General features: G+C 57.6%; 50 protein-coding genes, 3 tRNA genes and 3 pseudogenes. 28 read left to right on the top strand and 28 right to left on the bottom strand.

The window, feature by feature from the left end:
• The first annotated feature begins 598 nt into the window (after window positions 1-598).
• The 6 genes and pseudogenes from AB5Y90_RS08095 (at window position 599) to AB5Y90_RS08120 (ending at window position 7,331) form a co-directional block, all read left to right on the top strand.
• Window positions 599-675: transfer RNA gene (locus tag AB5Y90_RS08095), tRNA-Arg, on the top strand.
• Between the two features lie 383 nt (window positions 676-1,058).
• Window positions 1,059-1,943: a DMT family transporter gene (locus tag AB5Y90_RS08100; RefSeq protein ID WP_307895368.1), complete on the top strand. Its 885-nt coding sequence runs from the start codon at window positions 1,059-1,061 to the stop codon at window positions 1,941-1,943.
• Between the two features lie 105 nt (window positions 1,944-2,048).
• Window positions 2,049-3,986: pseudogene (locus AB5Y90_RS08105) on the top strand (methyl-accepting chemotaxis protein).
• A gap of 500 nt (window positions 3,987-4,486) precedes the next feature.
• Window positions 4,487-5,629 (top strand): porin, encoded by a 1,143-nt coding sequence (locus AB5Y90_RS08110; RefSeq protein WP_167564719.1) that lies wholly within the window; start codon window positions 4,487-4,489, stop codon window positions 5,627-5,629.
• Between the two features lie 95 nt (window positions 5,630-5,724).
• A complete protein-coding gene (locus tag AB5Y90_RS08115; RefSeq protein WP_257123585.1) occupies window positions 5,725-6,414 on the top strand; it encodes a DUF2057 domain-containing protein in 690 nt (229 codons plus the stop codon).
• Window positions 6,415-6,503: 89 nt separating this feature from the next.
• Window positions 6,504-7,331, top strand: a complete 828-nt coding sequence (locus tag AB5Y90_RS08120) for an SDR family oxidoreductase (RefSeq protein ID WP_257123587.1) — start codon at window positions 6,504-6,506, stop codon at window positions 7,329-7,331.
• Between the two features lie 91 nt (window positions 7,332-7,422).
• Here the strand turns inward: AB5Y90_RS08120 and AB5Y90_RS08125 are convergent, their stop codons facing one another.
• A complete protein-coding gene (locus AB5Y90_RS08125; RefSeq protein WP_058059412.1) occupies window positions 7,423-7,755 on the bottom strand; it encodes a DUF1904 family protein in 333 nt (110 codons plus the stop codon).
• Window positions 7,756-7,843: 88 nt separating this feature from the next.
• Between AB5Y90_RS08125 and AB5Y90_RS08130 the strand changes: the two genes are divergently transcribed.
• From AB5Y90_RS08130 to AB5Y90_RS08145, 4 genes are all read left to right on the top strand, one after another.
• The gene (locus tag AB5Y90_RS08130) at window positions 7,844-8,731 is read left to right on the top strand and encodes a TraB/GumN family protein (RefSeq protein ID WP_307895369.1); all 888 of its coding nucleotides are present in this window, start codon (window positions 7,844-7,846) and stop codon (window positions 8,729-8,731) included.
• A gap of 136 nt (window positions 8,732-8,867) precedes the next feature.
• The gene (locus AB5Y90_RS08135; protein WP_005338733.1) at window positions 8,868-9,047 is read left to right on the top strand and encodes a DUF3149 domain-containing protein; all 180 of its coding nucleotides are present in this window, start codon (window positions 8,868-8,870) and stop codon (window positions 9,045-9,047) included.
• A gap of 187 nt (window positions 9,048-9,234) precedes the next feature.
• Window positions 9,235-9,816: a DNA endonuclease SmrA gene (gene smrA / locus AB5Y90_RS08140; protein ID WP_005338734.1), complete on the top strand. Its 582-nt coding sequence runs from the start codon at window positions 9,235-9,237 to the stop codon at window positions 9,814-9,816.
• 138 nt (window positions 9,817-9,954) lie between these two features.
• Window positions 9,955-11,433, top strand: a complete 1,479-nt coding sequence (locus AB5Y90_RS08145; RefSeq protein WP_307895370.1) for a carboxypeptidase M32 — start codon at window positions 9,955-9,957, stop codon at window positions 11,431-11,433.
• 119 nt (window positions 11,434-11,552) lie between these two features.
• Here the strand turns inward: AB5Y90_RS08145 and AB5Y90_RS08150 are convergent, their stop codons facing one another.
• The 6 genes from AB5Y90_RS08150 to AB5Y90_RS08175 form a co-directional block, all read right to left on the bottom strand.
• Entirely contained in the window at window positions 11,553-11,954 is a 402-nt protein-coding gene (locus tag AB5Y90_RS08150) for a VOC family protein (protein ID WP_058057319.1), read from the bottom strand.
• Between the two features lie 94 nt (window positions 11,955-12,048).
• Window positions 12,049-13,668, bottom strand: coding sequence for a polymer-forming cytoskeletal protein (locus AB5Y90_RS08155; RefSeq protein ID WP_307895371.1), 1,620 nt, complete (start codon window positions 13,666-13,668; stop codon window positions 12,049-12,051).
• Window positions 13,665-14,225 carry a PilW family protein gene (locus AB5Y90_RS08160; protein ID WP_058059416.1) on the bottom strand — a complete coding sequence of 187 codons (561 nt, stop codon included), beginning with the start codon at window positions 14,223-14,225 and terminating at the stop codon, window positions 13,665-13,667. Before AB5Y90_RS08160 ends, AB5Y90_RS08155 begins: the two co-directional genes overlap by 4 nt.
• On the bottom strand, window positions 14,219-14,611 hold the full coding sequence (locus tag AB5Y90_RS08165) for a prepilin-type N-terminal cleavage/methylation domain-containing protein (protein ID WP_158111417.1): 393 nt from the start codon (window positions 14,609-14,611) through the stop codon (window positions 14,219-14,221). Before AB5Y90_RS08165 ends, AB5Y90_RS08160 begins: the two co-directional genes overlap by 7 nt.
• Window positions 14,608-15,024, bottom strand: coding sequence for a GspH/FimT family pseudopilin (locus AB5Y90_RS08170; RefSeq protein ID WP_307895372.1), 417 nt, complete (start codon window positions 15,022-15,024; stop codon window positions 14,608-14,610). Before AB5Y90_RS08170 ends, AB5Y90_RS08165 begins: the two co-directional genes overlap by 4 nt.
• A 1-nt stretch (window position 15,025) precedes the next feature.
• Window positions 15,026-15,415, bottom strand: a complete 390-nt coding sequence (locus AB5Y90_RS08175; protein ID WP_005343572.1) for a type IV pilin protein — start codon at window positions 15,413-15,415, stop codon at window positions 15,026-15,028.
• A gap of 411 nt (window positions 15,416-15,826) precedes the next feature.
• Here AB5Y90_RS08175 and AB5Y90_RS08180 point away from each other — a divergent pair, with 411 nt between their 5' ends.
• Together AB5Y90_RS08180 and AB5Y90_RS08185 are read left to right on the top strand one after the other, a co-directional pair.
• Window positions 15,827-17,365 carry an AlkA N-terminal domain-containing protein gene (locus AB5Y90_RS08180; RefSeq protein WP_307895373.1) on the top strand — a complete coding sequence of 513 codons (1,539 nt, stop codon included), beginning with the start codon at window positions 15,827-15,829 and terminating at the stop codon, window positions 17,363-17,365.
• Entirely contained in the window at window positions 17,362-17,862 is a 501-nt protein-coding gene (locus AB5Y90_RS08185) for a methylated-DNA--[protein]-cysteine S-methyltransferase (RefSeq protein WP_307895374.1), read from the top strand. The genes AB5Y90_RS08180 and AB5Y90_RS08185 overlap by 4 nt, the downstream gene beginning before the upstream one ends.
• A gap of 58 nt (window positions 17,863-17,920) precedes the next feature.
• On the opposite strand, the gene AB5Y90_RS08190 is transcribed toward AB5Y90_RS08185, so the two are convergent.
• From AB5Y90_RS08190 to AB5Y90_RS08200, 3 genes are all read right to left on the bottom strand, one after another.
• The gene (locus tag AB5Y90_RS08190; RefSeq protein WP_307895375.1) at window positions 17,921-19,780 is read right to left on the bottom strand and encodes a U32 family peptidase; all 1,860 of its coding nucleotides are present in this window, start codon (window positions 19,778-19,780) and stop codon (window positions 17,921-17,923) included.
• A gap of 97 nt (window positions 19,781-19,877) precedes the next feature.
• Complete coding sequence (locus tag AB5Y90_RS08195) at window positions 19,878-20,486, bottom strand: LysE family translocator (protein WP_058057313.1); 609 nt, start codon at window positions 20,484-20,486, stop codon at window positions 19,878-19,880.
• A gap of 127 nt (window positions 20,487-20,613) precedes the next feature.
• On the bottom strand, window positions 20,614-21,555 hold the full coding sequence (locus AB5Y90_RS08200) for a LysR family transcriptional regulator (protein ID WP_150390343.1): 942 nt from the start codon (window positions 21,553-21,555) through the stop codon (window positions 20,614-20,616).
• Between the two features lie 226 nt (window positions 21,556-21,781).
• Between AB5Y90_RS08200 and AB5Y90_RS08205 the strand changes: the two genes are divergently transcribed.
• The 11 genes and pseudogenes from AB5Y90_RS08205 to AB5Y90_RS08255 all read left to right on the top strand — a co-directional run bounded on the left by AB5Y90_RS08205 (window position 21,782) and on the right by AB5Y90_RS08255 (window position 34,008).
• A complete protein-coding gene (locus tag AB5Y90_RS08205; protein ID WP_021230362.1) occupies window positions 21,782-22,870 on the top strand; it encodes a ketoacyl-ACP synthase III in 1,089 nt (362 codons plus the stop codon).
• A gap of 784 nt (window positions 22,871-23,654) precedes the next feature.
• Entirely contained in the window at window positions 23,655-24,338 is a 684-nt protein-coding gene (locus tag AB5Y90_RS08210) for a methyl-accepting chemotaxis protein (RefSeq protein ID WP_230848162.1), read from the top strand.
• Window positions 24,339-24,347: 9 nt separating this feature from the next.
• The gene (locus AB5Y90_RS08215; RefSeq protein WP_005338778.1) at window positions 24,348-24,716 is read left to right on the top strand and encodes a response regulator; all 369 of its coding nucleotides are present in this window, start codon (window positions 24,348-24,350) and stop codon (window positions 24,714-24,716) included.
• A gap of 13 nt (window positions 24,717-24,729) precedes the next feature.
• Window positions 24,730-25,056 carry an STAS domain-containing protein gene (locus AB5Y90_RS08220; RefSeq protein ID WP_005349569.1) on the top strand — a complete coding sequence of 109 codons (327 nt, stop codon included), beginning with the start codon at window positions 24,730-24,732 and terminating at the stop codon, window positions 25,054-25,056.
• A 22-nt stretch (window positions 25,057-25,078) separates the two neighbouring features.
• Window positions 25,079-27,288 (top strand): annotated as a pseudogene (locus AB5Y90_RS08225) (chemotaxis protein CheA).
• Between the two features lie 10 nt (window positions 27,289-27,298).
• Window positions 27,299-29,224, top strand: coding sequence for a methyl-accepting chemotaxis protein (locus AB5Y90_RS08230; protein WP_110303372.1), 1,926 nt, complete (start codon window positions 27,299-27,301; stop codon window positions 29,222-29,224).
• Window positions 29,225-29,236: 12 nt separating this feature from the next.
• A complete protein-coding gene (locus tag AB5Y90_RS08235; protein WP_110303373.1) occupies window positions 29,237-29,806 on the top strand; it encodes a chemotaxis protein CheW in 570 nt (189 codons plus the stop codon).
• 185 nt (window positions 29,807-29,991) lie between these two features.
• Window positions 29,992-31,597 (top strand): annotated as a pseudogene (locus AB5Y90_RS08240) (methyl-accepting chemotaxis protein).
• 57 nt (window positions 31,598-31,654) lie between these two features.
• A complete protein-coding gene (locus AB5Y90_RS08245) occupies window positions 31,655-32,458 on the top strand; it encodes a protein-glutamate O-methyltransferase CheR (RefSeq protein ID WP_151286994.1) in 804 nt (267 codons plus the stop codon).
• Window positions 32,459-32,461: 3 nt separating this feature from the next.
• On the top strand, window positions 32,462-32,953 hold the full coding sequence (cheD, locus tag AB5Y90_RS08250) for a chemoreceptor glutamine deamidase CheD (protein ID WP_005349556.1): 492 nt from the start codon (window positions 32,462-32,464) through the stop codon (window positions 32,951-32,953).
• Complete coding sequence (locus AB5Y90_RS08255) at window positions 32,950-34,008, top strand: chemotaxis response regulator protein-glutamate methylesterase (protein WP_042080649.1); 1,059 nt, start codon at window positions 32,950-32,952, stop codon at window positions 34,006-34,008. Before cheD ends, AB5Y90_RS08255 begins: the two co-directional genes overlap by 4 nt.
• A gap of 97 nt (window positions 34,009-34,105) precedes the next feature.
• Here the strand turns inward: AB5Y90_RS08255 and pnp are convergent, their stop codons facing one another.
• The 15 genes from pnp to rlmE all read right to left on the bottom strand — a co-directional run bounded on the left by pnp (window position 34,106) and on the right by rlmE (window position 49,496).
• The gene (gene pnp, locus AB5Y90_RS08260; RefSeq protein ID WP_005338796.1) at window positions 34,106-36,253 is read right to left on the bottom strand and encodes a polyribonucleotide nucleotidyltransferase; all 2,148 of its coding nucleotides are present in this window, start codon (window positions 36,251-36,253) and stop codon (window positions 34,106-34,108) included.
• Window positions 36,254-36,420: 167 nt separating this feature from the next.
• Complete coding sequence (gene rpsO / locus AB5Y90_RS08265) at window positions 36,421-36,690, bottom strand: 30S ribosomal protein S15 (protein WP_005338797.1); 270 nt, start codon at window positions 36,688-36,690, stop codon at window positions 36,421-36,423.
• Window positions 36,691-36,834: 144 nt separating this feature from the next.
• Window positions 36,835-37,785 carry a tRNA pseudouridine(55) synthase TruB gene (gene truB / locus AB5Y90_RS08270; RefSeq protein ID WP_005338798.1) on the bottom strand — a complete coding sequence of 317 codons (951 nt, stop codon included), beginning with the start codon at window positions 37,783-37,785 and terminating at the stop codon, window positions 36,835-36,837.
• Between the two features lies 1 nt (window position 37,786).
• Window positions 37,787-38,224 (bottom strand): 30S ribosome-binding factor RbfA, encoded by a 438-nt coding sequence (gene rbfA, locus AB5Y90_RS08275; protein WP_005338799.1) that lies wholly within the window; start codon window positions 38,222-38,224, stop codon window positions 37,787-37,789.
• Window positions 38,225-38,279: 55 nt separating this feature from the next.
• Window positions 38,280-40,973, bottom strand: a complete 2,694-nt coding sequence (infB, locus tag AB5Y90_RS08280; protein WP_005338806.1) for a translation initiation factor IF-2 — start codon at window positions 40,971-40,973, stop codon at window positions 38,280-38,282.
• A gap of 20 nt (window positions 40,974-40,993) precedes the next feature.
• Entirely contained in the window at window positions 40,994-42,496 is a 1,503-nt protein-coding gene (nusA, locus tag AB5Y90_RS08285) for a transcription termination factor NusA (RefSeq protein WP_368166783.1), read from the bottom strand.
• A 14-nt stretch (window positions 42,497-42,510) separates the two neighbouring features.
• Window positions 42,511-42,969, bottom strand: coding sequence for a ribosome maturation factor RimP (gene rimP, locus AB5Y90_RS08290; RefSeq protein WP_005338809.1), 459 nt, complete (start codon window positions 42,967-42,969; stop codon window positions 42,511-42,513).
• A gap of 166 nt (window positions 42,970-43,135) precedes the next feature.
• A tRNA-Met gene (locus AB5Y90_RS08295) sits at window positions 43,136-43,212 on the bottom strand.
• Window positions 43,213-43,304: 92 nt separating this feature from the next.
• A tRNA-Leu gene (locus tag AB5Y90_RS08300) sits at window positions 43,305-43,389 on the bottom strand.
• A 7-nt stretch (window positions 43,390-43,396) separates the two neighbouring features.
• Window positions 43,397-43,723 carry a preprotein translocase subunit SecG gene (gene secG, locus AB5Y90_RS08305; RefSeq protein WP_368166784.1) on the bottom strand — a complete coding sequence of 109 codons (327 nt, stop codon included), beginning with the start codon at window positions 43,721-43,723 and terminating at the stop codon, window positions 43,397-43,399.
• Entirely contained in the window at window positions 43,724-44,488 is a 765-nt protein-coding gene (tpiA, locus tag AB5Y90_RS08310; RefSeq protein WP_307895378.1) for a triose-phosphate isomerase, read from the bottom strand.
• A 131-nt stretch (window positions 44,489-44,619) separates the two neighbouring features.
• Complete coding sequence (glmM, locus tag AB5Y90_RS08315; protein WP_005338823.1) at window positions 44,620-45,954, bottom strand: phosphoglucosamine mutase; 1,335 nt, start codon at window positions 45,952-45,954, stop codon at window positions 44,620-44,622.
• Window positions 45,955-45,969: 15 nt separating this feature from the next.
• On the bottom strand, window positions 45,970-46,815 hold the full coding sequence (gene folP, locus AB5Y90_RS08320; protein WP_307895379.1) for a dihydropteroate synthase: 846 nt from the start codon (window positions 46,813-46,815) through the stop codon (window positions 45,970-45,972).
• Window positions 46,816-46,874: 59 nt separating this feature from the next.
• Window positions 46,875-48,821, bottom strand: coding sequence for an ATP-dependent zinc metalloprotease FtsH (gene ftsH / locus AB5Y90_RS08325; protein ID WP_005343537.1), 1,947 nt, complete (start codon window positions 48,819-48,821; stop codon window positions 46,875-46,877).
• 45 nt (window positions 48,822-48,866) lie between these two features.
• Window positions 48,867-49,496 (bottom strand): 23S rRNA (uridine(2552)-2'-O)-methyltransferase RlmE, encoded by a 630-nt coding sequence (gene rlmE, locus AB5Y90_RS08330; RefSeq protein ID WP_019445923.1) that lies wholly within the window; start codon window positions 49,494-49,496, stop codon window positions 48,867-48,869.
• Window positions 49,497-49,593: 97 nt separating this feature from the next.
• Here rlmE and yhbY point away from each other — a divergent pair, with 97 nt between their 5' ends.
• Together yhbY and AB5Y90_RS08340 are read left to right on the top strand one after the other, a co-directional pair.
• Window positions 49,594-49,890 (top strand): ribosome assembly RNA-binding protein YhbY, encoded by a 297-nt coding sequence (gene yhbY / locus AB5Y90_RS08335; RefSeq protein WP_005338829.1) that lies wholly within the window; start codon window positions 49,594-49,596, stop codon window positions 49,888-49,890.
• A gap of 103 nt (window positions 49,891-49,993) precedes the next feature.
• Window positions 49,994-50,575 carry a hypothetical protein gene (locus tag AB5Y90_RS08340; protein ID WP_043822834.1) on the top strand — a complete coding sequence of 194 codons (582 nt, stop codon included), beginning with the start codon at window positions 49,994-49,996 and terminating at the stop codon, window positions 50,573-50,575.
• A gap of 76 nt (window positions 50,576-50,651) precedes the next feature.
• Here AB5Y90_RS08340 and greA read toward each other — a convergent pair whose 3' ends face one another.
• From greA to pomA, 3 genes are all read right to left on the bottom strand, one after another.
• Window positions 50,652-51,128 carry a transcription elongation factor GreA gene (greA, locus tag AB5Y90_RS08345; RefSeq protein WP_005343528.1) on the bottom strand — a complete coding sequence of 159 codons (477 nt, stop codon included), beginning with the start codon at window positions 51,126-51,128 and terminating at the stop codon, window positions 50,652-50,654.
• Window positions 51,129-51,284: 156 nt separating this feature from the next.
• Entirely contained in the window at window positions 51,285-52,178 is an 894-nt protein-coding gene (locus AB5Y90_RS08350; protein ID WP_307895382.1) for a flagellar motor protein MotB, read from the bottom strand.
• A gap of 8 nt (window positions 52,179-52,186) precedes the next feature.
• Window positions 52,187-52,945: a flagellar motor protein PomA gene (gene pomA, locus AB5Y90_RS08355; protein ID WP_005349525.1), complete on the bottom strand. Its 759-nt coding sequence runs from the start codon at window positions 52,943-52,945 to the stop codon at window positions 52,187-52,189.
• 211 nt (window positions 52,946-53,156) lie between these two features.
• On the opposite strand from pomA, the gene xseB reads away from it, so the two are divergent.
• The 3 genes from xseB to dxs are packed head-to-tail and all read left to right on the top strand — an operon-like array spanning window position 53,157 to window position 56,189.
• Entirely contained in the window at window positions 53,157-53,408 is a 252-nt protein-coding gene (gene xseB / locus AB5Y90_RS08360) for an exodeoxyribonuclease VII small subunit (RefSeq protein ID WP_005338838.1), read from the top strand.
• Complete coding sequence (gene ispA, locus AB5Y90_RS08365; RefSeq protein ID WP_005349523.1) at window positions 53,409-54,299, top strand: (2E,6E)-farnesyl diphosphate synthase; 891 nt, start codon at window positions 53,409-53,411, stop codon at window positions 54,297-54,299.
• A 21-nt stretch (window positions 54,300-54,320) separates the two neighbouring features.
• Window positions 54,321-56,189, top strand: coding sequence for a 1-deoxy-D-xylulose-5-phosphate synthase (gene dxs / locus AB5Y90_RS08370; protein WP_368166785.1), 1,869 nt, complete (start codon window positions 54,321-54,323; stop codon window positions 56,187-56,189).
• Window positions 56,190-56,579: the final 390 nt, after the last annotated feature.

Consider the following 56,579-nt stretch of genomic DNA (forward strand, 5'->3'; position numbering starts at 1 on the left):
GGAACTGCTACAGGTATCGTGAAATGGAAATCCCGCCCTAACAAGCTCGATTGTCGGCTGACAACGGGGTATCTGCACCAGAGAACCCGCTGGCCCGAACTGCTATAGGTATCGTGAAATGGAAATTCCGCCCCAACAAGCTCGATTGTCGGCTGACAACAAGGTGATCTGCGCCGGAGTGCCAGCAGGCCGCAACTGCTACAGGTAGCGTGAAATGGAATCCCGCCCCTAACGAGCTCGATTGTCGGCTGACAACGGGCTGATCTGCACCAGAGAACCCGCTGGCCGGAACTGCTACAGGTATCGTGAAATGGAAACTCGCCCATCCAGTGACGACGATTGTTAGCTGACAACGGTCTCGGTGGCCGCTGGCGATCCAATTATCGATATCATGAATGGCAAAAAGGGCAATAGATAAGTCTCGATGAGGTCAGATTGGAGTAAGCAATCGAGGACTAAAAATCATTTTTAGCCGTGTAGTGGCTCCCTACCAAATAATCTGAACAACAAGCACCCAATCAGGCTAAAAAAGAATCTTTCCGACAGCAAAACTACTCAGCTGTTTATTTTTATTAGTATTTTTATATAATGCGCGCACGTCCCAGTGGCACAGCTGGATAGCGCGCGCCCCTCCTAAGGGCGAGGTCGCAGGTTCGAATCCTGCCTGGGACGCCATCTCGTAACCTCATTTCACCCCCAATAATGCATTTGCGCATGCGTTGCAAGTATTATTTTGCGCTATTTCAGCGCTATTCAAATCCAAAAATGCACTTAAACCATTGTTTTTTAACGATATTTTTTATTCAAAAGCTCTTATAACCATCCCCTCCTAAGGGACAGGCCACTGGTTAGACTCCAGTCGGGAGCGCCATATAAAACAAGGGGTTGGCATCTTCACGATGCTAACCCTTTGGTCGTTTTTGGCGACAATGAATCCGACCATCCAACCGTAATGACCCTCTCCTTTCTGCGTTCAGAGCATGCGCTCTCTGATAGACTGCTTCTCTTCGGCTTGTCTTTGAGGCCAAGCCCTGTTTCATCTTGCAAAGGAGTGTTGGATGTCCGGATGTTCCTGGTGGGATAGATCCACCAGTTTTGCACTGCTGACCATTGTGCTGTGGGCCTCGCTGGCGGCGCTGACGTCACGGGTCACCAGCGTGTCACCACTGGTGCTGGTCGGGCTGGTGCTGTTTTTCTGCGGGGTTGGGGCCTTGCCGTTTTGGCGCCAGTGGCGTGCTCGCCCGATTACCTGGCTGGTGACGGTTACGGCATTGCTGCTCTACCATCTGCTGCTCTTTATAAGCTTTCGCCATGCCCCCGTGCTGGAGGCCAACCTCATCAACTACCTCTGGCCGCTCTGCATCATTCTGTTCACCCCTCTGTTGTTGCCCGGCCATCCACTCCATGCCCGTCACCTGCTGGCTGGCGCCTTTGGTCTGGCGGGTTCCATGCTGGTGATGGTCAATGGCGAGCTGCAACTGCAGCAGGCCTATCTGCCGGGATACCTGTTGGCGCTCGGTGCAGCTGTCGTCTGGGGAGCCTACTCGGTATTATCACGCCGTCTGCCGCCAGCCCCCGCCGTGGTCACTGCGGCAGCCTGTCTGCCCGCGGGTTTGCTGGCGCTGCTGCTTGCCCGTCTGCTGGAGGGGCCCCTGCCGCTCGCGCAGATCCCCACCAGTGACTGGTGGCTGATCATCGGGCTGGCGCTGGGCCCGATGGGGGCGGCCTTTGTGACCTGGTATCTGGCACTGCGAGACGGCGATCCACGCCGGATCGGTGCCCTTGCCTACCTGACACCTCTGCTGAGCACCTTGCTGCTGGTGTTGCTCAATGGAGAAACGCTGACCTCGCGCCATCTGCTGGCCGGTGCACTTATCATGGGAGGCGCCCTGCTCGGTATGCTTGGCCAACGCAACCGCGCTCAGGTATCCCCAGCCAGTTAAGCCGGCAAGATAGGGTTACCTGACCATGCTGTCATAAAAACGCCATCATCCCTGTTTAGGCTCGGGCCACGCTCCCCCATGGTCTGTGCTGACAGGAATTACCCCGTGAAAATCGCCCATTACGCCACCCTATCCTCCCTTGTTTTGTTACTGGTTGCGGGAGGACAGGCGCTGGCCCTCTACCACGGCTGGCAACAGCTTGCCCGCACCAATCAGGCCCAGCATCAGCACGAGACGCTGCAACAACTGGTGACGGTGACCCTGCAAAACAGCCTGCGTGACTACCTCAACAGCGGCGATCCACAGCAACTGACCGCTGCGGAGAAGATCCGCCAGCAAGCACTCTCCTCACTGGCCGCTCAGGATGATGCCGTGGCGGCCCCGCTCAGACAGCAACTCGAACAGATGGCGCAGCGCATCGCGCACGACTATCAGGCCGCAGGCAAGCTCTCGGGCAACAGCCAGCTGCTGCTGCAAAATGCGGAGAGTGAGCTGGGCAGCCAAGCTATGGCGCTGATCCGCTATGGGGAGCAAGGCGCCAGCACAGAACAATCTGCCGCAGCACAGCAATATCGCAGCGGCGCAGCCGAGATCCTGGCTGGCCTGCCGCGCCTCGCCCATTTGCGCCAAAGCTATATGGAGCAGGGCAATGAAAAGCTGCTCGAAGGGATCCGCTTTGAGCTGGAGGCACTGCAAAAACAGGCGCAAGCGCTGCAAGCCTTGCCGCTGCTCGGCCTGTATGAAGAGGCGCCCGCCGATGAATTCACGCTGGGGGAGCCGGTGCGCAAGGAGCTGGGAGATCAACCGCGCAGCGAATTACGCTCACTGCTGGGCCGCTATCCGCAGGAGCTGGCCAACAGCCGCACGGCGCTACAACAGCAACAGGCTGGCCGCCAGACCGTGCAGCAAGACATCATGGCCATGTTGCAAGCGACCAGACAGATGGGGGAACAACTTGCCCGCGAACGGCAAGCCGTCAATCAGGAGCTGGCCACCATCCTCGGCACGCTAGCGCTCTGTCTGGTGATAGTCGCCCTGCTGTTTGCGCTGGTGCAACGACGTTGGCTGCTCACCCCCTTGTTGCGACTGCGCGGAGCTTTTATGCAACTCGATCAGACGGGGCAGGCCGAGCCGTTGCCTACCGGGCGCGATCGCAACGAGCTGGCCGATATTGTTGCCAGCTACAATCGGCTGATCGGTCGCCTGCAACTGGACCAACAACAAAAAGAGGGGCAGCTGTCAGCGGTATCCCTCAGCCTGCAAGGGATGGTCAGTCAGGTTGACGAGATCCACCACAGCACCCGCACCACCGAACAGGTGGTCGACGAGAGCGGCCAGATGATGGATGAGCTGAACCAGCTGGCCGGAGAGGTCCATCAGGTCGCCGCCGACATCGCCCAGCATGCCCACCATAACGAACAGGCGATGAGCCAGAGCGAAGATCTGGTGGGGAGCATGCTACACGCCACTCATCAGACAGGACTGGCGATTGACGAAAGCGATGAGGCGCTGCAAGCCCTCACCCGCTCGGTTGCCGATGTGACAGCCATTGTCGATGTGATCGGTCATATCGCTCAGCAGACCAACTTGCTGGCCCTCAACGCCGCCATCGAAGCGGCCCGCGCAGGGGAACAGGGACGAGGCTTTGCCGTGGTTGCCGATGAAGTGCGTCATCTCTCGGCCAATACCCAGCAATCCCTCAACCAGATCACCGATATTCTGGGGCGCCTGACCCAATCCGGCGAACAACTTGGCACTGTACTGAACCGGATCACCAGCTAATCAAGCCGCCAGCGGGCGCAGGCGGAACAACTGCGCCAAACTACCCAGGCAGTGCGGGAGATCGCCCGGAACACCGCAGTGATCGCCCTGCAGGGGGCCGACAACGCCAAAAGTCAGGAACACAAACTGGCCAGTTTTGCCGATCTGATCGCCCGTATCCATCAGCATGCCCGTCAGGTGAGTCAACTCTCGATGCAGGTCTCCTCCCATATCCACCATCAGGCGCAGCAGATCCCCCGCATCCTCGGCCAGCAAGGCTGAACCCTATTCGTCCCATATCCCCACCAGATCACTTTCCCTCAACCAGAGGGAAAGTTTTTTTGTGGCACAAAATTATCTGTTATCGGCAGGTTAACTGACACCTCTTCCCCCGTACCGGATGAAAACCCGCACTGGCGCTGGCTGCGGCCTCAAGAAAACGCTCTCATCACCGTAATACCTGCCATGAGCCTGTTTACGACCTTGCCCATGATTATTTGCACTCGGTCATACTTTTGAAACGTTGAGGGAACTTTTCATTGATATTTCGCACCGCGAACGTACTCTTGGGGTTGTCCGATAGCCAAGAATCGGAACATAAAAAAACAACATGTGATGATCAGGACTGCCAACTACAGATGTGCCAAGACATCCGGGTTTGCAGGTAGCTAAGACAAGATCTTTTGCCCTTCGGGGTGTTGATTGCAATACCGATAATCGAGCGGAAGGCACACAGCCAACTGCCGAAAAAAAGCTAAGTCCATAAAATCAGGAGCTATCTTATGTTCAATAAATCCGCACTGGCTGTTGTCATTGCTTCAGCTTTCGCACTGCCTGCTCATGCAGATATCAAGAATGTCGACATCTATGGCCAGATCGCAATCTCTGCCTGGACTGGTGCTGACTGGGCAACCGTTGATGCCAATGGCGGATACGAGAACCCCATCAAGATCGAAAATGAATCTCGCATCGGTTTCCGTGGCAGCAAGGATTTTGCCAACGGCCCCAAGTTTATCTGGCAAATCGAATCCGGCAACGTCGGTGAGTCTGGCGGTGACGGCAAGCTGGGGGTGCGCGATACCTTCGGTGGTTTCGAGTGGGAAGGGATAGGTAAAGTTCGCGCAGGCCGTATGCTAACACCGCTCTATGAAGTGCTTGACTGGCCGTACAGCAGTATCTCTACCGGTAAAGTGATGGACTGGCGCGGCGACATCATCGGTGGTGGTAACTACGATCGTCAATCCAACATGATCCGCTTTGACTCCGCCAACCATAGTGGCTTCAGCTACAACCTGGCGCTGGGCCGCGGTAACAATACCAATGATGCCAGCTCCAACTTCTATGGCCTGGGCGCTCACTACAATACCGGCCCGCTGACCCTGCACGCGACCTATGAAAAAGGTACTGACCGCAAAATCGAAGAGGGCCATTTTTATGGAACGCAGAAGACCGCTGAAGCTAAAACTGATGAACTCCTGACGCATAGTAAAGGAACAGGCGACTCAAATGCCTATCTGCTGGGCTTCGAGCTGAACTTTGACAATGGCCTCGGTTTCTATGGTGCCTATAAGCGCCTGACCGCCGATTATACCGACATGGACTTGGATGTTAGCGGTGTAGGCACCTCACAACTGAACGGCATGTCACAAGATAGCTACACCTTGGCCACGATATACAACACAGGTCTGTGGCAGTTCAAACTCGCCTATGCCGCCAACCTGAAGCCTGAATTTGAAACTGCCGCTGGCGACTTTAAGGTGAGCGAGTTCAGCGACTCCATCATCTCCGGTCAGGTCATGTACTTCCTGGATGACTCGGCCGTTGCCTATGTTCGTCCTTACTATCTGCAGCGCCGTGGTCTGTCAGTGGTACAAGATGGTGATAAAGAGTTTGGTCTGGGCATGGGCGTAGAATACTACTTCTAAACCTTGGCTTGTGTTCCCTGTATGTAATGCCTACTTGGCGGGCCCTTACAGGGCCCGCCTTTTTAGTTGTGATGAAGACAAGAGGTAAACCAGAAATGAAAAAGACCATTATGGCAGCATTAATCGCCACACTACCCTCTGTCAGTCAGGCTGCAGTCAATCTGGAAATAGGCAGAGGGGTAGAACTCGTTGCGGTCAATGGTATTCCGGTTGACTCCCCACTGTTTATTGGCAAGGTAGACAATCAATCTTTGCCCGACGGAGACAATCAAATTGCGATTAAAATCTCTCAATTAGTCAAAGATAAAAACAATACAAAAAAATATAACTCTCATGTACATGTATTGACATTTCATGCTGCAAACCAAGCGATATCGGTAGAAGCACCGAGGTTGCAAACATGGGAGCGAGGAGAGGCGTTTGACAAACAACCACAATGGAAACTCTCGTCATCCGGCAACACCGTTTCATACAAACTTGGTGAGCTGGTCTCTATGACCAATATGTCCGTGCTCCGTAATTTTGGCGAAGAGCTTGATGCATTTAACCGTAGCAACCAACCGGCAGCACTGCCTCAACTGGCAGGAGCAATGCAGGGTAATGTGAAAAACGTATATGACTTGCCAACACAAGGTAGCAAAGTGATTCCAGCAGCTGTAGCCACAAAATCCATTCAGCCTTCAGATACCAGTGGCTCAGCCCCCCAACAAGCGCGATTCTGGTTTGATAAAATGACCCCAACCGAGAAACGTGATTTTATCTCTTGGGCAGCGCAAAACCTGTAAAAAACACTGTCTATCACACGAAGCCCGCTTTTATGCGGGCTTTTGTTTCATGTATCCTCAACCGACACATCGCACAGAGATTTCCCATCATGCCCCGTGTTGTTCTGATCACCGGTTGTTCCAGCGGTATTGGCCTCGCCGCCGCACAGGCGCTCGGGCAGCACGGTTTTACCGTGATCGCCTCGGCGCGCAAGGCGGAAGATGTGGCCCGTTTGCAGCAACAGGGATTGCTGGCAGTTCAGCTGGATCTGGCGGACCCTGCCTCCATCGAGCTGGGTGCCAGTGCGGCACTCCATCTGGCAGGCGGGCGCCTCTATGGCCTGTTCAACAATGGCGCTTATGGCCAACCCGGGGCGCTGGAAGATCTGCCCACCGAAGCGCTCAGGGAACAATTCAATACCAACCTGTTTGGCTGGCACCATCTGATCCGTCAGGTGCTGCCGCCGATGCTGGAGGCCAAAGAGGGGCGGATAGTGCAGAACAGCTCGGTTCTGGGACTGGTTGCCATGAAGTATCGCGGCGCCTACAACGCCAGCAAATTTGCGCTGGAAGGTTATAGCGACACTCTACGCCTCGAACTGGCGGGTAGCGGGGTACATATCAGCCTGATTGAACCGGGCCCCATCGATACCCGTTTTCGTGCCAATGCCCGCAGCGCCTTCTTGCGGCACATCGATCCGGCCCAGAGCCGTCATCAGTCGGCCTACCGCCAGACCCTGACACGGCTGGAAAAAGAGGGGGCCACCAGCGGCTTTACCCTCCCAAGCGAAGCCTGCATCCCGCCGCTGCTCCATGCGCTGACCCACGCCCATCCCAAGGCACGCTATCCGGTGACCACTCCGACCCGGCTGTTTGCCTTCCTGCGACGGGTATTGCCCACTCGCTGGCTCGATAAACTGCTGGCCAAATCGGCCTGATCCCGTGATGGGCGACAAGCATCCTGCCGCCCAAGTGGCGTTAGCCGGGTAGCGGCATCACCCGTCCCGCCAACCTGGTTTTTCCCTCTCTTCAATAGTGCTCGCCATTGCTGTAGTAGGCGCTCTTGACCAGAGGGATCACCTGCACCACCACATAGGTCTGCTCCCCCAGCACCCGTTTCAAATGGCGCGTGATAAGGCGCGCGGCCGCGTCCTGCATCTCTTGTGGCCGCTCGAACCAGTGCAGCTCAACAAACGGAAAACCCGTCTCTGGCTCGCCGTTGCGGATCCAGCAGCTCTCCACCCGCTCCATGGTGACAAACTCCGGCTTGCCGCCGGTCAGCTCGCAAAGCTCGGCCTGCAGCGGACCACTCACCTGTTGCAGGGTATCGAGCGTCACGGCGCGAAAACGAAGATGGGGCATGGCAAACCTCTTGGTTATCTGAAATGAGGACTTATCATAGGGGTTATTGTCAGCAAGAGAAGTCACCCGGCGCATATTAAGGATCCCCATGAGATTTCATCGCTCCCTCTTTGTCTTCCTGCTCTGCCTGCTGCTACCGCTGCACGCCTTTGCCGATCCCGCCTTCTATCGGGTGAGCAAGGGCAACCAGCAACACTGGCTGCTGGGCTCCATCCATGCGGGCAAACCTTCCCTCTATCCTCTGCCCGAGCCGGTGGAGCGTGCTTGGCTGCAGAGTCGCGCACTGGTGATGGAGGTGGACATGAACAGCATCACGCCGGATCAGTGGCAACAGACCAGCTCCCTCACCCGACTGGTGGATGGCAAACCGCTCAAGGATCATCTGCCTGCCGAGCTCTATCAACGCACCCTGATGGCGGGGGCCCGCTATGGCATCGACGAGGCTACCCTCGCCACCCTGCGCCCCTGGTTTGCCGCCATTACTCTGACCCAAGCCGCCATGGCCCGCTCCGACTTCAAGAGTGAACTCGGGATAGACCAGCACTTTGCCGTCCGGGCCGCCAAAGAGGGCAAACCGGTAGTAGGTTTTGAAACCCTGCTGGAGCAGCTCGGTTATCTGGCCAGCGTGGGTGACAACCAGACCCTGATGCTCGCCAGCACCCTGGATGAGCTACCGATGCTGGAGAGTGGTTTCGCCGCCGTGATGAAGGCGTGGCAGCAGGGGGATGAGGCGACGCTGATCAATCTGCTCAAGGAGGAGATGGCCCCGCCCGCGCTACAAAGCTGGATGGAGCAGACCCTGCTGGCCGAGCGCAACCATAACTGGCTAAAAAAATGGTCTACCCTGCCCAACGAGAGCTTTATCGTGGTAGGCGCCCTGCACCTTTACGGCGAGCAGGGGTTGCTGGCGTTGCTGGAGCAGCAAGGGTGGCGCATTACCCCGCTCACCACACCGGGCCCTGTGCAGGCTCGGTAGCAAGGAGTCCAGTGAGAACGATCACAGAACGCGCTGGTTATTAAACAACCTGCAAGGGAGTTGATCGGGATCATCCCGGACAGGGCAAAGAGGTATTTATCATGCCTGTCATCAACCGGGTGACAGGAGCAATAAAATGGACTTTTGGCTGGACCTGATGTTTGGCAACAGCGTGGGATTGATGTCGATGCTGGTGATTATCGGCACCTTCTTGCTCATCAGCTCTTACGCGGCCTACTTCATCTACAAGGTGATGCACTCGCAACCGCCTCATTCACAGCAACCCCATTCTCAACAACCCAAAGAGGGCAAATAATCCTCTGACCACAGGCGGCAGTTCACACTGACCGCCTGTGCTGTTTTATGGTTCGCGACTGTGATTCCCGGGCCAGGCTGCACCAGCGTCCATGCTGGGCGCCCCTTATCCCCTCCCCCTTTCCCCGTTTTCTGTGCCGGTTGCGGCCGTTATAATGGCCCCCACTTTTTCTTATGGGGAGCCTGCCGTGTCTCATAACGACGAACTCTCGCTATTTATGAATGAAGTGGCCGACGTACGGCCCATTCGCAGCGACAACATCCATCCCCATGCGGCCAAATCCGCCCCGACCGAGGCGCAGCTCGCTCGCCGCCAGGCTGCCACTGCCGAACAACTCGCCCTCGACCACCTCACCATGGAGGCCATCGAGATGCGCGATCCGCACGAAATCGTCGGCTTCAAACGCGATGGGGTGCAGGAGGGGGTCTACAAGAAGCTGCGGCTCGGCAAATATGAGCTGCAGGCAAGTCTGGACTTGCACCAGAAAACCCTCAATGAGGCGCGCCAGACGCTGGTGCAGTTCATTGCGGATTGTGAAGTCCGGGATATCCGCTGCCTGCTGATCCTGCACGGCAAGGGGGAGCGCAGCACCCCGCGCGCCCTGCTGAAAAGCTATGTCAGCGCCTGGTTGCCGCAACTGCCCGCCGTCATGGCGATCCACAGCGCCGAACGTCGCCACGGCGGCAGCGGCGCGCTCTATGTGCTGCTGCGCAAAAGCGAACGCAAAAAAGCGGAAAACCGCGAACGGCACCAGAAGCGGCTCGGCTAACCCGCCTCTCGCCACTACGCCTTTGGCCCACCTGCATGATGGTGGTCAACGATGCGGCGGCGGTGTTAGCATCGAACGGCCCCGAGCATGCCAGGTACGGGGCGGCATACCATCAGGGACGATAACAAGGACAATCCCATGTCATATCAAAAGCTTGAACAACATCAGCAGCAGATCCACCGCTTTAGCCACCTCGCCGCCATCTGCGGCTGGGATCAGGCGGCCATGATGCCGGAAGGGGGCAACGATGCCCGCGCCGAAGCGATGGCCGAACTCGGTCTGCTAATCCACCAGAAGCGTACCGCTCCCGAGCTGGGTGACTGGATTGCCAGGGCCGAGAGTGAGCCGCTGGATGAAGTGCAACGGGCCAACCTCGGCGAGATCAAGCGCCAGTGGCAAGATGCCAGCCTGCTGCCCGGTGAGCTGGTCGAAGCGCTGTCGCTCGCCGGCAGCAAGTGCGAGCACGCCTGGCGCAGCCAGCGCAAGAACAACGAGTGGGCCGGTTTTGCTCCCAATCTCGAGGAGGTGGTGAAACTCTCCCGTGAAGTAGCGCAACTGCGGGCCGATGCGCTTGGCGTGCGCCCCTACGACGCCATGCTGGCGCTCTATGAGCCGGGCATGACCAGCGCACGGCTCGATCAGATCTTCGGCGATTTGGCCAGCTGGCTGCCGGCTCTTATCCAGACCGTGAGTGAACAGCAGAAGGGCGATGCCCTGCTGCTGCCGCAAGGCCCCTTCCCCATCCCGACCCAGCAGGCGCTCGGTCAGGAGGTGATGGGACTGCTCGGCTTTGATTTCGCCCACGGCCGCCTCGATGTGAGCAGTCACCCCTTCTGTGGCGGCGTGCCGACCGACGTGCGGATCACTACCCGCTATAACGAGCAGGAGTTTGTCTCCAGCCTGATGGGCATAGTGCACGAGACCGGTCACGCCCGTTACGAGCAGGGACTGCCGCGCCATCTGCTGGGTCAGCCGGTGGCCGAAGCGCGCTCCATGGCGATCCACGAGAGTCAGAGCCTGTTTTGCGAGATGCAGCTGGGGCATCATCCGGCCTTCCTCGCGCTGCTGGCACCACGCATTCGTCACCACTTCGGCGAACAGGCGGCGTTTGCGCCGGACAATCTGGCCAAGCTCTACAGCCGGGTCGAACCGGGCTTTATCCGGGTCGACGCGGACGAGGTGACCTATCCGGCCCACGTTATCCTGCGCTACGAGCTGGAGCGCGATCTGGTGGAAGGGAAGATCGAGGTGGCCCACATCCCCGAGCTGTGGGATGCCAAGATGCAGCAGTGGCTGGGGCTCTCCACCAAGGGCAACTACCGCAATGGCTGCATGCAGGATATTCACTGGACCGACGGCTCGTTTGGCTACTTCCCGAGCTACACCCTGGGTGCCATGTATGCCGCCCAGCTGCGTTTTGCCCTCGAAAAAGAGCTGGGCAGCATGGGGGAGGTGATCGCGGCGGGTCGCTTGCCGGAGATCTTCGGCTGGCTCGGGCGCAACATCTGGTCACAGGGGAGTCTGCACAGCACCGACGAGCTGGTGCGCCGCGCCACCGGTGAAGCGCTCAACCCGCACTGGCTGCGCCAGCATCTGGAACAGCGCTACCTGAAGTAATGAGCACAGTAAGCTAACAACAGAACGGGGCCCTTTTTAGTTGACCACTACAGGGCCCCGCTTTTATGGCGGTGCATGGCACAGCACACCGTCACAGCAATGCTGCACAAAGAAAGGATTCAGAGAGGATCAGGGGAACCCAGCAACTCGCGCAGTTGCAGGATATTGCCCTCCGGGTCGAAGGCGTTGCGCACCACAAAGCCGGGCCCCGTCCACTGCTGTGGCAGCAAACCGCCGCCGAGATCCGCCGCCTTCGCTTCTGCCCAGGCGAGGCTGGAGACGGTGAAGAACAGCTTGATGGCCCCCTCTTCCCGCAGTGCTGGTGGCCGCTTGATAACGACTTGCTCGGCATAAGGCTCGGGAATGGCGTGGATCAGCAGCTGGATATCGCTGTTTTCCAGCACCACCAACTGCTCATCCTGACTGCAGACCACCATCTGCAGCAATGTACGGTAAAAGTGGGTCAGCAGGCCCGGATCCTTGGCATAGATCAGGGCACCGGCGCGAGCGGGGCCTGGCATGGAGCACTCCTCAACAGTGAACGGCTGGGTGGACAGATCTCCACCTTCTCACAGTTGCGCGCCCCGTTCGATCCTTTTTAGCGGCTCACCAGCCTCATTGCACAAAGTGCCACTGCCGCAGTGCCAGCGTCGGAGGCGGCCCCTGCTCATCCCCCAAATCCGCCATGCCCAGCGCCTCGTCATAGTGCACCCCGCCCGCACCGCTCTCGGTCAGGTGCTTGGCACGCACCGCCCCGTACAGACCGCCACTTCCGCTGATCTGCATCTCGGTCAGCGGGGCATAGAGGGCGGCATAGAGCGGGGTATTGCCCGACAGCTTGATCCCATCCTTGCCGCTATAGGCGGAATAGATGGAGATAGCAGGCGTACCGCCAGCGGTCAGCCCCTGCTTGGCTGCCGTCACCTCGGCACCGGCCCCGAGATCGACCTTGCCGCTGACGATCAGGGTCAGGCTGCTCCCCTCGCTCACCGTCAACTTGTTGCTGCCAGTCATGGTGAAATCCTTGTCGATCAGCAGCACCACATCCCCCTTGATGGTGAGGCTGGCATCGGCCCCCATATTGAGGCTGTCGAGCTGATAAATGGTCTGATCCTTACCAAACAGCTCCCCCTTGCCGGGTAGCGGCAGGTCGGGCTTGTGCTGGTTGCTGCTGGTGACCGAGCCAGTGGAGGGATCCGTGGTCAGCACCATCTGCTGGGTGGCCCCGAGCGTCAGCGGGCCATTGATGGGCAGCGTTGCAGGAGGGAACGATTTGGGCAGCGCGGCCACATTGAGCGGGTCACACACCTGTCCGGCCACCGGTGGTAACCTGGGATCGTTGCGGTACTCGGGATCCAGATATTTCTGGTTCTCCTGATCTTTAAAAAAACCAGCGCCACCATAATTGAGCTTGCCGCTGTCGATGCTGGTGCCCCAATCCATGGAGACATTACCGTTGACCGCAACCTGACCACCGATGCGCCCCCCTTTCAGGGTCAAACTGCCGCCCCCTTTCACATTGCCGGAGACCCGGACAATCTTGTCAGAAGAGGGGGAGATAATGACGTCACTCCCGGCATTCACGTTGCCGGAGATGGGGGAAGATCCGTTCAGGGTCACGGAGCCCGTCGCCCGTACATCGCCCCAAATTGGCGAATTGCCGTCGAGCACTACATTGGCCTTGTCACTGACAGTCGCCACCTTGGCATTCTGCTTAATGTTGGTGCCGCCATATTTGCCCTTGCGCGAATCGTAGCTGTCGATAAAACCGCTACCGGAGAGGCTTAGCCCTTCACACGCCACCACCGAATCCTGAAAGATGAGATTGCCGGGCTCGCGCTTAAGGGTAAACAGGGCGTTGAGGCTGGCATTCCCCTCCAGATAGTGACCATGGCTCTGCAACGCCAGCTTGCTGCCTGTGGAGGCTTCCAGCTGATCGATGCTGAAGCGGCTGCCCGCCATGGCGCCTTCCCCCTTGCCAGGCACCTTCTGCACCAGTTGCTCCCACTCTATCCGCGGTTCGGCGCCAAGCGCCTGATGCAGTGCACGATAACTCTCGTTCATCCCCTGCTCGGCACTGAGCTGCGCATTGATCTTCTTGTGAAAATTGCCGCTCAGGCGAGCCTGCAACTGGTTCTCCTGAATGCTGGTAAACACCAGCAGACTCGACAGCAGGCTCACCACCAGCACAACCAGCAGTACGGCTCCCCGCTGCCCCTGCAATCCCTTGTTCATCCCGCTCCCCCTGCTGTGGCGTTGGCACCGGATGTGGCCAACGCTTCCGCCCAGACCGCCTTGCGGCGGGCCACCTGCACCTCTACTCCCGGTGCCAGATAGCTCGGCAGCCCTTCGGGCAAGATGCGGATATTGACCAACGCACCCTGCTGGCCGAATTCAAGATCCTGAAGATGGGCCAGCAACAGGCGCGGACCATCTCCGTCATCGCAACTGAGCACCGGCGGTGTGAAGCGGTACTGCTCGGTAAAATCGGCGGTTTTCTGGTTGCCAAGGCAGGAGAGCACCTGATTGCCCCCCTCTACCTTGAAGGCCAGCGTCAGGCGATCAGGGGTGACGGCTATCAGCTGATCCGCCTGCTTGATGCTGTTGGTAAAGGTGAGAGTGGCAAAGCGCAACACCTCGTTCGCCTGCTCCAGCGCCTTGCTCTGCTCGACCGTGCTCTTGATCGGGGCGTAACCGGCAAAAATCGCCAGCATCAGCATCAGACCGAGCACCATAGAGATCATCAGCTCGACAAGACTGACACCTCGTTGCCGGGAGTGGACGCTCAGCATAAAGGCGGAAATCCTGCGTTCAGCTCCACCCGCTTGGCGCCGGAGACCCGCTCATCCTGCCACTCGATAGCGACCACAAAGTTGTCGCTATAACGGTTCGGCAGCACCAGCCGGTGGCCATCCTGCAGGGTGAAGCGGGCAAGAAAATCGGCCTGGGTGAACCGCTCGGGCTTGCGCTGCACTTCACACAGCGAACTCCAGATCTGCTCCACGCTGTTGCTCGCCTCGATCGTAGCCAGGGTGCTCTGCAAGCTGTAATGCGCCTGCTGCAACGAGACCAGCTGCCCCTTGGCGAGACCGAGAAACACCATCACCGCCAATACCATGGAGACCATGATCTCCACCAGATTGAAGCCCTGCTGGCGGGCAAGTGCGGCGTGCCTCATGAGCAGCTCCCTTGCAGCAGCTGGCCGCTCGGGGCAACGCAGAGCACCCGCTGCTCACCGAGGCGATTGGCCAGAATGATCTCGGCGTGGCTGCTGCCGGTTGGCGCGATCTGGATGGGGTCAAACGGCTTGATCACCACTCCGCCAGCAGGAGCTGCCACCTGACGAAGCAACTTGCTGTCAGCCATCACCACCCAGCCACCGTTCTCGGTGCCCTGCAGTACCACCGGCAGGGTCAGCTTGACCGCTTCGCTGCGGGCAAAACGGTAGGCAGACGCGAGCTCGGTCGCGCTGCGATCGAGCCGTTCGGCCGCGAGGCGCTGACTCATGGAGGGCAACCCGACCAATAGCAAGATGGCGGCGATGCCGACCGTGATCATCAACTCAATCAGGGTAAATCCGCGCACATTCATTTTATGATCCCCAGCAGTCATGGCGATTGGCCGCGCGATAACCGGTCTGATCGAGGGTCAGAGTGCCGCACTCATCCTGTTGTCGCGTCGTTGGAATGGCTTTGAGCAGGTAGTCGCCAGCATCTTGCTGGCTGTAGCTGAACTGGTAGAAATCCGTGTTGGAAGGGGTGGCAAACGTGTCGGGATAACGTCCCTGTTGGGTATAGATACGTTCGAGGGCGAGCGCCTGCTCCAGCAATTGCTGCTGCGCTTCGTAACGACGTCCCTGTTGCAGATAACCCTGATACGCTGGCAACGCGATGGCCGCGAGAATGCTGACAACCGTCATGGCGATCAACAACTCGATCAGACTAAAGCCTCGGCAATGGGGCCATGCCTTACAGTCGTTCACTTATCATCCTTGGCAAGTGTTGTTGTTATTGGTCGGCCTAAGGCCGCAGATGTGATGACTTAATAATCATCAAAAATTAACTGACTCGATTGAACAACACAAAATCGCCACACTCAACGTAAAAAAGATAGTTATGTGATCTATTATTAATTTTTAAGCAGTTTTCGCCGCCACTAATCTCGCTAAGAAAATAAAGCTAGGGCAATCGTGCCTCCGACCCGTCCGTTATGCCCCCTTCTGTCGAGCCGCGACATATGAATAACAGCGTGACGAAGAGTGAAACCCGGCCGTGCAATGAAAGAGCAAAAAAACCTTTGGCCAATTTTTGCTATCCCTGTCCGTTTCTGGCTAGTCACAGCCCCCGAGCCCCCTTACTCTCTTGCCATCTATTCCAGCAAAGCCGCCAACACCATGAATGCAAAGCCCAGCCCAGAGTCGTCACAAGATGAGGTGATCAACACCCTCAGCCGTGAGCAGTGTCACGCCGCACGGCTCACCCGCGATGCTCGCTTCGATGGCCGCTTCTTTACCGGCGTGCTCTCGACCGGCATCTACTGCCGGCCAGTCTGCCCGGCACGGCCACCGCACGAGCACAATGTGCGCTACTTCCAAAGCGCCGCGGCCGCCGAGCAGTATGGGTTGCGACCCTGCCTGCGCTGTCGCCCTGAGCTGGCCCCCGCCGCCCTTGGCGATCTGCCGGTTGAACTGGCACGTCTGCTGGCACGCATCGATCGCGGCGAGCTGGCTGACGGCACGCTCTCTGAATTGGCCGAAGAGGCCGGGATAAGTGAACGCACCCTGCGCCGCCAGTTCGAGCAGCACCTCGGCGCCTCGCCAAAACAGGTGGAGCAGACACGCCGCCTGCTGCTTGCAAAAAGGCTGCTGACCGAAACCGGGCTGCCCATTACCGACATCGCGTTTGCCGCCGGCTTTGCCAGCATCCGCCGCTTCAATGACGCCTGGCTCAACGCCTACGGACTGGCCCCGCGCACCCTGCGCCAACAAGAGGATCATGCGCCAGAGCACATGAGCGATCAGCCCCGCGGCGCAACCCTGACGCTGCAACTGCCCTACCGCCCCCCGTATGACGTAGCGGCCATGCTGGCGTTCTACCGGCTGCGGGCGATCCCCGGGCTGGAGCGAGTAGATGGCGAGGTGTATGAGCGGCGCTATCGGGTCGGCGATCAGGTCGCGCAGGTGCGTATCGCGCAGGGCAAGGGGCACAGCCTGCAGCTCACCGTCCATGATCTGCCGCTCGCAGCGCTGCCCGATCTGCTCTATCGGGTGCGCCGGATGTGGGATCTCGATGCCGACATGCAGCGGATCGGCGATCTGCTCGGTCAGGATCCGCTGCTCGCCCGTTTGCAGGCACGCTGGCCCGGCGTGCGGTTACCGGGTGGCTGGGACGAGTACGAGGTGATGCTACGCGCTATCGTCGGCCAGCAGGTCTCGGTCAAGGGGGCCATCACCATACTGGGGCGACTGGTGGCACGCACCGAGGCGCAATACGGGGTGGCGCAGCTGCCGACCCCCGCCCAGCTGTGCGAACTCGATCTCGACGGCATCGGCATGCCGGGCAGCCGCATTCGCACCCTGCGGGGAGTGGCGCAGGCGCTGGCCAGTGGCGAGCTGACCCTCACGACAGCCAGTGATGAGCAGTTGCTGACGCTACCGGGCATAGGCCCCTGGACGGTCTCTTACTGGCGGCTGCGCTGCGGGCTGGATACCGATGCCTTCCCCGCCTCCGATCTGGTGCTGCAAAAGGCGCTGGGGGGCGGCGCCAAGCTGCCGGTGAAGGAGGTGTTGGCGCAGAGTACAGCGTGGCAGCCGTGGCGCAGCTATGCGGCCAGCTGGCTGTGGCACGCCATGAGCGAAGCGCCCAATTTGCTGCGCCATGCCACCGGCAACGAAAAACAGCCAGATAACCAACAACAGGAGATAACCCCATGATCCGCTACGATATCCTGCCAACCCGCTGCGGCGATCTGCTGGTCGCCATCAATGAATCTGGTCTGGTGCACGTGGACTTTGTGGCGGGCCTGCGGGCACTGCCCGATATGAGTGGCTGGCAGCAAGATCACGAGGCGTTGGCCCCCTTCCTCGCCGAGTTTGACGCCTATTTTGCCGGTCGCTTGCAACGCTTCTCCCTGCCCCTTGCCGCCCATGGCACCGCCTTTCAACAAGCGGTATGGCAAGCGCTGTGCGACATCCCCTACGGCGAAACCCGCAGCTACAGGGATATTGCCCGCGCCATCGGCAAACCCGATGCGGTGCGGGCAGTGGGCGCGGCGAACGGCCGCAATCCGCTCTCGATCATCGTTCCCTGCCATCGGGTGATCGGCCAAAACGGCAGCCTGACCGGCTATGCGGGAGGATTGGAGATCAAAAAAGCGCTGCTGGCGCTGGAGGGGGGGCAATTAAAGGGAGGTGGGCAATTAAAGGAGTGAGGGCAGAGAACCTGCGATAAAAATTGCCCCTTTCCTGACTGAGAAAGGGGCTCATTGATCAGCGTTTCAGGCTGCCCATCACATGCATTTCGCAGCGGTTGCAGTCAAAACGCAGGCGGAAGGTGTCTTTACCCATCTTGAGTTCCAGCGGCTCGGCCTTGAGACCGGGCACCTCGTTCGGGCAGAGGTTCTGGCTATAGCGGATGCAATGCTTGGTGATCATCAGCACCACTTCCCGCTCCTCCTTGTTCGCCTCATAGGCAGGAGCAATCCGCTCCACCCCGTGCTCATGGAAGAACTTTTCAGCCGCGCTGTTCAGCACATTGCCAAGGTAGGAGAGACGGTGCTGGGGATAGTTGATATCCCGCAGGGCGATACGTCGCTCGGGGCGCTGGTAGCTGGCCACGCGAGCCGCCTCCAGCGCGGCGATGCCGTCCCGGCGCAAACCGTTGAGCTGTGATGCGGCGATAAATAGCGGCCTCGTTACTACCAACTCAATCTTGCGCGCCACAAACAGGGTATTGCCGAGTTTGCCAAGCTGATCCCGCGCCTGTTGCAGCGCCCGCTCCGGGTTGTCGGCCGGCTGCTTGTCGCACGGCAGGGTCACCGCAACGCTGATGCCCTGCTCGTCGGTGAGCGTGAGGATCACACCCTCATCGCACTCAGCCAGCACCATATCGACCCGAATGCGGCGATCCGCGCTCGCCTTCTCCAGCATCTTGCTGAACGCCTGATCGTGGTTGCGGTAGATTTCGGTCCCCACCTTTAGCCCCGGCATTCGTTCTGACAGGAGTAACTGCTTACCTTCGACCTTGTTGAGGCGCATCCCCACCAGCTCGTTGTTCGGCTTGAAGAAGCCCAAACCGTCGCCGTTGTTGAGGGTGACCTGCTTGCCGTCGATCTCGATGCCATCCTTGGTCACTCGGGTGACGCGCCCCAGCGATTCGCCCACATATTTCGGGCTCTTGGTGGAGTCGATCCCCTGCTGGCGGCCATGGAGGAAGTAGTCTGTGCTGCCGCGGTTGAAACTTTTCTTGGGGTCAGGCGTGAAGCTGTAGCTGCAACGACCCGCCGAGGCGGCGACCAGATCGGAGCGGCTGTCGAGAATGGCGTCGAGCTTTTTGCGATACCAAGCGGTGACGTTCTTGACGTAGTCGAGCCCCTTGAGGCGCCCCTCGATCTTGAACGAGCGAATGCCCGCCTCGATCAAGGCCTCCAGGTTGTCAGTCTGATCCATATCCTTAAGCGACAGCAGGTGGCTGTCGGCCACCAGCACTTCGCCATCCGGCTTTTGCAGCGAGCAGGGCAGACGGCAGAGCTGGGCACACTCACCACGGTTGGCGCTGCGGCCTGTACGGGCATGGCTGATATTGCACTGGCCGCTGTAGGAGACACAGAGCGCACCGTGGATAAAGAACTCCAGCTGCACATTGGTCGCCGCGCTGATCTCGCGGATCTGCGCAAGAGACAGTTCGCGCGCCAGCACCACCTGAGAGAATCCCACATCCTGCAGAAACTTCACCTTCTCCGGCGTGCGGTTGTCGGTCTGGGTACTGGCATGAAGCGCGATGGGTGGCAGATCGAGCGCCAGCAGCCCCATATCCTGCACGATGAGCGCATCTGCTCCTGCTTCATAGATTTGGTGGGTCAGCCGCCGGGCCTGCTCCAGCTCATGATCGTGCAGCAGGGTGTTGAAGGCGACAAAGACCTGGGCGCCGAAACGGTGGGCGTGGCGCGCCAGCGCCTCGATATCCTCGATGGAGTTGCCCGCCGCACTGCGGGCGCCAAAGGCCGGCCCCCCCATGTAGACGGCATCGGCACCATGGTTGATGGCTTCGATGCCGTAGGCGAGGTTCTTGGCCGGAGCCAGCAGCTCCAACCGGTTGTTGTGGCTTAACGGGTGCTTGTTCTGGTGCATGGTCTCGGGATCAGGGCGGACAGCAAATGGGCGCTACTCTAGCCCATTCACCACCCGCGTGCCTTGATCCCGCTTAAGGTATCCGCAAAATGCAGGATTAGATAACCACCTTGAGTGCCAGTCCCAGCAGCACCAAGCCGCTCACCTTGTCGATCACAAAGGATTTGGCTTTAAGCCACGCCAGCACAGGCCCGCGCGAGAGCACCAGTGCCACCAGCACGTACCAGACGGCATCGATCCCGCCCGCGGTTAGCATCATGATGCCCCCTTCGCTCCAGCCGGTATCGGCCCGCACAAACTGGCTGAACAGAGCGATGAAGAAAACCGCCAGTTGGGGGTTGAGGAAGGCCACCATAAAGCCTTCAAATGCCCCCTGCCGACCACGCAACTGATGCACCTCTTCATTCCCTTCGTCACTGGCTGGTTTTGCCAGCAGGGCTTTCACCCCGAGCCAGGCAAGAAATGCGGCGCCGCCGTAGCGGATCAGATCAAACAGGATCGGGGTCTGGGTGATCAAAATGGAGAGGCCGAGCGCCGTGACCAGCGCATAGATACCAACCCCGAGGCCGTGTCCGAGCGCGGTGGCGACGCCGTGCCCCTGCCCACCCTGCACCGTGTTGCGAATGATCAGCGCCAGACTCGGCCCCGGGCTGATGGCCCCCATCACGCAGATTGCGGCCAGTGCCAGCCAACTCGTCAGTTCCATGCATTTCCTCTTTATATGCTCGATATGATGACCTGCATTCAGGGTACCGGCTGAGCCATTATGCCAGTAGTGAAAGTTATGAATAGATTCCATAACCAATGGCTATGATGCCACACAACTGACTGGGCTAACCGCCGAGATCGAGCAGCTTGTGACTCTCGCCAACGGTACGTTGCAGGTGATCCCGCAGGAAGGGGTAGGCCAGCTCGCGAAACCAGCGGTGGGCCGGATCCTGATGGTGACGCTGGTGCCACAGCAGATGATACTGCTGGTCGCGGGTAGCAAAGGGCAGATCGACAAAGGTGAGCTCATGGCCGCAGGAGAGCTGCCAGGCGATATGAGCAGGGGTGGTCATCAGGCAATCGGTGCGCAGCAACACCTCCACAGCCGCCTGAAAGAAGGGAACTCTGGCAAACCAGCGCCGACTCAGTCCCTGCGGCGCCAACACCTGCTCCACCGGGCTGTCCTTGTCGCCACCGCCACTCACCTGCAGGTGAGGCCAGGCGAGATAGTCATCGAGACTCAGCGCCTTGCCTGCCAGCGGATGGTGACGTCCCATCAGCACCGCCAGCCGATCTTCCCCCTGATGCAGACCGCGTATCTGCTCCGGTACCTGCTCGGTGATGGTAGAGACCAGATCCAGCTCGGACTGCCACAACTGCGGCAGCTGACGTTTGTCCCACAGGCTGTACTCCAGCGCCGCCAACGGCGCCTCTTTGGCGAGCGCGGCACAGATATCGGGCAGGATATGCTGGGCCACATAATCAGAAGAGGCGAGCCGAAATACCCGCTCGCAGCGGCTCGGGTCAAACCCGGGGGCCTCGTAGAGCCGCTCAAGCGCACCGAGAGAGTCCGCCAGTTGAGCGGCCAGCGCTTCGGCCCGTGGCGTCAGCAGCCAGCGTTGCCCCTCCCGCACCAGCAACTCGTCATCAAACTCGCTGCGCAACTGGGCAAGCTGCTTGCTGATGGAGGGCTGACTCAGGTGCAGCAGCTCGGCGGCGCGGCTGATATTGCGGGTCTCCAGCAGCACCTTGAGGGTCGGCAACAAGTTGAGATTGGCTCTGAGCAAGGAGATACCCTCATCGGTGGGGAAACGCCTATCTTAGGGCAGAGGAGTCCCGCGTTTTAAGCAAAATTTCCTGCCATGTTCAGCACGTTGCAGCCCTTTGCGACCAGATGGCACAGCGGATCCCCCCGCACATAACCATGACCACAAGATGACAGTGGTTGTCTCGTACGGCATAATTGCACGATTTTCCGCCCGCGGGCGATCCACTTTGAGAAGCGGTAACAAGATGAAATACGCCAATATCACCGGCTGGGGCAAATGCCTGCCTCCCTCCGTGCTGACCAACGATGACCTCAGCACCATCATGGATACGTCAGACGAGTGGATCTATCCGCGCACCGGCATCAAGGCCCGCCGGATCTCCCATGTCAGCACCTCGGATCTCGCCACCCTGGCCGGTCGCCGTGCACTGGCCTGCGCAGGTCTGGAAGCGAGCGACCTCGATGGCATCATCCTGGCCACCGCCACCCCGGACAACCTGCTGCCAAGTGCCGCCTCTGCGGTGCAGAAGAAGCTGGGCGCCGTCAATGCCGCCGTGTTTGACCTCAACGCGGCCTGCACCGGTTTCGTCTATTCCCTCTCCGTCGCCACCTCGCTGGTGCAGACCGGCATGATGAAGAAGGTGCTGGTGATCGGCGCCGAGCGCCTCACCTACCTGCTGGACTGGGCGCGCCGCGATACCGCCGTGCTGTTTGGCGATGGTGCCGGTGCCGTGGTAATCGAGGCGAGCGAGCAGGAGTGTGGCCTGATCGCCAACAAGCTGGGCTGCGACAGCGAAGCGCGGGAGATCCTGCACGTACCGAACTTCGGTACTGATAGGGTGCGTTTTGCCGACATCGATGGTCTGTTCACCTTCAACTTCGAAGGGCCGGAGATCTTCAAACGCGCCGTGCGCGGCATGGGGGAAGCCACCAGCACTGTGCTGGCGCAGGCCGGTATTGCGCCGGAGCAGGTCGACCTGATCGTGCCGCACCAGGCCAATATCCGCATCATCGAGACCCTCGCCAAACGGATGAATGCGCCGATGGAGAAGGTGATGGTCAACATCGAAAACTACGGCAACACCTCCGCCGCCACTGTGCCCATCGCCCTTTGCGAAGCGCTGGAGCAGGGCCGCGTCAAGCCGAACTCCTATCTGCTGACCGCCGCTTTCGGTGCCGGCCTGACCTGGGGGGCCGCCATCATCAAGTGGGGCGATCGCGTCACCCCCATCAAGGCGTGCGATGCCGAACTGCCCCCGTGCGACAAGAGCGCACTGGAGCTCATCGCCCACGCCGTGGAAGGTTGCCAGAAGGCTCACGCCAACGAGGCTTGATCCTCATCAGGAGTCTGAATCCTCAGGCTCCCTCTCTCCTTTTCATCCCCACCAAGCTCTGCCCCCCACTTCGCAAGCCGCTTGATACGGCAATCGCTGATACAAACAACTCCGATTTGCAGCCAATTAATTTTTTTCCGCTAACCTTATTGTGCCAACTATAAATAAAGAAAAGAGCGTCAAGGGGCACCATGACTGTTTCGGTCCCGCGCCTTTACCTCTTACCAAATAATTGCACAGGGATAAGCTACGTATGGCACAACACAAAAGTGGCGTGAACACACCGCTTTGGGAACCGGTTTGCTGGATTTGCTGCATCGGGCTTGCTCTGCTCAGCTGCCTGTTGCTGCAGCTCGCCGATGCGCTATCACCTCTCTACCTGCTGCTCAATGTGCTGGTTGGTATTGCCGCCGCCCTCTGGACATCCAGTCACTTCCACCAGCACACACTCCGACATCGTGCAGGAGAGGAACAAACCGTCGCAACCGATCCTCTCGCCCACTCCATCATCGGGCTCGAACAGGTGTGCGAGAAAGCACTCCCCATCTGGTCCCAGCAAATTGAAAGCTCTCGTCAACAAACCGAAGCCGCGATGATTGACCTGACTCAACGCTTCAGCGGCTTGGCCAACAAGCTGGAAGAAGCTGTCAATGCTTCTCATCTGGCAGCGGGAGAACTGGGTGATGCCAATTCCCGTGGCATGGCTGGAGTCTTGAGCGAGAGCCAGCAGCAGCTCAATGAAGTGGTTGCCATCCTGCACTCCGCCCAGGCCAATCGGGACGCCATGTTGGGTGAGATAAAAAGCCTGACCACCTACACCATAGAGCTCAACACCATGGCCATGGATGTGGCCAAAATCGCCTCCCAGACCAACCTGCTGGCCCTCAACGCCGCCATTGAAGCGGCTCGTGCAGGGGAAGCAGGTCGTGGCTTTGCTGTGGTCGCGGATGAAGTGCGCAACCTCTCCCGCCTCTCCAGCGAAACCGCCCAGAAGATGACCGACAAGGTAGATACCATCAATACTGCTATCGGTCGCGCCTTCCAGATTGCCGAAAATGCTGCCGCACGGGATCACGCCTCGGCGCTCAACTCGGAGCAGACAATCGAACAGGTGCTGGCCCGTTTTCGCCATGCCACTGACAGCCTGGCGGAATCCGCCTCCCTGCTGCAAAACGAGAGCACCGATATCCATCGCGAAATCTCCAGCGTCATTGTCTCGCTGCAATTTCAAGACAGAGTCAGCCAGATCCTCAGCCACGTCAGACAAAACATGGAGAGCCTCTCCAGCCATCTGGTTGCTTCGGAGCAGAGCAGCAATGCGACAGGGCCAATCCAGATCGATGCCAATCGCTGGCTGGCAGAGATGGAGCTCTCATACGCCACCGACGAACAGCGCAATATTCACCATGGTCGCACCACCCGTACAGTCAACGCGCAACCAAGCAGCGCCGACATCACATTTTTCTAGGAGAGAGATATGGGCAAAACGATCCTGATCGTGGATGACTCGGCAACTATTCGCCAAGTCGTGGGCATGACCCTCAAGGGAGCCGGTTATGAGGTCATGGAAGCCTCTGACGGCAAAGATGCGCTCAACAAACTAGATGGCAAGAAGATCAACCTGATCATCAGTGACGTCAACATGCCGAACATGGATGGCATCACCTTCGTCAAAGAGGCCAAAAAGCTGGCCAACTACAAATTTACCCCTGTCATCATGCTGACCACCGAGTCTCAGGACAGCAAGAAGCAGGAGGGACAAGCCGCAGGAGCCAAAGCTTGGGTGGTCAAACCCTTCCAGCCCGAACAGATGCTGGCCGCAGTCGCCAAGCTCATCATGCCGTGATCCGGAGCACATCATGCAACTACAGAGTGAGCTACTCGACAACAAGGTAGTGGTGACCATGCCGGACGAGATCACCATTTATACAGTCAGCGAGCTGAAAGATGCTCTCTCGCCCTTATTGCATCAGGGGAACGAACTGGAGCTGAATCTGGCGGCGGTATCCGAGATAGACAGCGCAGGGCTGCAACTGCTGCTGGCAGCGAAGAAAACCGCTCTGCAGCAGGGCACCTCCCTGGCGCTGGTCTGGCACAGCCATGTTGTGCTTGAACTGCTGGAGCTCTGCCAACTCTCGGCCTTTTTTGGCGACCCCACCCTCATCACCCATGGCGAACGGCCCTGAGCCACCATGACAAGGAGTCACCGTGAGCATCGATCTTGATCAGGCTTTACAAACCTATATCGCCGAGGCACGCGAGTTGCTTGAAGAGATGGAGTCAGCCCTTCTATCACTGGAATCGGACCCTGACAATAGCGAGCTGATTGGAGCCATCTTCCGTGCTGCTCATACCATCAAGGGGTCGGCTGGCCTGTTTGGTCTGCAACCAATAGTCGGGTTTACCCATATTGTCGAGGATCTGCTAGACCAGATCCGCAATCAGCAGCTCACCGTCACCTCTCCTCTGATCAAGGACCTGCTGGAAAGCTGTGACCACATCCAGACGCTCATCAGTGTCGTTGCAGAACAGGGCAGCACCTTAAGCGAGGGCGATGCCAACCAGGATGAACGGCTGAGGCTCACTCTCACCCGTCATCAGTGCGCCCCCCATGCCACGCTGCCAGATACTGTACATATGCCGGAACCCAAGATCGAAAAAGAGGGAGGGATTACCAGCGCCGCCTCCCTGTGGCATATCTCCCTGCGTTTTGGCCCCGATGTGCTGCGCAATGGCATGGATCCGGCCGCATTTCTGCGCTATCTCGGCACCCTCGGAACCATATGTTCAGTGGAGACCATCCATCAGGCGCTACCGGATTGGGAACAGTTCGATCCGGAGAATTGCTACCTCGGCTACGAGATAGACTTCGACTCGCAGGCAGACAAGACGGCCATCAGCGATGTCTTTGAATTTGTCAGAGATGACTGTCAGATCACCATCTTGCCGCCCCACAGCAAGATCACCGAGTTCATCAACCTGATCGAGTCGCTACCGGAAGATAGCACCATGCTGGGCCAGTTGTTGGTCAACACCGGCGCCCTCACCGCAGAGGAGTTAGCAAGCGTCTGCAGGCACAACAAGCGACCCCGGCAGAACAAGCGCCCAAACTCGGAGAAATCCTGATTGCGCAGGGTGCCGTCAACGAAGCCGTCGTCGATGCCGCCCTGAAAAAACAGAACCAGACCAAGGAGAGCAAGAGCAAAGAGGGCCGTTACGTCAGGGTGCATGCCGACAAGCTGGATGATCTAATCAATCTGGTCGGGGAGCTGGTAGTCGCCAGTTCAGGAGCCAATCTGCTGGCCCAACGTACCCGCGAAAGCCAACTGCAGGAAGCCACCTCAGTCATTGCCATGCTGGTGGAAGAGATCCGCGACAGTGCACTGCGCCTGCGCATGGTGCCTATCGGCGATACCTTCAACCGCTTCCAGCGGGTGGTGCGCGATGTCAGTCAGGAGCTGAACAAGGATATCACTCTGGTGATCTCCGGAGCCGAGACTGAACTGGACAAATCGGTGGTAGAGAAGATCGGCGATCCGCTGATGCATCTGGTCAGAAACTCGATGGATCACGGCATCGAATCGGCAGAGCAACGGCTGCTGGCAGGCAAATCCCCCCGTGGCACCCTGAATCTTAATGCCTATCACGACTCCAACAGTATCGTCATCGAAATTCGGGATGACGGAGCTGGTCTCAACAAAGCCAGGATCCAGCAAAAAGCCATCGAGCGCGGTCTGATCAGCCCAACCACCACGCTGACAGATCAGGAGATATACAACCTGATCTTCGAGCCGGGGTTCTCTACCGCCGAGGCGATAACCAACCTCTCCGGTCGCGGGGTTGGCATGGATGTCGTCAAACGCAACATCACTGCCCTGCGCGGCACGGTCGATCTGGACAGCATCCCGGGAAAAGGAACCCGTGTGCAGATCCGCCTGCCGCTCACCCTTGCCATAATCGACGGCTTCCTGGTGCGAGTCTGCGACACCCACTACGTCATTCCCCTCGATATGGTGATCGAGTGCGTTGAATTGACCCAGAGTGCACTGTCCGATACCCAGGGTCGCAATTACATCAATTTGCGTGGCGAGGTGCTGCCCTTTATCCGCCTGCAACACTACTTCGATACCAATGGCAGCAAAGGGAGGCGCGAGAACATTGTCGTGGTCAGCCATGCAGGCAAAAAATCCGGGCTGGTAGTGGATGAACTGCTGGGAGAATTCCAGACCGTCATCAAACCGTTGGGGAAATTGTTCCAGCGCCTGCAGGGCATTAGTGGTTCAACCATTCTGGGGGGGGGAGAGGTCGCCCTGATCCTCGACATTCCTTCGCTGATCCAGCACGCAATCACTCAGGAATCCTGTCAGCTCAACAGGTTGACAGTGTCGCGCAACCTGCCTCAATCCAGCATCAACTGAGGGGACCATCATGTTAAAAAATTCCACCATCAAATTGCGTCTTATCGTACTGCTCTGCATGCTCTGCCTGCTGCTGCTGGCTGTTGGCAGCCTCGGGTTATACAACATGCAGAGCAGCAATACCGGGTTGCAGCGCGTTTACAACGACAGGGTGGTTCCCCTCAAGCAGCTGAAGACTATCTCCGACAGCTATGCCGTCTCGATCATCGACAACCTCAACAAGGCCAATGCGGGGCTGATCCCGGCAGAAGAGGCTTTGAAGCAGATACAACAGGCCCAGCAGACAATCAAAAACGAGTGGCATCACTACCAGTCCACCACTCTCACACCAGATGAACAGCGTTTGTCAGCCGAGGCGACAACCCTGTTCAACGCGGCCGATACCGATATTGGCAAGCTGGAGAAATACCTCGCCACCCAGCACGGCATGATTACTGGCATGCTGAACAACTTTGACGGTGCCCTCTATGGCTCCATCGACCCGATAGGTAACAAAATCACCGAGCTGGTCAACCTGCAGCTCAATGTGGCCAAGTCGGAATATACCGCAGCGCAATCCTGGTATGACGTGATGCTGATAACCATGGCGGTGGTTATCGCGGTCGGCATCGCACTCGCAGCCTGGTTTGGCACCCTGCTAATCAAAAGCATCATCACCCCCATCGAACAGGCTCTGCGCGTGGCCAATAGTCTGGCCGATGGCAATCTGGATGTATCGATCCAGATAGAGTCCAACGATGAAGCGGGTCAGCTCTTGATGGCGATGGATAACATGGTCAAGAAACTGGGAGCCTTGATCACGGATATCGAAACGCTGGTCACCGCCGCTGTCGAACAGGGCGACTTCAGCCACAAGATTGCGCTGGAGGATCGTCAAGGATATATCAAGCGGGTATCCGAGCTGCTGAATCGCCTCTCCCATGTGACAGATACCAGCCTGGAAGATGTGATGCGCATCGCCACCGCGCTCTCCAAAGGGGATCTGACCCAACGGATCGATGAGCCCTACCCAGGTATTTTTGGCCAGACCAAAGACGGCCTCAACCGGACCATCACTGCGCTGACCAATATCATCGAAGAGGTACGCAACGCCGCCGACAACCTGACCAATGCCTCCAATCAGGTGAGCAATACGGCGCAGGCATTGAGCCAGGCCACCAGCGAGCAAGCAGCCAGCGTTGAAGAGACCAGCGCCTCTATCGAGCAGATGAGCGCCAGCATCAATCAGAACACCGAGAACGCCAAGATCACCGACAGCATGGCCAGCAACTCGGTGCTGGAGGCAACCGAAGGGGGCCAATCCGTTCAACAGACGGTGACCGCCATGCAGCAAATCGCCAAGAAAGTCAGCATCATCGACGACATTGCCTACCAGACCAACCTGCTTGCCCTAAACGCCGCCATCGAGGCGGCTCGCGCCGGAGAGCATGGCAAAGGCTTCGCGGTGGTTGCTGCCGAGGTAAGAAAACTGGCAGAGCGCAGCCAGATCGCAGCGCAGGAGATTGGTGAACTCTCTTCCGACAGCGTCAGCAAGGCAGAGCGGGCTGGCAACCTGCTGGAGAGGATCGTCCCCTCCATTCGCAAAACCTCTGATCTGGTACAAGAGATCAATGCTGCCTCAGGCGAGCAGGCCAGTGCTGCCAACCAGATCAGTCTGGCCATGAACCAGCTTAACCAAGTAACACAGCAGAATGCGGCCAGCAGCGAGGAGCTGGCAGCCACAGCCGAAGAGATGAGCTCGCAAGCCAGCGAACTGCAGCAAACCATGGCCTTTTTTGCTCTGGAGAAAAGTGCGCAGCTCAACATCAGGCCCCATGAAACCGGCCACAAGGGCATGCCTCCCAGAGGCAGTTTCATCGCCCCCCCACAACGGGCCAGCCAGCCCAATCAACCATCATCCCATTCCATTGATGACGCGGATTTTGTCCGCTTTTAACCGGAGGCGACCATGCATACATCCACCGACATCACGGTGCCATCAGCGGCCGCTGACGAGAGCAGTGGCGATGCCCAGTACCTGACATTTCTGATCAACAACGAGATGTTCGCCATCAATATTCTGGGGGTCAAAGAGATCATCGAATACGGCAATATCACTCCGGTTCCGATGATGCCGGGTTTTATTCGCGGCGTAATCAACCTCAGAGGAGCGGTAGTGTCGGTCGTAGACTTGAATGCCCGCTTTGGCAATGCACCTTCGGTCATCACTCGCCGCAGTTGCATCGTCATTATTGAGGGGGTGGCCCCGCAGGGCGATGAACCTTTAGGTCAGGATATTGGCGTTGTGGTGGATTCCGTATCGGAAGTACTGGGTATCCCACAAGCAGATATCGAGCCCCCACCCAGTTTTGGTGCCCGCATCCGGGCCGATTTCATCAGCGGCATGGGCAAGGTCAACGGCAAATTCGTCATCCTCATCGATACCGGGAAAGTGTTGTCACTCGATGAGATGGCTCAACTCAACGAACTGGCCCAGCCACAGGCAAGGTTGCCACAAGGCAACCTGCAACCCTCCTGAAAAGGCCTCCATACTCCACGACATGCAGCATAAGGAAACGCTCATGACCCAATCACTCTTACGGAGACAATGCCACCGAAGTGAGGCAGCGGACCCAGTTACTCGACGCAATCGGCCAGCTGCAACACGCAGTCTTGGCAGAGCAGGTTCCAGCACCACTCGATCTTTCCGGTATGGATAGCCCCTTGCGTGAAGTAGGACATGCCATCAACGAGGTGGTCACCTTGCTCAGTGACAAGCTGGAACAGAGCCGCAACGACATTAAAAAGAACCAGGTACTGCTCCATGAGAACCAATTGGTTCGCAAAGCCCTCGACTGCGCCAGTACCAACGTGATGATTGCCGATACCAACCTCGACATTATCTATATGAACGAGGCAGTGACCGGCATGCTCAATCAGGCTGAGACCGACATCAAGAAAGAGCTCTAAAGCTTCAACGCCAATCAGCTGATGGGCGCCAACATCGACAGCTTTCATAAAAATCCCGGCCATCAGCGCGCCATGCTGGCCAAACTCAACAGCACCTACCGCACCCAGATACAGCTGGGGGGGCGCACCTTCTCCCTGATCGCCAATCCGGTCTTCAACGATACCGGAGAACGGTTGGGATCCGTGGTCGAATGGGCCGACAGAACCAAGGAAGTGATGATAGAGAAAGAGATGTCCGACATTGTGCAGGCCGTGATTAATGGCGAGCTGCACCGCAGGATGGAACTTGCTGGCAAGAGCGGCTTCTTTCAGGCGATGGGAGAAGGGATCAACCAGATTGCAGAAGTGATCGACAGCACCCTCAACGACGTCATCCGGGTCGTGCAATGTTTGGCAAAAGGGGATCTGACCCAACAGATTGAGGCGGACTACCCCGGTGTGTTTGGCACCACCAAGGATGCGCTCAACAAGACCATCGCTTCGCTCACCAACATCGTCACCGAAGTGCGCGGCGCCTCTGACAACCTCTCCAGTGCCGCCGAGCAGGTAAGCGCGACCGCCCAGTCGATCAGCCAATCTAGCAGTGAACAGGCCTCCAGCATGGAGGAGACCAGCGCCTCCATCGAACAGATGAGCGCCAGCATCAACCAGAATACCGACAATGCCCAGGTCACCGATGGCATGGCCAGCAAGGCAGCCAAAGAGGCCGTAGAGGGAGGAGAAGCGGTCAAACTGACTGTGGATGCCAAGAAGCAGATCGCCAGACGGATTGGCATCATCGATGACATCGCCTACCAAACCAATCTGTTGGCTCTCAACGCAGCTATCGAAGCGGCGCGGGCAGGCGATCACGGCAAAGGCTTTGCCGTAGTGGCGGCGGAGGTGCGCAAACTGGCCGAACGCAGCCAGGTTGCAGCACAGGAGATTGGCGAGCTGGCCTCCAGCAGTGTCGAGATGGCGGAAAAAGCAGGTCGTTTGTTGGATCAGATGGTTCCTTCAATCAACAAGACCTCGGATCTGGTGCAGGAGATCAGTGCCGCTTCGGTTGAGCAATCCACCGGTGTCAGCCAGATCAACCAGGCCATGAACCAGCTGAGTCAGGTTACCCAGCAGAACGCTTCTTGCAGCGAAGAGCTGGCTGCCAGCCACAGCAGAAGAGATGAGCAGCCAGGCTGAACAGCTGCAACTGGCCATGGAGTTCTTTACCTTGGAGGCCCACGCCAAAGAAGGTAAAGCAGCCAGCTCGCATCTTCACCCCAATACCCGAGGTCGCTTTATGAACGAGAGCACTGCCAACAGTCGGGAACGAGCCGCCACAGTGCAACGCCCCATCGGCGATGGCGATTTTGTCCGGTTCTAGTCACGGGAGAGGCGTTGCCTCTCCCATCTCCGACAACACAGTTAGAGGAACAGTTTTTTGTATCAAACCCAGCTGCATGATGATGAGTTCTCCCGTTTCCAACGCTGGCTTCATCAAACGGCGGGGATAGAGCTGTCTCCGGCCAAGAAGGCGCTGGTAGCCAGCCGCCTGGCGAAGCGACTCTGCCACTATGAGCTGGATAGTTATGACGACTACTTCCAGCTCATCATGAACGATCGCAGCAGCGAACTGCAGCTGGCGCTCGATCTCCTTACCACCAACGAAACCTACTTTTTCAGGGAGCCCAAACACTTCGAGTTTCTGACACGGGAGATAGTCTCAGCGCTCCCGCCCGAGCAACCATTGCGGGTCTGGAGCGCTGCCAGCTCATCCGGCGAGGAGCCCTACAGTCTGGCCATGACCCTCGCGGAAAAACGCAGTACCTTCAACTGGGAGATCCTGGCCTCCGATATCTCGTCCCGGGTGCTGGAACAGGCGATGAGCGGTCGCTACCCCATCGAGCGGGCGCAAAATATTCCACTGCCCTTTTTGATGAAATATTGCCTCAAGGGTGTGGGCCTGCAGGAGGGCATCTTCATCATCGATCGCAAGTTGCGGGACAAGGTGCAGTTCATGCAGATCAACCTCAATCAGGATCTGCCGGACATCGGCATGTTTGACGTCATCTTCATCAGAAACGTGATGATCTACTTCAACAAGGAGACCAAAGGGCAAGTATTGCAGCGGCTGGTACCCAGACTCAAACCCGGTGGCTACCTGCTGGTGAGCCACGCCGAGAGCCTGCATGGCCTGCGCCACGGCCTGCAGCTTGTCTCGCCTTCCATCTATCAGAAGAGATAAGTCATGACTCGGGAGGTGATCCTGCAACCGGGAGAGCTCTTTTTTGGCAAGGAGGATGTGGTGGTCAGAACCGTACTGGGCTCCTGTATTGCCATCACCTTGTGGCATCCGGAGCAGAAACAGGGAGGAATGTGTCACTACATGCTGCCAAGTCGGCGCAATCCCTCTACCAAGCTGGATGGGCGCTATGCCGATGAGGCCCTCGCCTTGCTGCTGCAAGCGGCCAGTCACTATCCCGCCCCTATCCATGAATATGAGGCCAAGTTGTTCGGGGGTGGCAACATGTTTACCGAGCCTCAATACGCACAGAGCGACAACAATGTCGCCGCCAAAAATATTCAGGCAGCCTGGCAGCTGACCCGACACCTTGGCCTTGATATCAAGGCTCATCATCTTGGCCATAGCGGCCACCGAAGCTTGCTCTTTGAGCTCAGCAACGGCAGTGTCTGGCTCCGCCATCATCGTCTGCCACATCAACGGGAGTCGCGAGAATGAAGCAGATCCGGGTCATGCTGGTGGATGATTCCGCCGTGGTCAGACAGGTATTGCAAGCGGTGCTGGAGCAGGAGCCCGATATCCGGGTGATAGCCACGGCATCGGACCCCCTGTTTGCCCAGGAAAAACTGAAGAAAGAGTGGCCTGACGTCATCGTGCTCGATGTGGAGATGCCCCGTATGGATGGCATCACTTTTCTCTCCAAGATCATGGCAGAGCATCCAACCCCGGTGGTGATCTGCTCCTCCCTCACCGAAAAGGGGGCCGAGACCACCTTGCAGGCAATGGCTGCCGGCGCGGTGGACATCATCACCAAACCGACCATGGGGATAAAAAGCTTTCTGCAAGAATCTGCCCACGACCTGGCTATGGCGGTACGTGCTGCGGCCCAGGCCAACCTCAAGCGCGTGGGCAAGCCCTCCTCTGTACCAGTCAGCACCAAACTCAACGCAGATGCCATGCTGGCGCCCAACCAGCACGCCATGGCACAAACCACCGAGCGCCTCATCGCCATCGGCACCTCGACCGGCGGCACCCAGGCGCTGGAAGCCGTACTGACTGCCTTACCCCGGGTCAGCCCCGGCATTGTCATCGTGCAGCACATGCCGGAGAAATTTACCGCCATGTTTGCAGAACGCCTGAACGGGGTCTGCCAGATAGAAGTGCGGGAGGCGAGGAATAATGACCGGGTGATCCCTGGGCTGGCGCTGATTGCCCCCGGAGGCAAGCATATGCTGCTCAAACGCAGCGGTGCCTACTATCACGTCGAGGTGGTCGACGGGCCGCTTATCAACCGCCATCGCCCCTCGGTAGATGTGCTGTTTCGCTCCGTCGCCAAATATGCCGGCAAGAATGCCACCGGCATCATCATGACCGGCATGGGGGATGACGGTGCCCGGGGATTGCGCGAGATGCTGGATGCGGGTGCCAACACCTATGCCCAGGATGAGGCCTCCTGCGTGGTCTTCGGCATGCCCAAGGAGGCGATCAAGCTGGGAGCAGCCCGTCATGTGCTCCCCTTGCAAGAGATGCAGTACGCCATCCTCGGCAAGTAATCCCTTATTGCGCGTTTTGACCATAAAAAAGTCCGGCTCCCATTGGGGAGCCGGACTTTTTACATCAACCGGAACCAATCGGTATCAGGCGAGCAGATTACTCTGCAGCAGGCGCTTCTTCAGCGGCCGGAGCGGCGTCAGCAGCAGGTGCAGCTGCTTCGGTCGGGGCGTTCGCTTCCTTGATGGAGAGACGTACGCGGCCCTGACGGTCCACTTCCAGTACCTTCACCTTGACCACGTCACCGATGGTCAGGTGGTCAGCCACGTTCTGCACGCGAGCGTCAGTGATCTGGGAGATGTGTACCAGACCATCTTTGCCCGGCAGAATGTTGACGAATGCACCGAAATCGGCCAGACGAACAACTTTACCTTCATAGATGCGGTTCACTTCGATCTCGGCGGTGATGGCCTCGATGCGACGGATCGCTTCCATGGCGGCTTCGTTGGCCACGGCGGAGATACGTACAGTACCGTCATCATCCAGCTCGATGTTGGTGCCGGTCTCTTCGGTCAGCGCACGGATCACGGAACCACCCTTACCGATCACGTCCTTGATCTTCTCAGGATTGATCTTGATGGTGTGGATACGCGGTGCAAAATCGGAGATCTGGGCACGGGGAGCCTGGATAGCTTCGTCCATCACTTTCAGGATGTGCAGACGAGCGCCACGAGCTTGCTTCAGAGCAATCTCCATGATCTCTTTGGTGATGCCTTCGATCTTGATGTCCATCTGCAGCGCGGTCACACCTTCGGTGGTACCGGCTACTTTGAAGTCCATGTCGCCCAGGTGATCTTCGTCACCCAGAATGTCGGACAGCACGACGAAACCTTCTTCTTCCTTCACCAGACCCATGGCGATACCGGCAACGGAGGCCTTGATCGGCACACCGGCATCCATCAGCGCCAGAGAGGAACCACAGACAGACGCCATGGAGGAGGAACCGTTGGATTCGGTAATTTCAGAGACCACGCGCACCACGTACGGGAACTCGGCGGCGCTCGGCATCACGGCAGCAACGCCGCGCTTGGCCAGACGGCCGTGACCGATTTCACGACGCTTCGGGCTACCCATCATGCCGGTCTCACCGACACAGTATGGCGGGAAGTTGTAGTGCAGCATGAAGCGATCGGCACGGTTGCCGGTCAGCTCGTCGATGTTCTGGGCGTCACGCTCGGTACCCAGAGTGGCGACCACGATGGCCTGAGTTTCACCACGGGTGAACAGGGCAGAACCGTGGGCACGGGGCAGAATGCCGGTACCTACGCTCAGGGCGCGGATCATTTCCGGATCGCGACCATCGATACGCGGCTCACCACGTACTACGCGACCACGAACGATGCGACTTTCCAGGCTGTGGAACTCTTCGCCGATCTTCTTGGCATCTTCTTCCACACCGGAAGCAATAACTTGCTCAACCACACGACCCTTGATGGCCGCGATGGTTTCGTAACGAACAGCCTTCTCGGTGATGCGGTAGGCTTCACCCAGTTCGGCGCTCGCCAGCTCGGCAACCTTGGCTTTCAGCGCTTCGTTGACGGCAGGCGGAGTCCAATCCCACGGCTTGGTGCCAACGGCAGCGGCAAACTCGTTGATCGCATTGATCACGGTCTGCATCTGCTCGTGACCGTACACCACGGCACCCAGCATTACCTCTTCGGAGAGGATGGCCGCTTCGGACTCAACCATCAGTACCGCGTTGGCAGTACCGGCAACCACCAGATCCAGATCGCTCTGCGGCAGTTCGGTGGTGGTCGGGTTCAGCACATACTGACCGTTCATGTAACCCACGCGAGCAGCGCCGATCGGGCCGCCAAACGGGATACCGGAGATGGCCAGTGCAGCAGAGGCACCGATCATGGCAACGATGTCGGGGGATACGGCCGGATTCACGGACATTACGGTCGCAACGACCTGAACCTCATTGAGGAAGCCTTCCGGGAACAGCGGACGAATAGGACGGTCGATCAGACGGGAGATGAGGGTCTCGCCTTCGCTCGGACGGCCTTCACGACGGAAGAAACCACCCGGGATACGACCAGCAGCATAGGTACGCTCCTGGTAGTTGACGGTCAGCGGGAAGAAATCACGGCCGTGATCGGCCTCTTTCTTGCCGACTACGGTCACAAATACGCAGGTATCGTCCATGCTGACCATAACGGCCGCAGTGGCTTGACGGGCCATCACACCGGTTTCCAGAGTGACGGTGTGTTGACCGTACTGGAATGACTTTACAATAGGATTCACGTGAATTTCCTTTTTACAATTTGGCTCTTAAAATTCGCGCACAAGTATACTTGATTCGATGCAAAAGGTAAGCGGTGACGCGAATTCTGTGAGGCAGGCAACGGCTTGAAGAGCAATAAAAAAGGGGAACCTGACGGTTCCCCTTTTTCGCGAAATCTGATGGTCGATTAACGACGCAGACCCAGCTTGGCGATCAGAGCAGCATAACGCTCGGAATCTTTACGCTTCAGGTAGTCCAGCAGCTTACGACGCTGGGAAACCATGCGCAGCAGACCGCGACGACCGTGGTGGTCCTTGGAGTGCTCTTTGAAGTGACCTTGCAGATGGTTGATCTGGGCAGTCAGCAGGGCAACTTGCACTTCGGGGGAACCGGTGTCGTTGGCGCAACGAGCGTTGTCAGCAACGATTTGAGCTTTGATCTCAGCATTTAGAGACATGGTAATACTCCAGTAGAGTGTTTAAAGGTTCACAGCCAATCTCTAATTCAGCCGTGAAATGAGGGCGGTATCATAATCGTCCCCGCCCCTTTTCGCAACGATAAAGAGGCGAAACGGGAAAGACGTGCTGATAACGCCTGAGGATCACTCCTCGTCGTGATAACGCACCAGTCGCTTGGGGGCGACGCGGCCATCATCATCAATCTCGCCAACCCCGATGAACTCGCGCTCCGGGCCGACCGTCATGCGAACCTGACCGCTTTGCGGCGCACCTGCCACCTGCACGGCCTGGCCCTGATTCACATAGGCAGCCACAACCGCCAGCATGTTCACCTCGGGCAAGCTTGCTACGGCGGTATCCATCGGCAGCAACAGCGGATCCAGCTGCTCGCGCGGCGGGATGCTCTCGGCCTTGGCCTGCTCGAAGATGCACTCGAGTTGCTCCAGAGTCAGCATCCGTTCATACGGATAGCTGGCCACCTGGGTACGGCGCAACTGAGTCACGTGGGCACCACAGCCCAGCACTTCACCCAGATCATCCACCAGAGAGCGGATGTAGGTGCCTTTGCTGCAGTGCACTTCAAGGCGCACCTCATCACCTTCAAAGCTCAGCAGTTTGAGCTCGAATACGGTGATGGGACGGGCTTCACGCTCAATCTCGATGCCTTCGCGGGCATATTCGTAGAGCGGACGGCCGTTGTGCTTGAGCGCGGAGTACATGGACGGCACCTGCATGATGGGGCCACGGAACTGGTCCAGCGCCTCGATCAGGGTTCCGACAGCCACGTTCACCGGACGGGTGGAGACCACCTCACCATCGGAGTCGCTGGTGTTGGTGCGCTCGCCCAGTTTGGCGGTCACCTCATAGCGTTTGTCCGCTTCCAGCAGATACTGGGAGAACTTGGTGGCCTCGCCGAGGCAGATCGGCAGCATGCCGGTCGCCAGCGGATCCAGTGCGCCGGTGTGACCGGCCTTGGCGGCGTTGTAGATGCGCTTGACCTTCTGCAACACATCGTTGGAGGTCAGGCCGGTCGGCTTGTCCAGCAGCAGAATGCCGTGCACATCACGGCCCTTGAAACGACGTCTTCGGGTCATCTCAGGCTTTATCCTCAGTCGTGTCATCCGGTGCGGATTCAGCTTCTTCGTCACGGCCGGATTCGGCCATGCGACGCTTGTCTTCACGCACAGTGTTGGTCACCAGGTTGGAGAGACGCATCCCCTCGACCAGGGTCTGGTCGTAGTAGAAACGCAGCTCGGGCACCACGCGCAGACGCATGGCACTGCCCAGCAGACTACGGATATATCCGGCTGCTTCGGTCAGACCCTGCAAGCCTTCCTTGATGCGCTCGGCATCATTTTCCAGCTGCAAGAAGGTGACGTAAATCTTGGCATAGTTGAGGTCACGGGACACTTCCACATCGGAAACGGTCACCATGCCGATGCGCGGGTCTTTCACCTCGCGCTGCAGGATCAGCGCAATTTCACGCTGGATCTGCTGTCCGACCCGACGGGTCCGGCTGAATTCTCTGGCCATATTCTATCCTGCGATAAAAGGGGGCCGCGGCCCCCTATTTTGTCTAACTCTCGGCTTACAGAGTCCGTTGGATTTCAACAGTCTCGTAAACTTCGATCTGGTCGCCTTCGCGCACGTCGTTGTAGTTCTTGACCGCGATACCACACTCGTAGCCGTTGCGAACTTCGTTGACGTCATCCTTGAAGCGGCGCAGGGATTCCAGCTCGCCTTCATAGATAACCACGTTGTCACGCAGAACACGGATACGGTTGGAACGCTTGACCACACCTTCGGTAACCATACAGCCGGCAACGGCGCCGAACTTCGGAGACTTGAAGACGCTACGCACTTCAGCCAGACCGATGATCTCCTGACGATACTCAGGGGCCAGCTTGCCGCTCATGGCCTGCTTCACTTCGTCGATCAGGTCATAGATGACGGAGTAGTAACGCAGATCCAGGCTCTCGGATTCGATGACCTTGCGCGCAGATGCGTCGGCACGGACGTTGAAACCAACCAGGATGGCGCTGGAAGCAGCAGCCAGGGTCGCGTCGGTTTCGGTGATACCACCTACGCCGGAACCCACGATCTTCACCTTCACTTCGTCGGTGGAGAGTTTGACCAGCGCATCGCAGATCGCTTCCACAGAACCTTGTACGTCGGCCTTGATCACCACGTTCACTTCGGACACTTCGCCCTCGGTCATGTTGGCGAACATGTTTTCCAGCTTGGCCTTCTGCTGGCGAGCCAGCTTGACTTCGCGGAACTTACCCTGACGATAGAGCGCCACTTCACGGGCTTTCTTCTCGTCACGGACAACGGTGGCTTCGTCACCGGCAGAGGGAACGCCGGACAGACCCAGGATTTCCACCGGCAGGGACGGACCCGCTTCCTTGATCTCGCGACCCAGTTCGTCACGCATGGCGCGAACACGGCCGTACTCGAGACCACACAGAACGATGTCGCCCTGACGCAGAGTACCTTCTTGTACCAGTACGGTAGCAACCGGACCACGACCTTTATCCAGGAAGGATTCGATCACGACGCCGTTGGCCATGCCGTCAACCACCGCTTTCAGCTCCAGTACTTCGGCCTGGATCAGGATGGCTTCCAGCAGGTCGTCGATGCCTTCGCCAGACTTGGCGGATACGTGCACGAACTGGCAGTCTCCACCCCAATCTTCGGACATGACGTTGTAACGGGCCAGTTCGGTCTTGACGCGATCCGGATCCGCTTCAGGCTTGTCGATCTTGTTGACCGCAACAACCAGCGGCACACCGGCCGCCTTGGCGTGCTGGATAGCTTCGATGGTTTGCGGCATCACGCCGTCGTCAGCTGCAACAACCAGAACAACGATATCGGTCGCCTTGGCACCACGAGCACGCATGGAGGTAAACGCCGCGTGACCTGGGGTATCCAGGAAGGTGATCATGCCACTGTCAGTCTGGACGTGGTAAGCACCGATATGCTGGGTAATACCACCGGCTTCGCCAGCAGCAACCTTGGCTTTACGAATGTAGTCGAGCAGCGAGGTCTTACCGTGGTCAACGTGACCCATGATGGTCACGACCGGTGCGCGCGGCTTGGCTTCGGAGGTCTCGTCACGATCGGACAGTACCGCCTCTTCCAGCTCGTTCTCACGACGCAGCACAACCTTGTGACCCATCTCCTCGGCGACCAGCTGAGCGGTCTCCTGATCGATCACCTGGTTGATGGTGGCCATGGCACCCATCTTCATCATCACCTTGATGACTTCAACGCCCTTGACGGCCATCTTGTTGGCCAGCTCGGCCACAGTGATGGTCTCGCCGATGACGACGTCGCGGTTCACCACGGCAGCCGGCTTGTTGAAGCCATGCTTCATGGCGTTCGGCATGGCGACCTTGCCGCGCTTGCCTTTACGGGCACGCGGGTTGCGAGAGTCACGATCATCTTCACGACGACCGGCTTTCTTCGGTGCCTTGGCAGCTGCGGCAGTGCGGCGGCTGGTCTCTTCTTTCCGATCCAACTCGTCTTCTGCGGCTTGCGCATGCTTGTTGGTGGTCAGATGGTAGTCGCTGCTCTCTTTGGCGCGAGCGGCCTCTTCTTCAGCCCAGCGGGCTGCGTTCTGTTCCGCCATGAGACGAGCCTCTTCGGCTTTCTTCGCGGCGAGTTCTTCAGCCTTTTTCAAAGCTGTTTGTTCCTGTTGGCGCTTCAGTTCTTCTGCTTCGCGCTTGGCCATCTTTTCTGCCTCTTGCTGAGCTGTGCTACTGGCTGCTTTGGCGGGCTGTGAAGCCTGTCGAGCCTTTGATTGTGCCTCGATCCGCGCCTTTTCCTCAGCTTCACGACGAGCCTGCTCAGCCTCACGGCGAGCCTTCTCTTCAGCTTCGAGGCGAGCCTTCTCTTCGGCCTCGCGACGAGCTTTTTCTTCTGCTTCCAAACGCGCTGTTTCCTCGGCTTCCGCCTGACGCTGTTCATCTTCCAGCGCCGAGCGTCTTACATAGGTGCGAGACTTGCGCACTTCTACCTGCACTTCCTTGTTCTTGCCGCCAGTCCCCTGAACACTGATGGTGCTCTTGGTCTTGCGCTGCAAGGTCATGCGGGCAGGAGCGGCGACCTCGTCACCTCCATGCTGTTTCTTCAGGTGTGCCAGCAGAGCCTGTTTCTCAGACTCGCTGACCATGTCGTCGGCCTTGCTCTTGCTGATACCGGCATCGACAAACTGCTGGAGAAGACGATCAACCGGTGTGTCGATGTCAGTGGCAAGTTGTTTGACTGATACTTCTGCCATTCATTTTCCTCCGTTTGATCTTACTCGGACTGCTCTTCTCCGAACCAACAGATATTGCGAGCAGCCATAATGAGCTCACCTGCCTTCTCGGCAGTCAGCCCTTCAATATCAGCAAGGTCATCGATACCTTGCTCAGCCAAATCTTCCAGGGTGCCCACGCCACGGCCCGCCAGAGTGTAAGCCAGTTCGCGGCTCAGACCGTTCAGATTGAGCAGCTCTTCGGACGGCTCAACGCCATCGAAAGACTCTTCTTTGGCCAGTGCCTTGGTAGTCAGGGCATCTTTGGCGCGCTTGCGCAGCTCTTCGACCATGTCTTCATCCAGACCGTCGATAGCCAGCAGCTCGTTGACCGGTACAAAGGCGATCTCTTCCAGGGTAGAGAAGCCCTCTTCCATCAGCAGACCAGCGAAATCGTCATCGATATCCAGGGTGCTGGTGAACAGGTTCATGATGCGGTCGTTTTCGGCCTGGTGCTTGGCACGCATGTCCTCAACGGTCATCACGTTCAGCTCCCAACCGGTCAGCTGGGAGGCCAGACGCACGTTCTGACCATTGCGACCGATGGCCTGAGCCAAGTTGGCAGCTTCCACGGCGATATCCATGGTGTGGTTGTCTTCATCAACGATGATGGAAGCCACATCGGCAGGTGCCATGGCATTGATCACGTACTGGGCCGGGTTGTCATCGTACAGCACGATGTCGGCGCGCTCACCGCTCAGCTCTGCGGAAACTGCTTGCACACGGGCACCACGCATACCGATACAGGCACCGATCGGGTCGATACGACGATCGTTGGTCTTCACCGCGATCTTGGCACGGGAACCCGGATCACGGGCTGCGCCCATGATTTCGATCATCTCTTCACCGATCTCCGGTACTTCGATACGGAACAGCTCTTTCAGGAAGTCCGGGCTGGAACGGCTGACAAACAGCTGGGAACCACGGGCTTCCGGGCGTACTGCGTAGAGCAGGCCACGGACACGGTCACCCGGGCGGAAGGTTTCACGCGGCAGCATGTCATCACGGAAGATCACGGCTTCAGCATTGCTGCCCAGATCCAGGATGACGTTGTCGCGGTTGCTCTTCTTGACCACACCACTGATGATGGTGCCTTCTTTATCTTTAAACTGATCAACTACTTGTGAACGCTCGGCTTCGCGCACTTTCTGCACGATAACCTGCTTGGCGGTCTGGGTAGTGATACGGTCGAAGGTCACAGAGTCGATCTGGTCTTCAACATACTCACCGATCTGGATCTCCGGCTGATCAATCTGCGCCGCTTCCAGGGTGATTTCAGCATAGGGGTTCTCCATCGCGGCTTGATCCGCAATGACGACCCAGCGGCGATAAGTGTCGTAGTCACCGGTCTTGCGATCGATTTCGACCCGAACTTCAATCTCGCCTTCATATTTCTTCTTGGTCGCAGTCGCCAGCGCGGTTTCCAGAGCCTGGAAGATCTTCTCACGGGGTACCGCTTTCTCGTTGGATACTGCGTCAACGACCAGCAAAATCTCTTTATTCATATCCGATAGCCTCGTTAACCAAAGTTCGGCACTATGTTCGCTTTTTGGATATTGGTGAAAGCCAACACGTCGTCCTTACCATCTACTGTCAGGGTGATCATGTCGCCTTGCACAGCTTTGATTACGCCTTTGAACTTGCGGCGGTTGTTTGTTGCCATCCGAAGCGTTACCGCCGCCTCTTGGCCAACGTATTTTTCGAAATGGGCAACCTTGAACAGGGGACGATCCAGGCCTGGGGAGGATACCTCGAGGTAATACTCCTCGGTGATGGGATCTTCGACGTCCATGATGGCGCCAACCTGATGGCTGACCTCAGCACAGTTCTCGACAGTCACACCCTGCTCGCCGTCGATATAGACACGCAAGGTGGAGTGTTTACCCGCACGGATAAACTCAATACCCCAAAGTTCAAAACCCAAGGCAACGACCGGAGCCTCGAGCAGATCGGTCAAACGTTGTTCCAACGTAGCCAAAGTCACCCTCCGAAAAACAAAAAAAGGGCATAAAGCCCAGATAGATATCGATTCAGAGTAAATTGCACATAACAAAAAGCCCCGATGTCAAATCGGGGCTTGGCGCTTTACCCTGATTGTCGCCTCGCAGCGACCGCCTTCCTGAGCGTAGGAAATGCGTGAAATTTGGTTGCGGGGGCCGGATTTGAACCGACGACCTTCGGGTTATGAGCCCGACGAGCTACCATGCTGCTCCACCCCGCGTCCGAAATCGTGCGAGATTATAGCCACTTCACTCTCTCGATACAAGACTGACTGGCTATAATACACTCGGTTTCCCGAGTTCACTGCTTAATTGGTGCCGTGGGCGGGACTCGAACCCGCACACCCTAGAGCACTACCCCCTCAAGATAGCGTGTCTACCAATTCCACCACCACGGCAAAACTCTTACTCGGGAACGTCAGTATCTTTCTTCACTGGCGCTTTGGTCTGCTCAACCTGTTGGGTTTGTTGCAGATTTTCCCATTCACTACCCTGCTTGACCTTGTTGCTGGACATAGATCCAAGCACCAGGCTGATAACGAAAAACACAGTAGCCAAAATTGCTGTTGTTCTGGTCAGGAAACTGCCTGAACCACCGGAGCCGAATACTGTGTTCGATGCCCCTGCGCCGAAGGAGGCGCCCATATCAGCCCCTTTACCTTGCTGAATCATCACCAGACCAATCAGAGCCAGTGAAACCAGCAGATAAACGACTAAAAGAATCTCGTACATTTAACTTGCACCCTTTGCCGCTTCAACAATTCCTAAAAACGCATCGCTATCGAGGCTTGCTCCGCCAATCAGTCCGCCATCAATGTCGGGCTGTGCAAACAAATCTCTCGCGTTGCTCGGCGTTACGCTCCCACCATAGATGATTCTAACTTTCTCACCTATTACCGGAGTATCCTCCGCCAAGCGACCACGTATAAAGGAATGAACCTCTTGTGCCTGCTCGGGTGTGGCGCATTTACCTGTACCTACAGCCCAAATCGGCTCGTAGGCGATGATAGCATTATCGAAAGCCATCGCGCCATTTTTCTCTATGACGATATCCAGCTCTTCAGCGATCACCTCGAAGGCTCTTCTCGCCTGCCTCGCCGCACCTGATTCACCTAAACAGAGGATGGGAATCAAGCCTGCCGCTCTGGCTGCCGCAAACTTCTCTGCGACGATAAAACTGGTCTCACCAAAGATACGCCTGCGCTCGGAGTGCCCTACCAATACGTAACGACACCCTGCCTCAACCAGCATCTGACACGAGATTTCTCCAGTGTAAGCGCCAGTAGCGTGCTGACTCACATTCTGAGCCCCCAACTTTATTACCTTCTGCTCATTGAGCAGTGAAGCACTAAAGTCGAGATGCACATGGGAAGGACAGAGAACCACATCTACTTTTCCGTCAACGCCGCTTAGACACTGACTCGTAAACTGCTCTAACTGCGACTTACTACCGTGCAACTTCCAGTTGGCTGCTACAAACGGCTTACGATGTCCCATCGGCAACTCCCTTGCGAAAGCGGGGCTGATAATATCCAGAGGATGCTCAGCTGACAAGTGCTATTTTTAAATTTTTGAATCGTTTGAACAAGATACAACCAGGGCGGCTAAAAAGCCGCCCTGGTTGTTCATTAAAACGCCGATTCAACCTGCTTGGCGATGCGCTGAGCCATGTCACGCACCTGCTGTTCATGCTCCCCTTCGACCATGACCCGGATCAGCGGTTCGGTACCTGATTTACGCAACAGTACGCGACCACGACCAGCCAGCTCCTGTTCCACCTTGGCAACCTCAGCCATGACAGCATCAGCGGCCAGCGGATCTTTGCCTTCGGCAAAGCGAACATTCACCAGAACCTGCGGGAACTTGCTCATGCCGGAGCGCAGCTTGGCCAGCGGCATCTCGGCACTGCGCATGGCGGTAAGCACCTGCAAGGCGGCTACGATGCCATCACCCGTAGTGGTCTGATCCAGACAGATAATGTGGCCGGAGTTCTCGCCACCGATGCGCCAGCCCTTCTCTTCCATCATCTCCAGCACATAGCGGTCACCCACCTTGGCACGAGCAAACGGAATGCCCAGAGTTTGCAGCGCCAGCTCCAGACCCATGTTGGCCATCAGGGTGCCGACGACACCGCCTTTGAGGCGACCATTGCGCAGGGCATCGCGCGCGATGATATAGAGCACTTCGTCACCGTCGATGAGATAACCGGTATGGTCAACCATGATCAGACGGTCACCATCGCCATCAAAGGCAACCCCCAGATCGGCCTTGCACTCCAGTACCTTGGCAACCAGTGCGTCAGGCGCAGTCGAACCGACACCATCGTTGATGTTGAGACCATCCGGGGCACAGCCCATGGTGATCACTTCAGCACCCAGCTCGCGGAAAACCGAAGGCGCAATGTGGTAAGTGGCGCCGTGGCCACAGTCGACCACCATTTTCACCCCATCCAGATTCATGTGGGAGGGGAAGGTGCTCTTGCAAAATTCGATATAGCGACCGGCAGCATCATCAATGCGCACCGCTTTGCCAAGTTCGGCAGACTCGACACACTTGAGCTCGTGATCCAGCTCGGCTTCGATAGCCAGCTCGACATCATCAGGCAGCTTGGTGCCATCGGCGGAGAAAAACTTGATGCCGTTGTCGTAGAAGGGGTTGTGGGAAGCGCTGATGACGATGCCAGCTTCGGCACGGAAAGTGCGAGTCAGGTAGGCAACCGCCGGTGTTGGCATGGGTCCCATCAGAATGGCTTTAAGGCCTGCCGCGGAGAGCCCCGCTTCCAGCGCGGATTCCAGCATGTAACCGGAGATGCGGGTATCTTTTCCAATCAGCACCTTTTTGGTGCCCTTCTTGGAGAGCACCTTGCCGGCAGCCCAACCCAATTTCATCACAAAATCAGGGGTGATCGGGTATTCACCAACCTTGCCGCGCACACCATCGGTACCGAAATACTTTCTTGCCATTGTCTGTTCTCTTTATTATCTGGAAATAAAATCTTGTCCCGTCATTGCCAACCAACCGACGCGCAATGCGTCGATGGTCTCCCGTACATCGTGTACCCTGATGATGCGGGCCCCATGCTGCATGCCGATAAGGGCGCATGCCAGACTGCCCGCCAGACGCTCATCCACCGGACGGCCCAGCAGGTTGCCTATCATAGACTTTCGCGACATCCCCACCAATAGCGGCAAGCCATAATCAAGCAGTTCCTTTTGAGCCGCTAACAGCTGATAGTTGTGTGCAAGGGTTTTGCCAAAGCCATATCCCGGATCCAGCAACAGCTCTTCACGACGGATCCCGACCGCCAGACAAGCCGCAATACGCTCATCAAAGAAGGCGCGTACCTCCCCGATCAGGTCGTCATAGTGCGGCTCGACTTGCATGGTTCGCGGCTGACCTTGCATGTGCATCAGGCAGACAGGAACAGCAGCTTCGGCCGCGGCCTGCAGCGCTCCAGGCTCTTGCAGCGCCCGCACATCATTGATCAGATGGGCACCCACCTTGCAACCCTCCCGCATCACAGCCGCTTTGGAGGTATCGAGGGAGATCATCACATCCAGCTCACGTACCATCTGCTCCACGACAGGAATGACCCTGTCCAGCTCCTCCTGCTCGCTCACATCGGGCGCACCAGGGCGGGTAGACTCGCCACCGATGTCGATGAGGGTCGCACCGTCAGAGACCATCTGGCGCGCATGGCCCATTGCCCGTTCAAATTGGTTGAAATTACCGCCATCGGAGAAGGAGTCGGGCGTCACATTGAGGATCCCCATCACATGGGGACGATCGAGGGAGAGGCTGAGCCCCTTGCTGGTTAACTGCATTTTCACGTCCATCTGATAAAGAAAAACCCCGGGCAAGCCCGGGGTTTGGAGAGTCACAATTATTTGGCCGGAGCGTCGTTGGCTTTGTCGATAGTGACATCCGCCACCGGTGCAGCCTCATCGGCAGGCTTGGCCTCGGCAGCCACGGTGGAACCGCCTTGCGGGGTATCACCGTGCTCGTCATGCCAGTTGCTCGGAGCACGTACCTCGCGACGCGCCATCAGATCATCGATCTGTTTGGCGTCGATGGTCTCGTACTTCATCAGCGCATCTTTCATGCTGTGCAACACGTCCATATTATCCAGCAGGATCTGCTTGGAACGGGCATAGTTGCGATCAATGACCTGCTTGACCTCGGCATCGATCACGCGAGCGGTATCGTCGGACATGTGCTTGGCCTTGGCCATGCTGCGACCGAGGAACACCTCACCATCTTCTTCCGCGTAGAGCATTGGGCCGAGACGCTCGGACATACCCCACTGGGTCACCATCTTGCGTGCAATGTCGGTCGCCCGCTCGATATCGTTGGACGCGCCGGTCGATACCTTCTCGGCACCGTAGATCAGCTCTTCTGCCAGACGACCGCCATACAGACTGGAGATCATCGACTCCAGATGCTGCTTGGAGTGGCTCCAGCGATCCTGCTCCGGCAGATACATAGTCACACCCAGCGCACGACCGCGCGGAATGATAGAGACCTTGTAAACCGGGTCATGGTCAGGCACGAGACGACCAATGATGGCGTGACCGGCTTCGTGATACGCAGTCATCTCTTTTTCGGACTCTTTCATCACCATGGAGCGACGTTCCGCCCCCATCATGATCTTGTCCTTGGCCTTCTCGAACTCGGCCATGGAGACCACTCGGCGGCTCTCACGGGCAGAGAAGAGGGCAGCTTCGTTGACCAGGTTGGCCAAATCCGCACCGGAGAAACCGGGGGTACCACGGGCAATCAGCGCCGGATTGACGTCATCCGCCAACGGAACTTTGCGCATGTGCACTTTCAGGATCTGCTCGCGACCACGGACATCCGGCAGACCGACCACAACCTGACGGTCGAAACGGCCCGGACGCAGCAGTGCCGGATCCAGTACGTCAGGACGGTTGGTGGCAGCGATGACGATAATGCCTTCATTGCCTTCAAAGCCATCCATCTCGACCAGCATCTGGTTAAGGGTCTGCTCACGTTCATCGTGACCACCACCCAGACCGGCGCCACGCTGACGACCGACCGCATCAATTTCATCGATGAAGATGATGCAGGGGGAAGATTTCTTGGCCTGTTCGAACATGTCACGCACCCGAGAGGCACCAACACCGACGAACATCTCCACGAAATCGGAACCTGAGATGGTGAAGAACGGCACCTTGGCCTCGCCCGCAATGGCCTTGGCCAGCAAGGTCTTACCGGTACCGGGAGGACCCACCAGCAGCACACCGGTCGGGATCTTGCCACCCAGTTTCTGGAATTTGCTCGGGTCGCGCAGATAGTCGACCAGCTCCTTGACCTCTTCCTTGGCTTCATCGCAACCTGCAACGTCAGCAAAGGTGGTCTTGATCTGATCTTCGCTCATCAGGCGAGCCTTGCTCTTGCCGAACGACATGGCACCTTTGCCACCGCCGCCCTGCATTTGACGCATGAAGAAGACCCAGACACCGATCAGCAGCAGCATCGGGAACCAGGAGATGAAGATAGAGGTCAACAGAGACGGCTCTTCCGGCTTCTCGCCCATCACTTTGACATTGTGATTGAGCATGTCGTTGAGCAGCTGGGGATCCGGCGCAGGGATGATGGTGGTGAATCGTTCACCAGTACGCTTGACGCCATTAATGACCTTACCGTCCATCCGCACTTCACGGATCTGCTCTTGGGTCACCTCTTTAACGAAGCTGGAATAGTCCAGCTGGCGACTGGTGGTATCGCTGGGGCTGAAGCTATTGAACACCGACATCAAAACGACGGCGATGACCAGCCACAGGATTAAGTTTTTCGCCATGTCACTCAAATCAGTAACCTCGCAGACTGACAGTTAACGATGAAGGTTAGGGTACTACAGTTTAAAACCGGTAGCCACAATGTAGACTTCCCGTGATCTGGCGCGGGATGAGTCTGGTTTACGAATTTTGACAGCGGAGAAAAGTTTACGAATTTCATTGAGATAGGCATCAAAGCCCTCACCCTGAAACACCTTTACTACGAAACTGCCGTCACTACGCAATACCTGATTGCACATGTCCAGCGCCAGCTCGACCAGATACATGGCGCGAGCCTGATCCACCTGCTGGGTACCGCTCATGTTGGGAGCCATATCAGACATCACGACATCGACCTTTTCGGGACCCACTCGCTCCAGCAAAGCGCCGAGTACAGTTTCCTCCCGAAAGTCCCCTTGCAGGAAATCGACACCAGCAATGGGATCCATCGGCAAAATGTCACATGCGATGACACGACCCGAATCACCAACCTGTTCAACCGCGAACTGGGACCAACCACCGGGGGCTGCACCCAAATCCACTACGGTCATGCCATGTTTCAGCAAGCGATCCTTGCCCTGGATCTCGTCAATCTTGAAAACAGCACGAGAACGCAGGCCCATTTTCTGGGCTTTTTTGACGTATTGATCGTCGAAATGTTCTTTTAACCAGCGAGTTGAACTGGGGGAACGTTTTTTCTGGGTCATGATAATCGACTTTAAAAAACCACAAGGGTTATTAGTATTAAGGGCTAAGTGGGGGTAGAATACGCCCCTTTCAACCCTGACTTATGAAGAAATTGCGATGATTCTCAACAATAAACAGAAACAGTACCTCAAGGGCCTTGCCCATAGCCTCAAGCCTGTCGTCCTGCTGGGTCAGCATGGTCTGACCGAAGGTGTACTGGCCGAGATCGATCTGGCACTGAACCATCACGAGCTGATCAAGGTTAAGGTTGCCTCTGAAGATCGCGAAATGAAACAACTGGTTATGGATGCTATCGTCCGTGAAACCGGTTCAATCAAGGTGCAAAGCATGGGTCATGTGCTGACCATTTATCGTCAAGCCAACGAACCCAAAATCCAGCTGCCCCGCAAGTAAAAGGAAAGAGCATCGCTCTTTCCTTATTCCACTTCTTCCCGAGTCGCTTGCCAAAGTAGTCGCAAAGCCCTTAACCTGCGATGAATACTTCCGGACACGCATTATGGCTCACCATCCTATTCTGACCGACGATGAGCTGGCCATGCTGCGGGACTTGGGGAGCAATCAGGACACCCATGTTCTGAGTGGTCACCTCGATGCCCCCATGCTTGGCTTGCTGCAAAAAGCCGAACACCTTGTACTCGAAGCCCGCTTCGCAGGCCATCAGCTGCGTTTTCCCCTGAGCTTTACCCAAGGGGAAGATGGCTTCGTCGAGCCCCGGTTATCTGCACCGGTCATCAGGGAACTGGGGTTTGCGCAACCGCGTGCCTGGCGTCTCACACAAAAAGCCAAGCTTTGCAGCGAACTGGGCCTGTTTCAGGTACTCAGCCTCTCCCTCAACGGCCTCATCGTGGAAAATTTGCCAACCGATATGGTGGCCGATACCCCCATCAACGGCGAGCTCTGCATCGAGCAAGAGGCCCCTCTTCCACTGCAGGGACGACTGGTAAGGCGCATCAAAGCCAATGCCGACCATGCCACCTGGGCGCTAAGCTTTCAAATGAGCGAGAGCAACATCGAACGGCTGCGCCACTGGTTGTTTCAGCGTCATCAGGACGCTTTTACCGAGGCGTATCTGTCCTGATTTTTATCAATAATCATATAGATAAAGACAAACAGGGGAGCACCAGCCCCCCTGTTTCATCGTCTGTAGCATTCGCTTAGATATAAGCGACTTCCAGTACTTCGTATTCCACATCGCCAGCAGGGGTCTTGACGATTGCAACATCGTCCACTTCCTTGCCAATCAGGGCGCGGGCAATGGGGGAGTTGACAGAGATGAGGTTCTGTTTGATATCAGCCTCATCGTCACCCACGATGCGGTAGACCACCTCTTCCTCTGTCTCGCTCTTGAGCAGAGTCACTGTCGCGCCAAAAATAACGCGACCGTTGTTGGTCATCTTGGTGACATCGATCACCTGGGCATTGGAGAGCTTGGCTTCAATCTCCTGAATGCGGCCTTCACAGAACCCCTGCTGCTCGCGAGCGGCATGGTATTCGGCGTTTTCCTTCAGATCGCCGTGCTCACGGGCATCGGCAATCGCTTCGATAATCTGGGGACGAAGCTCGGTCTTGAGATAATCGAGCTCTTCGCGCAGCTTCTCAGCGCCGCGAACAGTCATCGGAGTATGATTCATAGTCGAAACCTGGGTTGCTTGAAAATAGAAACTGCGGCCATCTGCAAGGAGGCCGCAGCAATCGGTTCGGATGAGGCATCTTAATATGAAGCCAACACAAAATCCACGTCAGCCCCCTGATGCAGATCCCACTTGCGTCATCGACATTCCCCTCGCTTACTTCCCTTCCGGTAGGGAAATGGGGGCCGAAACGGTCGGTTTGCCCTGCATGATGGCGATCTCCACCCGCCGATTCATCCGACGATTTTCCGGGGTGGTATTGGGCACCAATGGCTGGGAATCCGCCATCCCCTGCACCACCAGTCGCCCCTGATCAAAACCGGGGACCTTCAGCATCTGGTGCGCCACCGCCACCGCCCGTTGCGACGACAGCTCCCAGTTGGACTGGAACAGCTCATCTTCGGTCGCCACGTTGTCGGTGTGACCGGAGATGGTGATTTCACCCGGCACATCCTTGAGCAGGGTCGCTACCTTGCGAATGACCGGCCAGAACTGTGGCTGCAGAAATGCCGAACCGGCCGGGAAAGACGCTTTTTCCCTGATCCGGATGATGATCTGCTGGCCCAGCGCCTCAATTTCGATGGCACCATCCTGGATCTGATCTTTCATCTGCTCGGCGAGGGCTTTGGCCAGGGTATTGGACTGTTCTTGCGCCTTCTTCGCATCCTGCGCGGTATCGCCCCCCGTCTGCTTGCCATCACTCTTGTCCTGACCACCGGCCTGATCCGACTCGCCGGGCAGAAACTCCAGTTCTGTCTGGGTCAGATCGATAGTCTGCTGCATCACAGTATCAATTGGCGTGGGTTCCGGGCGACCGGGCCTGAACTCCTGGGCAATCACCGAGGTTCCCTTGGGAATATCTTTCACCTCAAGGATGTTCTGTACCCCGAATGCCTTGTCCATGGAACCGGCTATCTGTTTGAACTTCTGCACATCCATCTCGGCAAAGGAGAGCAACAGCACGAAGAAGCACATCAACAGCGACATCAGGTCGGCAAAGGTTCCCATGTAACCAGGAAGACCTGGTGGCGGGCACTTGCAATCAGACATAGCGCCCCCTATTCGGTGCCAGTATTACGTTTGGACTGGTTCAGATAGTTTTGCAGCATGGACTGGATCACCCGCGGGTTCTGGCCATCCTGAATCCCCATAATGGCATCAAGGATCAGGGTACGACTGAGCTTCTCCTCCCCGCTGCGCAGCTCCAGCTTGTCGGCAATCGGGATCGCCAACATATTGGCCTCTATCGCACCGTACAGGGTGGTAAGCAAGGCCACCGCCATCGCCGGCCCGATCGACTTGGGGTCACTCATGTTGGCCAGCATGGCCACCAGACCCACCAACGTACCTATCATCCCCATGGCAGGGCCCAGATCCCCAAGGGTACGGAAGACCTTGATGGCAATGACATGGCGCTCGGCTGTCAGGTCGATATCCTTTTCCATCACGGCGCGCACCACTTCGGCATCGTGACCATCAACCAGCATGTCGATCCCTTTTTTCATAAATGCATTGGGGATCTCTGCGGCCTCCAGCGCAAGAAAGCCCCCTTTGCGAGCCGCGTCAGCCAGTTCAACGGCTTTGGTAATCAGGTCTTCAAGCTTGTCGCCCTTGTACATAAAGGCTTTGCCCGCCACCTTGAATGCCATCAGGAACTGGCCAAGGTTGAACTTCATCATGGCGATGAAGATTGAGCCCAATACAGTGATGTAGACCGATGGCATATCAACATACATGCTCATAGGGCCACCCAGCAGCATGCCGTACACCACCACCCCGAAACCCAGCACTATCCCTATCAGACTGCCTAGATCCACGTCCCTACTCCTGTCACCGGTTCTTATGCCTAATTATAGTTTGTTGAATTTTCTGCTATTGCGACCCTAGCGGCAAGCATACATCCACTGAGAATGATGGCTCATTATCGGCCAGTTTAGCGAGAGTTTGAGGGGGCGATGCTTTTCTGCCTCCCCCCTGTGGACGGTCGATGTTAATATAAGCCGTTTTTTTCAATCCCCGAGGATGGACATGGCCAGTAAAAAAATCGACCGTCTGAGTTTTGATGCCACTCTGGAAGAGCTGGAAACCATCGTTCATCAGCTGGAACAAGGTTCCCTACCCCTGGAAGAGGCACTCAAGCAGTTCGAGCAGGGCGTTCATCTGGTACGGGCCGGTCAGCAGAAGCTGGAACTGGCCGAACAGAAGATCCAGATCCTGCTCAGTCAAGCCGATGGCAGTGACCAGCTCGCCCCCTTCCAGCCAGAACAAGGAGAGGAGTGAGTGGCGCTGGACCATTTTTCCCGTCTGCATCGTCAGCGTATTGACGACTGTCTGTCAGCACAACTTGAATCCTTGCCCGCCATGGCGCCGCGTCTGCGCGATGCCATGAGTTATGGCCTGCTGCTGGGCGGCAAGCGGGTTCGCCCGTTTCTGGTCTACGCGGTCGGCGAGATGCTGGGCGTCAAGAGCGAACTGCTGGATGGCCCCGCGGCTGCCGTGGAGTGCATCCACGCCTACTCCCTGCTGCACGATGACCTGCCCGCCATGGATAACGACGACCTGCGTCGTGGTCAGCCAACCGTTCACAAGGCGTTTGACGAAGGAACCGCCATTCTGGCCGGTGATGCGCTGCAGACCCTGGCGTTCTCCATTCTCGCCGATCACCCCATGCCTGACTCCTTGATGGCCAACCGGGTGCGGATGCTGAGTACCCTCGCCCGCGCCTCCGGCTATCTGGGTATGTGTGGCGGCCAGGCGCTGGACCTGCAGGCCGAAGGGCGCCAGATCTCGCTCGCCGAACTGGAGCAGGTCCACCGCCACAAGACCGGTGCGCTGATTGAATGCGCCGTGGCGCTCGGCGCCCTGTGCAAAGCCGATGTCGATGACGCCACGCTGGCTGCACTGCAAACCTATGCCGCCGCGATTGGCCTCGCCTTTCAGGTGCAGGATGACATCCTCGACATCACAGGTGATACCGCCACCCTGGGCAAGCCACAAGGTTCTGACCTGGCGCTGGAGAAAAGTACCTATCCGGCCCTGCTCGGACTCGAAAATGCCCGTGAGCTGGCTCGCGAACTGCATGGGAAAGCCTTAACAGCCCTGCAATCCTTGCCCTACAATACCGACATTCTGGAAGCGTTTGCCGATTACATCATCGAGCGAACCCACTAAACGCTGGATAACAGTAACAATATGAGCGTTGATATTAGCAATTTCCCCAACCTGGCCCTCGCGGACACTCCGGTCGAGCTGCGTTCCTTGCCCAAAGATCGGCTGCCGGTGCTGTGCAACGAGCTGCGCGAATATCTGCTGCGCTCTGTCAGCCGCTCCAGCGGACACTTTGCCTCCGGTCTCGGCACGGTCGAACTGACCGTCGCCCTGCACTACGTCTACAACACCCCGTTCGATCGGCTGATCTGGGATGTGGGCCATCAGGCCTATCCCCACAAGATCCTGACCGGGCGCCGTGACCAGATCCACACCATCCGGCAGAAGGATGGTCTGCACCCCTTCCCCTGGCGTGGCGAGAGCGAATACGACGTGCTCTCCGTCGGCCACTCCAGCACCTCCATCGGTGCGGCGCTCGGTATGGCGGTCGCCGCCGAGAGTGAAGGGCTGGGTCGCAAGGTCGTTGCAGTGATCGGTGATGGTGCCATTACCGCAGGGATGGCCTTTGAAGCGCTCAACCACGCCGGCGATGTCCACAAGGACATGCTGGTGATCCTCAACGACAACGAGATGTCCATCTCAGAGAATGTCGGGGCGCTCAACAACCATCTGGCCCGGGTCATGTCAGGCAAGCTCTACACCACCATCCGCGAAGGCGGCAAGAAGGTGCTGGCGGGGCTGCCGCCGGTCAAGGAGCTGGCCAAGCGGGCCGAAGAGCACCTCAAGGGGATGGTGGTGCCCGGCACCCTGTTCGAGGAGTTCGGCTTCAACTATATCGGCCCCATCGACGGTCACGATATCGAGGCACTGGTCGAGACCCTGCGCAACATGCGCAACCTCAAGGGTCCGCAACTGCTGCACGTCAAAACCAAGAAGGGCAAGGGTTACGAGCCGGCGGAGAAAGACCCCATCGGTTATCACGCTGTGCCCAAGTTCAATCCTGACGATTGCTCCTTACCCAAGGCAAGCGGTGCCAAACCCACCTTCTCCGCCATCTTTGGCCAATGGCTGTGCGACATGGCCGCCAAAGACGAAAAGCTGGTCGGCATCACCCCCGCCATGCGCGAAGGCTCGGGGCTGGTGAAATTCAGCCAGCAGTATCCGGATCGCTACTTCGATGTGGCCATTGCCGAGCAGCATGCGGTCACTTTCGCCGCGGGTCTCGCCATCGCCGACAAGAAGCCGGTGGTGGCCATCTATTCGAGCTTCCTGCAGCGTGCCTACGATCAGGTGATCCACGACGTGGCGCTGCAAGATCTGCCGGTGCTGTTCGCCATCGACCGGGCCGGTCTGGTGGGCGCCGATGGCCCGACCCATCAGGGAGCGTTCGACATCAGCTTCCTGCGCACCGTGCCCAACATGGTGGTGATGACGCCATCTGATGAGAACGAGTGCCGCCAGATGCTCTATACCGGCTATCTCCATCAAGGCCCCGCCGCCGTGCGTTACCCGCGCGGCAGCAGCCTGAGCGATGCCCCCATCTCGTCAGAGATGCAGGCACTGGCGCTTGGCAAGGGACGTATCCTGCGAGAGGGCAAGGGCACCGCCATTCTGGCCTTTGGTACCCTGCTGCACCACGCGAAAGCGGCCGCCGAGGCGCTTGATGCCACTCTGGTGGACATGCGCTTCGTCAAACCGATGGATGAGGCACTGGTGCTGTCGCTGGCGGCCAGCCACGATCAGTTCGTCACTCTGGAAGACAACGCCATCATGGGCGGCGCCGGTTCGGCGGTGAACGAACTGCTGATGCGCAGCAAGCAGTGCAAGCCGGTGCTCAACCTTGGCTTACCGGATCGCTTCGTGGAACAGGGTACCCAGCAGGAGATCTATGCCCTGCTCGGTCTGGACGATACAGGCATCCAGAGTAGTATCGAAAGCTGGCTGCAAGCCTGATAAATATCTTTATTGCTAATGTGTAATGCCCGTCGAGTCACTACGACGGGCATTTCTACATAGCCCCCACCATCCTCAGAGTTCCGTTCTTCACAAAGTGTATCCTCGCCTTTCAGCAACGCCTCGTTATAAGTAGATAGACTCTCTGAAATTTTATCTCATGATGATGGTTAGCTATTTGATGAGCTCACCACGGTCAATATCTAAGGAAGGTGCGAATAAGCGGGGAAATTCTTCTCGGCTGACGCAGTCATTTCATTTCTTCATGTTTGAGCCGATTTTTTCTCCCGTAAACGCCTTGAATCAGCCTATTTAGACCGTTTCTTCGCCATTTAAGGCGTTATTCCCAGTTTTTAGTGAGATCTCTCCCACTGACGTATCATTTGGTCC

The sequence above is a fragment of the Aeromonas sp. R4-1 genome (assembly GCF_040908325.1).
Classification (GTDB): Bacteria; Pseudomonadota; Gammaproteobacteria; order Enterobacterales; family Aeromonadaceae; genus Aeromonas; species Aeromonas veronii.

Excerpts from the sequence above, each read along its gene's own strand:
- AB5Y90_RS08100 (WP_307895368.1), top strand. The coding sequence starts at position 1,059 with ATGTCCGGATGTTCCTGGTGGGATAGATCCACCAGTTTTGCACTGCTG.
- AB5Y90_RS08110 (WP_167564719.1), top strand. The coding sequence starts at position 4,487 with ATGTTCAATAAATCCGCACTGGCTGTTGTCATTGCTTCAGCTTTCGCA.
- AB5Y90_RS08115 (WP_257123585.1), top strand. The coding sequence starts at position 5,725 with ATGAAAAAGACCATTATGGCAGCATTAATCGCCACACTACCCTCTGTC.
- AB5Y90_RS08120 (WP_257123587.1), top strand. The coding sequence starts at position 6,504 with ATGCCCCGTGTTGTTCTGATCACCGGTTGTTCCAGCGGTATTGGCCTC.
- AB5Y90_RS08125 (WP_058059412.1), bottom strand. The coding sequence starts at position 7,755 with ATGCCCCATCTTCGTTTTCGCGCCGTGACGCTCGATACCCTGCAACAG.
- AB5Y90_RS08130 (WP_307895369.1), top strand. The coding sequence starts at position 7,844 with ATGAGATTTCATCGCTCCCTCTTTGTCTTCCTGCTCTGCCTGCTGCTA.
- AB5Y90_RS08135 (WP_005338733.1), top strand. The coding sequence starts at position 8,868 with ATGGACTTTTGGCTGGACCTGATGTTTGGCAACAGCGTGGGATTGATG.
- AB5Y90_RS08145 (WP_307895370.1), top strand. The coding sequence starts at position 9,955 with ATGTCATATCAAAAGCTTGAACAACATCAGCAGCAGATCCACCGCTTT.
- AB5Y90_RS08150 (WP_058057319.1), bottom strand. The coding sequence starts at position 11,954 with ATGCCAGGCCCCGCTCGCGCCGGTGCCCTGATCTATGCCAAGGATCCG.
- AB5Y90_RS08155 (WP_307895371.1), bottom strand. The coding sequence starts at position 13,668 with ATGAACAAGGGATTGCAGGGGCAGCGGGGAGCCGTACTGCTGGTTGTG.
- AB5Y90_RS08160 (WP_058059416.1), bottom strand. The coding sequence starts at position 14,225 with ATGCTGAGCGTCCACTCCCGGCAACGAGGTGTCAGTCTTGTCGAGCTG.
- AB5Y90_RS08165 (WP_158111417.1), bottom strand. The coding sequence starts at position 14,611 with ATGAGGCACGCCGCACTTGCCCGCCAGCAGGGCTTCAATCTGGTGGAG.
- AB5Y90_RS08170 (WP_307895372.1), bottom strand. The coding sequence starts at position 15,024 with ATGAATGTGCGCGGATTTACCCTGATTGAGTTGATGATCACGGTCGGC.
- AB5Y90_RS08180 (WP_307895373.1), top strand. The coding sequence starts at position 15,827 with ATGAATGCAAAGCCCAGCCCAGAGTCGTCACAAGATGAGGTGATCAAC.
- AB5Y90_RS08185 (WP_307895374.1), top strand. The coding sequence starts at position 17,362 with ATGATCCGCTACGATATCCTGCCAACCCGCTGCGGCGATCTGCTGGTC.
- AB5Y90_RS08190 (WP_307895375.1), bottom strand. The coding sequence starts at position 19,780 with ATGCACCAGAACAAGCACCCGTTAAGCCACAACAACCGGTTGGAGCTG.
- AB5Y90_RS08195 (WP_058057313.1), bottom strand. The coding sequence starts at position 20,486 with ATGGAACTGACGAGTTGGCTGGCACTGGCCGCAATCTGCGTGATGGGG.
- AB5Y90_RS08205 (WP_021230362.1), top strand. The coding sequence starts at position 21,782 with ATGAAATACGCCAATATCACCGGCTGGGGCAAATGCCTGCCTCCCTCC.
- AB5Y90_RS08210 (WP_230848162.1), top strand. The coding sequence starts at position 23,655 with ATGTTGGGTGAGATAAAAAGCCTGACCACCTACACCATAGAGCTCAAC.
- AB5Y90_RS08215 (WP_005338778.1), top strand. The coding sequence starts at position 24,348 with ATGGGCAAAACGATCCTGATCGTGGATGACTCGGCAACTATTCGCCAA.
- AB5Y90_RS08220 (WP_005349569.1), top strand. The coding sequence starts at position 24,730 with ATGCAACTACAGAGTGAGCTACTCGACAACAAGGTAGTGGTGACCATG.
- AB5Y90_RS08230 (WP_110303372.1), top strand. The coding sequence starts at position 27,299 with ATGTTAAAAAATTCCACCATCAAATTGCGTCTTATCGTACTGCTCTGC.
- AB5Y90_RS08235 (WP_110303373.1), top strand. The coding sequence starts at position 29,237 with ATGCATACATCCACCGACATCACGGTGCCATCAGCGGCCGCTGACGAG.
- cheD (WP_005349556.1), top strand. The coding sequence starts at position 32,462 with ATGACTCGGGAGGTGATCCTGCAACCGGGAGAGCTCTTTTTTGGCAAG.
- AB5Y90_RS08255 (WP_042080649.1), top strand. The coding sequence starts at position 32,950 with ATGAAGCAGATCCGGGTCATGCTGGTGGATGATTCCGCCGTGGTCAGA.
- rpsO (WP_005338797.1), bottom strand. The coding sequence starts at position 36,690 with ATGTCTCTAAATGCTGAGATCAAAGCTCAAATCGTTGCTGACAACGCT.
- truB (WP_005338798.1), bottom strand. The coding sequence starts at position 37,785 with ATGACCCGAAGACGTCGTTTCAAGGGCCGTGATGTGCACGGCATTCTG.
- rbfA (WP_005338799.1), bottom strand. The coding sequence starts at position 38,224 with ATGGCCAGAGAATTCAGCCGGACCCGTCGGGTCGGACAGCAGATCCAG.
- infB (WP_005338806.1), bottom strand. The coding sequence starts at position 40,973 with ATGGCAGAAGTATCAGTCAAACAACTTGCCACTGACATCGACACACCG.
- nusA (WP_368166783.1), bottom strand. The coding sequence starts at position 42,496 with ATGAATAAAGAGATTTTGCTGGTCGTTGACGCAGTATCCAACGAGAAA.
- secG (WP_368166784.1), bottom strand. The coding sequence starts at position 43,723 with ATGTACGAGATTCTTTTAGTCGTTTATCTGCTGGTTTCACTGGCTCTG.
- tpiA (WP_307895378.1), bottom strand. The coding sequence starts at position 44,488 with ATGGGACATCGTAAGCCGTTTGTAGCAGCCAACTGGAAGTTGCACGGT.
- glmM (WP_005338823.1), bottom strand. The coding sequence starts at position 45,954 with ATGGCAAGAAAGTATTTCGGTACCGATGGTGTGCGCGGCAAGGTTGGT.
- folP (WP_307895379.1), bottom strand. The coding sequence starts at position 46,815 with ATGCAGTTAACCAGCAAGGGGCTCAGCCTCTCCCTCGATCGTCCCCAT.
- rlmE (WP_019445923.1), bottom strand. The coding sequence starts at position 49,496 with ATGACCCAGAAAAAACGTTCCCCCAGTTCAACTCGCTGGTTAAAAGAA.
- yhbY (WP_005338829.1), top strand. The coding sequence starts at position 49,594 with ATGATTCTCAACAATAAACAGAAACAGTACCTCAAGGGCCTTGCCCAT.
- AB5Y90_RS08340 (WP_043822834.1), top strand. The coding sequence starts at position 49,994 with ATGGCTCACCATCCTATTCTGACCGACGATGAGCTGGCCATGCTGCGG.
- greA (WP_005343528.1), bottom strand. The coding sequence starts at position 51,128 with ATGAATCATACTCCGATGACTGTTCGCGGCGCTGAGAAGCTGCGCGAA.
- AB5Y90_RS08350 (WP_307895382.1), bottom strand. The coding sequence starts at position 52,178 with ATGTCTGATTGCAAGTGCCCGCCACCAGGTCTTCCTGGTTACATGGGA.
- xseB (WP_005338838.1), top strand. The coding sequence starts at position 53,157 with ATGGCCAGTAAAAAAATCGACCGTCTGAGTTTTGATGCCACTCTGGAA.
- dxs (WP_368166785.1), top strand. The coding sequence starts at position 54,321 with ATGAGCGTTGATATTAGCAATTTCCCCAACCTGGCCCTCGCGGACACT.